Genomic DNA, 57,671 nt, shown 5'->3' with positions numbered 1-57,671 from the left:
CCTAGCGGCGCTTCCGCCTTGAAATAGATTTCCGAATAGCACTCATCCGAGGCGATCACGAAACCGTAACGGTCGGACAGATCGAACAATTTTTTCCAGTCTTCCAGCGACAGCACGGCGCCGGTGGGATTGCCCGGCGAACACAGGAACAGCAGCTTCACGCGCGGCCAGACGTCGTCCGGCACCTTGCTGAAGTCGGGCGCGAAATTGCGCGCCGGATCCGAATTGACGAAATACGGCTGGGCGCCCGACAAGTAAGCCGAGCCTTCATAGATTTGATAGAACGGGTTCGGGCACAGCACCAGCGCTTCTTTTTGCGACGGATCGATGACGGTCTGCGTCAGCGAAAACAGCGCCTCGCGGGAGCCGTTGACCGGCAGCACTTGCGTGGCCGGATCGATTTTCGGCAAGCCGTAGCGGCGCTCCAGCCAGCCGGCGATGGCGCTGCGCAACGCTTCCGAGCCGATCGTGCTGGGATAGCTTGCCAATCCCGACAGATTGTCGGTCAGCGCTTGCTTGATGAACTCGGGCGTCGGATGTTTCGGTTCGCCGATGCCCAGGCTGATGTGGCGATAGGCCGGGTTGGGCGTGACGTCGGAAAACAGGTTCTTCAGTTTTTCGAACGGGTAGGGTTGTAGCTTGTCGAGTAATGGGTTCACGGAGAGAAAGCGTCAGTGGATAAGGACAGATTCTAAAATCACGCCATTATATAGCGCCCGGCGTCGTCTTTCCCGGCAATGCAGCCGCTGCGCTTGTCAGTCAGGCAATCCAAAACTCACAATCGGATGGCTGAAACCGTGCTGTTCGCCTGATGTGTTTGCAGGGAAGTAAGTCATCGTCCAAGGTCCCAAGAATAAATCTCCCCCAATCTGGATTGAACGGAGTTGTAAGTATGAAAACACTGAGAGCGAAGCTGTTGCTGGCCCTGGTCGTCATGTGGATAGGCCTGCTGGTGCTGGCGGCATGGTCGGCGCTCAATACCCGCCAAAACATGATCAACGAGCGTCAGGCCGGGCTGAAGCGCGTGGTCGAAACCGCCGAGGGCATCCTCAAGAGTTATGCGGCCGAGGTCGCCGCTGGCAAGACGACGTTGGCGGACGCGCAGAAGCAGGCGCTGGAGCGCATCTCGGCAATGCGCTACGACAACGACAATTACATCTTCGTGTTCGACTCCAGGCCGGTAGTGCTGATGCATCCGACCAACAAAAATGTGGTTGGCAAGAACGTCGGCGATCGCAAGGACAGCGACGGCAAGCTCTACTACGTAGAGATGGTCAAGGTCGGCAAGGCGCAGCAGCATGGTTTTGTGGAATACATGGGACGCTTGCCCGGTACGGACGACACCAACCGGACCAAGAAAGTCAGTTACCTGATTTATTACCAGCCGTGGGATTGGTTGCTGGTGTCGGGTGTGTTCCTTAATGACGTCGAAACCGACTTTTATCAAAACCTGATGAAGCTGGCCGGCATCCTGATCGTAGTCGGCGTGCTGGTGTCGGCGATGATGCTGGCGATCATCCGCAATATCACGCGCAGCCTGGGCGGCGAGCCTGCCTACGCGGTCGGGGTGGCATCGCGCATTGCCGCCGGCGAATTGACCATGGCGATAGCCACGCGTCCCGGCGACCAGCGCAGTTTACTCTATGAGATGGGCCTCATGCGCGAGCGGCTGTCGTCGGTGATTGCGGGCATACGCACCGGCACCGAGGCGATCGACGCCGGGGCCAAGGAAATCGCCGCCGGCAACATGGACCTGTCGTCGCGCACCGAACAGCAGGCGGCATCGCTGGAAGAGACCGCCTCCAGCATGGAGGAATTGACCTCGACCGTGAAGCAGAATGCCGACAATGCGCGCCAGGCTGGCCAACTGGCCCACACCGCGTCAGACATTGCGCGTCGCGGCGGCGAGGTGGTGGGGCAAGTGGTCGACACCATGCAGGGCATTACGGAGAGCTCGCGCAAGATTTCCGACATCATCGGCGTGATCGACGGCATTGCGTTCCAGACCAACATCCTGGCGCTGAACGCGGCGGTGGAAGCGGCGCGCGCCGGCGAGCAGGGCCGCGGCTTTGCCGTGGTGGCGAGCGAAGTGCGCAGCCTGGCGCAACGCAGCGCGCAGGCTGCCAAGGAAATCAAGAACCTCATCGAGGATTCCGTCTCCCGCGTCGACAGCGGTTCGGAACTGGTGCAGCGCGCCGGCCAGACCATGGGCGAAGTGGTGAATGCGGTGCAGCGCGTGACCGACATCATGGGTGAAATCTCATCGGCGACCGAAGAGCAAAGCAGCGGTATCGAACAGGTCAATCTGGCGATCACGCAAATGGACCAGACCACCCAGCAGAATGCCGCGCTGGTCGAGCAGGCGGCAGCGGCAGCAGGTTCGCTGGAGGAGCAGGCGCGCCGCTTGAAGGAGGCTGTCGCATTCTTCCAGGCGGAGAGTTCGGTATCGCCGGCAAGCCGTCCGATTGCCGCGACGCCTGCCGTCAAACCGAAGGCGGCCGCTGCGGGTGCTCCCATTGCTCCGGTTGCGGCGAGGAAGACTGCCACCCGCGCCTTGCCTGCGGCAGTCCCGCCCAAGACGCCGGCGTCCAGGCCGGCAACCGGCGACGACGACTGGGAGACCTTTTAAGCGTCAAGCCGGTTGGGCTTCCGTTTTGACATCGGCTTGAACTTCGGCCGCAGCGGCCTGCCTGAGCAATCTGGCAGGCCGTTTGCTTTATCGGTATTCGTCTTGCAGGCCCCGAATTCAGCGATTTTCCTTCTTGGAATGTTATGATACCGGGCTATTGCGGGCGAATTTGCCTGCTTTCGTCAAACTCTGTGAAATTGTAGATAACGTGCGCTTAAATTCCATTAAATTGTCAGGATTCAAGTCTTTCGTCGATCCGATGAATTTCCAGGTGCCGGGACAGTTGGTAGGCGTGGTGGGCCCCAACGGCTGCGGCAAGTCCAATATCATCGACGCGGTGCGCTGGGTGCTGGGAGAATCGAAAGCCTCCGAACTGCGCGGCGAGTCGATGCAGGACGTCATTTTCAACGGTTCCACCAACCGCAAGCCGGCCGGGCGCGCTTCCGTCGAACTGGTGTTCGACAACGCCATGGGCAAGGCGGCGGGCCAATGGGGACAATACGCCGAAATCGCCGTCAAGCGCACGCTGACGCGCGACGGCACTTCCTCGTATTACATCAACAACCAATCGGTGCGCCGCCGCGATATCCAGGACATCTTCCTCGGCACCGGCCTCGGCCCGCGTGCTTACGCGATCATCGGCCAGGGCATGATTTCGCGCATCATCGAAGCGCGTCCGGAAGAGTTGCGCATCTTCCTCGAAGAAGCCGCCGGCGTGTCGAAGTACAAGGAGCGTCGCCGCGAAACCGAAAACCGCCTGCACGACACGCGCGAAAATCTGACGCGCCTTGAAGACATCCTGCGCGAACTGAACAACAACCTGGAAAAGCTGGAAGCCCAGGCCGCCGTCGCCAAGAAATTCAACGAGCTCCAGGGCGATCAAGAAGAAAAGCAAAAGCTGTTGTGGCTGCTGCGCAAAAACGAAGCCAAGGCCGAGCAGGAAAAATTTTTCCGCGACATCGAGCGGGCGCAAATCGATCTCGAAGAGCAGACCGCCAAGCTCCGTCACGTAGAAGCCGAACTGGAACACATGCGCCAGGCCCACTACGGCGCCGGCGACCGCCTGCATACGGCGCAAGGCCATCTGTATCAGACTAATTCCGAAATCGGCAGCCTGGAAGCGCAGATCAAATTCGTCATCGAATCGCGCAATCGCCTGCAATCGCAATTGAATTCGCTGACGGCGCAACGTGACCAATGGCAGCGCCAGGGCACGCAGCACCAGGACGACCTGGCCGAAGCCGAGATCCGGCTGGAAGAGCAGGGCATGCGCGTCGAGCAAGCACAGCAAGCCATGCAGGACGCCAACGACAAGTTGCCGACGCTGGAGCAATCCTGGCGCGAAGCGCAACTGAAAACCACGGAATCGCGCGGCAAGATCATGCAGATCCAGCAGCAGATCGAACTGGAATCAGCGCACCAGCGCAATGCCTCCAACATCCTGTCCGGCCTGGCGGTGCGCCGCGAGCGCCTGATGCAGGAAAAGAGCGGCCTCAACATGCCGGACGATGCGCACCTGTCCAACCTCAAGCTGCAGTTGGAAGAGAAACAGGCCGCGCTGGAAGAAGCGTCCATGTACCTCGAGGAGGCGCAGGAACAGCAGCCGAAGCTGGAAGAAGAGCGCCGCACCGCGCAGGAACTGGTCAGCAAGGAAACCTCCGACCTGGCGCAACTGGAAGCGCGCCTGTCCGCCCTGAAGCAATTGCAGGAAAGCGTGCAGACGCAGGGCAAGGTCCAGCCGTGGCTGGAAAAGCACGAGCTGGCCAACCTGCCGCGCCTGTGGCAAAAGCTGCATATCGATGCCGGCTGGGAAACCGCCCTGGAGTCGGTCTTGCGCGAGCGCATGTCGGCGCTGGAAGTGTCGAATCTGGATTGGGCCAAGGCCTTCTTCAACGATGCCCCGCCGGCCAAGCTGGCCCTGTTTGCGCCGAATCCGGCCGCCGCGCCCGCGGAAGCTGCGCCCAACGGCCTGAAGCCTTTCATCAACCTGCTGCAACTCAACGATCCGGGCTTGCGCGCGCTGATGCAGGACTGGCTGCACAACGTTTTCATTGCCGACGACACCGCCAGCGCCTTTGTCGAGCGCAGCAAGCTGCCGGCCGGGGCCATCTTCGTGACCAGGCAAGGTCATGTGGTGAGCCAGTCGAGCGTGCGTTTTTATGCATCCGATTCCGAGCAGGACGGGATGCTGGCGCGCCAGCAGGAAATCGAAAACATCACCAAGCAGCAGCGTGCACAATACATGCTGGCCGAAGAAGCCAAGTCGCGCGCCGTACGCGCCGACGCCGCCATGACCAACGCCACGCAGCGCTTGCAAGAGCTGCGCCAGCGCGTTGCTGGCCTGACCCAGGCCGTGCATGGTCTGCAGATTGAAGTGATGAAACTGTCCGAAGTGCAGGAGCGTTTCAACCAGCGCAGCACCCAGATCGTTGCCGACCTCGCCGAAATCGAAGCGCAGGAAATCGAGCAGCAGCAAATCAAGACCGAGTCCGAAGCCAAGTTCGAACAGCTCGACATCGAACTGGCCGAACTGCAGGAGTCGCACGAAAACGGCCAGACCGATTATCTCGGCAAGGAACAGCAGCTCAACGATGCGCGCCAGCGCCTGCGCGAACTGGAGCGTGCCGCGCAGGAAGCGGAATTCGCCGAAAAATCCCAACGCAACAAGATCGACGAACTCAAGCGCAGCATCGCCACCGCGTTGGAGCAGGCCGCGCAATTGTTTGCCAGCATGCAGCAAGGCAGCCTGGAACTGGAAAGCCTGGATGACCAGGCGGCGCAAGCCGGCCTGCAATCGCTGCTGGACAAGCGCACCGAACAGGAGCGCGCGCTGGCCGACGCCCGCCATGAACTCGACCAACTGTCGCAAAAGCTGCGCCAGTACGAAGAAAATCGCTTGCAAGCCGAGCGCAGCCTGCAGCCGCAGCGCGACCGCATCACCGAATTGCAATTGAAGGAGCAAGCCGCGCGCCTGAATCAGGAGCAATACACCGAAGCGCTGGCCAACACCCAGGCCGATGAAGCTGCTCTGGCCGAGAAGCTGACCGACGACATGCGTCCGTCCTACCTGCAGGGCGAAGTGACCCGCCTGACCAACGCCATCGCGGCGCTGGGCGCGGTCAACCTGGCAGCGCTGGATGAATTGGCGACAGCGTCGGAACGCAAGAACTTCCTCGACGCGCAACACGCCGATCTGAATGAAGCGATCAACACCCTGCAAGACGCCATCCACAAGATCGACATCGAAACACGCGGCTTGCTGCAAGACACTTTCGACAAGGTCAACGGCCACTTTGCCGAATTGTTCCCGATCCTGTTCGGGGGCGGCCAGGCCAAGCTGATCATGACCGGCGACGAAATCCTCGATTCCGGCGTGCAAGTCATGGCGCAGCCGCCCGGCAAGAAGAACGCTACGATCCACCTGCTGTCCGGCGGCGAAAAGGCGCTGACCGCAACGGCGCTGGTATTCTCGATGTTCCAGTTGAATCCGGCACCATTCTGCTTGCTGGACGAAGTCGATGCGCCGCTCGACGACGCCAATACCGAACGCTTCTGCAATATGGTCAAGCGCATGTCGTCGAATACGCAGTTCCTGTTTATCTCGCATAACAAGATCGCGATGGAAATGGCGAACCAGTTGATCGGCGTGACCATGCAGGAACAGGGCGTGTCGCGTATCGTGGCGGTGGATATGGAAGCCGCCGCCAACTTCACGTCGGAGGTGCAGGCGGCCTAGGCCGTCTCGCAGAGGCTGGACAACTTGACAAGTACGGGGTGGAACACTACCCTAAACAGCTTGTCATACAAGGACTTTCACGCAACGGCTGCAAGCGATCCAGACAAAGAAGAACAAGACGGCAATGGCAAGTTTTGCAGCGCTTGGCTGCTATATTTCGGTGCAAATTTTCCTGCCGATTCTCAGGAATCCATACGTTATGACCAGTTTTATTGAACCGAACATGTTTGACCGCATTGATCCTGTCTACCCAGGTTCAGTGTTGAGCAGTGCGAGCGGAATAAGTGGCACAAGTGGTACCGCAGCGCACCTCGCCTTCAAGAAAAATTCCAGGGTATATTCGGCATGACAGACTTACAGACCAGCCTGATCATCATCGGCGGCGTGATCGTCGTCGCGGTGATTTCCTACAATAAGTGGCAAGAGCACAAGACCCGCAAGACTGTTGAACGCGCTTTTTCGTCGGATCACGACGATGTGCTGATGAATGCCGACAGCCAGTCCCAGCCGCTGCCGCCGACATCGCCGCCGACGCCGTCGTTCCAGGCGCCGCCAATTGCTCCGAAGCAGGCCGCGCCCATGGCGAAGTCGCCGATCTCGATGTATGACGACGAACGGCTGGAGCCCGAGCTGTATCAGATGCCCGAGCGCAGGCCGCAACAACCGCTCCAGCAGCCGATCACGCCTCCGGTTACCGAAGCCGACCTCGACACGCCGGTCGAGCCTTACTTGTCGATCGACACGCCGCTTGACAGCCATGCCGACTACCTGGCCGATCCGCTCGGCGCGCATGAGGTCGAAACCGACCTCAGCCATGTCGCGGCATCCCTCAATGAATCCGGCATGTTTGCCGGAGAGCAAGCCGGGCAGGTTGCGGCAGCGCCGCAGCGCGAGTTGCCAGTCGACGAATTGATCGATTGCATCATTCCGATTGCGCTGGAGTTGTCGGTGCGCGGCGAGAAGCTCTTGCCGGGCGTGCAGAACCTGCGCCATGTCGGCAACAAGACCGTGCATTTCATCGGTCGCACGACGGACGGCGAATGGGAGCCGATCGGTCATGGCAGCGCTTACAACGCCTTGCTGGCGGGCGTCCAACTGGCCAATCGCAACAATGCGCTGAACGAGCTTGAGTATTCCGAACTGATCGTGCGCCTGCGCGAATTCACCGACTCCATTAGCGCCGAGCCGGAGATCCCAGACATGATCGACGTGATGAAAACCGCGCAAGCCTTGCATCAGTTCATCATGGATCACGACGTCCAGTTGGGCGTGAACGTGCGCTCCAACGGTGCGCCGTGGAATGTCAGCACCTTGCTGGCGGCATTGACCCGCCAGGGCTTCGACCGTCGCACCGACGGCCATCTGGTCATGCAGGACGGCGAAGGCGAAGTGCTGTTTTCGATGTCGACCAACGTGACCGGCGGCGCCGAGACGACCGATCGCCTGACGCTGCTGCTGGACGTGCCGCGCGTCGGTCCGGCCCGCGACGGCTATGGCGCGATGATTTCCTGCGCGCGTTCGCTGGCCATGCGCCTGGGCGGCACCGTAGTCGACGACAGCGACCAGTTGTTGTCGGACGCCGCATTGAGCGATATTGCCGAGCAAGTCGGCGCGTTCTACAGCGCCATGGAGTCTGCCGAAATCCCGGCCGGTTCGAAGCGCGCCATGCGCTTGTTCAGTTAAGCTCGCGCCGAGGGGCGCTCCTATCATGCATGCAGATTCCCACTCAGCACCCGTGGCGCCAGGCGACTGGCATGCGCGGGCCGCTTCGCTCAGGGCGGCATTGGACCGCCACAATTACGCTTACTACGTGCTTGACGATCCCAGCATCCCCGATGCGGAATACGACAAACTGTTCCATGAACTGCAAGCGCTGGAGCAGGAGTATCCCGAGCTGGCGACCAGCGATTCGCCCACTCAGCGGGTCGGCGGCGCGCCGCTGCCGCAGTTTGAACAGGTGCGCCATGCGATTCCGATGCTGTCGCTCGGCAACGGCTTCTCTGACGAAGACGTTGTCGCCTTCGACAAGCGTATTAAGGATGTACTATCGGACGGCTTGTCTTCGGAAACGGAGATCGCTTACGCCACCGAATTGAAATTTGACGGTCTGGCGATCAGCCTGCGTTACGAGAACGGCTTGCTGGTCGGCGCCGCCACGCGCGGCGACGGCGCTACCGGCGAAAACGTCACTGCCAATATCCGCACCGTGCGCGCCATTCCGCTGCGCCTGCACGGCGACGATCCGCCGCACATTCTGGAAGTGCGCGGCGAAGTGTTGATGTACAAGAATGATTTTGCCAAGCTGAACCAGCGCCAACGCGATGCCGGGCAAAAGGAGTTCGCCAACCCGCGCAACGCCGCCGCCGGCAGTTTGCGACAGCTCGACTCCAGGATCACCGCCCAGCGTACGCTACGCTTCTTCACCTACGGTATCGGCGTGCTTGAAGGCGCACCTATGCCGGCTTCGCACTCGGCCTTGCTGGACTGGTATGTTTCGCTCGGCCTGCCGGTATGCAAGGAAAGAGCGGTGGTGTATGGCGCCGAAGGTTTGCTGGCGTTTTATCACGACGTCGGCGCCAAGCGCGAGAAATTGCCTTATGAAATCGACGGCGTGGTCTACAAGGTCGACCGTCTCGACCAGCAGCAGCAGCTCGGTTTCGTGTCGCGCGCGCCGCGTTTTGCCCTGGCGCACAAATTTCCGGCGCAGGAAGCGTTGACGGTGGTGCAAGACATTGAAGTGCAGGTGGGGCGCACCGGTGCAATCACGCCGGTGGCGCGCCTGGCGCCGGTGTTCGTCGGCGGCGTGACGGTGACCAACGCCACCTTGCACAATGAAGACGAAGTACGCCGCAAGGATATCCAGATCGGCGACACCGTCATCGTGCGTCGTGCCGGCGACGTGATTCCGGAAGTGGTCGCCTATGTGCCGGAATCGCGGCCGGCCGATGCCAAGCCGTTCGAGATGCCGACCGCGTGCCCGGTCTGCGGTTCGCCCATTGTGCGTCTGGAAGACGAAGCGATCGCGCGCTGCTCGGGCGGCTGGGTCAAATGTTCGGCGCAGCGCAAGGGCGGCCTGCAGCATTTCGCCTCGCGCCGCGCCATGGATATCGAAGGCCTCGGCGATCAACTGATCGAACAACTGGTCGATAAGCATGTCATCACCACGGCAGCCGACTTGTATCGCCTGGGATTGACTGCGCTGTCCGAGCTTGACCGCATGGCCGAGAAATCTGCACAGAACGTGCTCGACGCATTGGAAAAGTCCAAGTCGACCACGCTGGCGCGTTTCATCTACGCGCTGGGCATCCGTCATGTCGGCGAAGCGACCGCGAAGGAACTGGCGCGCCACTTCGGCAATATGGACGCCGTGATGGCTGCGACGGAAGAGCAATTGCTGGAAGTGGCCGATGTCGGTCCGGTGGTGGCGCGTTCCATCATCAGCTTCTTTGCCGACGGCCTGAATGTAGAACTGGTGAATCAACTGCGCGCCGCCGGCGTCCACTGGATCGAGGGCGCCGGCATTGACATCCCGGCCAAGACGTTGGCCGGAAAGACTTTTGTGCTGACAGGTACCTTGCCGACATTGACGCGTGACGATGCCGCTCAAATGATCGAAGCGGCCGGCGGCAAGGTGAGCGGTTCCGTTTCAAAGAAAACCGGTTATGTGGTGGCCGGTGCGGAAGCTGGTAGCAAACTGGCGAAGGCCGAAGAATTGGGTATTGCCATTCTGGATGAGGAAGCATTGCTTGCGTTGATCCAAAATGGTCCGCAAGAAAGTCCGGAGCAAGCTGTTGCAGAGTAAGCGTGGCAATAGGTCGGGGCGGCCGTCAATGCTGTCCATTTGCCATACGAAGAGTTGATTTTTATCGGGAGTTGTAATGACCAAGAGAATTAAGAAAGCAGTATTTCCTGTCGCTGGGCTGGGCAGCCGTTTTTTGCCGGCAACCAAGGCGCAACCGAAGGAAATGTTGCCCATCGTCGACAAGCCTCTGATCCACTATGCGGTTGAGGAAGCGGTCGCTGCCGGTATTACCGAAATGGTGTTCATCACTGGCCGCAACAAGCGCGCAATCGAAGACCATTTCGACAAGGCGTACGAACTGGAAGCCGAACTGGAAGCCGCCGGGAAACAGAAGTTGCTGGATATCGTCCAGAACGTGATCCCCAAGAACGTCACCTGCATCTTCATTCGCCAGTCGGTGCCGCTGGGGCTCGGTCATGCGGTGCTGTGCGCGCGTCCGGTGGTGGGCGATGAACCCTTTGCCGTGTTGCTGGCGGACGATTTCATGGATGTCGAGGAGGGGCAAAAGCCGGTCATGGCGCAGATGACGGATGTGTATGCGCGCGAAGGATTGAGCTTGCTGGCCGTGCAGGAAGTGCCGCGCGCCGAGACCAAGCAATACGGCATCGTCAGCGCCACTGCTTATCAGCCTAACCTCGAACGCGTCAACGGCATCGTCGAAAAACCGGCGCCCGAGGTGGCGCCGTCGACGCTGGCGGTGGTCGGCCGCTATGTGCTGAACAACCGCATTTTCGATTACCTCGAAAACCTCGGCAAAGGCGCCGGCGGCGAGATCCAGTTGACCGACGGTATTGCCGCGCTGATGCATGCCGAATCGGTGCTGGCTTATCGCTATCAGGGGCAGCGCTACGATTGCGGCTCCAAGCTGGGCTATCTGAAGGCGACCGTGGCGATGGGAATGAAGCATGCCGAGACCGGTCCGGCCTTTATCGAGTATCTGAAGCAGCTCGACATCAAGTCCTGATTTACTTATCAATTGAAAGTGTGGCAGGGGAAGCAGCATGGCCATTCGTGAAATTCTGAAGATGGGCGATCCGCGTCTGTTGCGCCAGGCCGAGCCGGTGCGGGAGTTCGGCACGCCGGAGATGGAGGCGCTGATCGCCGACATGTTCGAGACCATGCGCGCGGTCAACGGCGCCGGTCTGGCGGCGCCGCAAATCGGCGTCAATTTGCAACTGGCGATTTTCGGCTTCAAGAAGAACGTCCGCTATCCCGATGCCCCTGATGTGCCGGAAACGGTCCTGATCAATCCAACCCTGACGCCTTTGGGCGAGGACATGGAAGAGGGATGGGAAGGTTGCCTGTCGGTGCCTGGCTTGCGTGGCGTGGTGCCGCGCTGGAGCCGCTTGCGCTATGAAGGCCTCGATGAAGCGGGCAATCGCATCGATCGCACCGTCGATGGTTTTCACGCGCGCGTCGTGCAGCACGAATGCGATCACCTGATCGGCGTGCTGTATCCCATGCGGATCAAGGATTTTTCGCGCTTCGGTTTCACGGAGATACTTTTCCCGGAGCTGGATGCTAACGACGACGATTGATTGGATCGGATGTTTGCGGCGCTTTCGTCTCAAAAGAAAAAAAGAAAATCGCGTGTGAAGTCGGCTTCACACGCGATTTTTTATTGCTGCGACCGAGTGGTTCAGCCTTCGGCGACGCGTTTGGCGATGTGCGCCAGCGCTTCTTCGATCTGGTCGATCAGGATCAGGCACAGATCGCCTTCCTTCAGCGACGCCAGTGCCGTATCGATGGCCAGGAATTCGCCGTAGATTTCCTTGGTTTCCTTGGTGCGGCGGGCATTGGCCAGACCCTGGCGCAGCAGCGCGAGGACTTCGCCGTCGGCACGGCCGCGCTGGCACTGATCCTGATACAGCACGACCTCGTCGAACGCATCGCCGAGGATTTCGGTCTGCTGGCGGATATCGATGTCGCGCCGGTCGCCGGCGCCGCTGATGACCACCGAGCGGCGTTTGGCCGGGATGCTGTCGATGGCCTTGACCAGTGCATTGATGGCGTCGGGATTGTGGCCGTAGTCGGCGATCAGCGTGGCGCCGCGATAGTCGAACAAATTGAAGCGTCCTGGCGCGGTGCCGACGTCGCTGATGAAGGTGCGCAAGCCGGCGCGCACGATGTCCCAGTCCAGTTGCAGCGCCCACGCGGCGGCGACCGAGGCCATGGTGTTTTCCACCTGGAAGCCGATGGCGCCATTGCGGGTCAGCGGGATTTCCTTGAGCGGCAGGCGGTATTCCTGATCGCCTTGCGCAGCGACGATATCGTTGCTGTCACGATAGATGACGCGATGGCCTTGGGCGCGATGTGTCGCCATGATCGGGTGTATCGGGTCAAGCGCGAAGAAAATCACGGCGCCGGGGCAGGACGAAGCCATGCTGGAGACCATCGGGTCGGCGGCATTGAGTACTGCATAGCCGGTCGGGGCGACGTTTTCGACCACCACGCGCTTGACCACGGCCAGGTCTTCTACCGTGCTGATATAGCTCAGGCCGAGATGGTCGCCCATGCCGATGTTGGTGACGACGGCAACGTTGCAGCGGTCGAAGCCGAGTCCTTCGCGCAACACGCCGCCGCGCGCGGTTTCCAGCACAGCGGCATCGACGTCCGGATGGAACAGGACGTTGCGCGCGCTGCGCGGACCGCTGCAGTCGCCGGTGTCGATGCGCTGCTTGTCGATGTAGACGCCGTCGGTGTTGGTCATGCCGACGCGCAAGCCTTTTTGCGCCAGCAGGTGGGTGATCAGCCGCACGGTGGTGGTCTTGCCGTTGGTGCCGGCGACCGCGACCACGGGAATGCGGGCATCGTCGCCGTCGGCGAACATGGTGGAGATGATGGCGTCGCCGACCGCGCGGCCCTTGCCGTAGGAGGGCGTCAGGTGCATGCGCAGCCCTGGCGCGGCATTGACTTCGACGATGCCGCCTTCTTGTTCTTCCAGCGGTTTGTGTACGCTGTTGCAGACGATGTCGACGCCGCAGATGTCGAGACCGACCATCTGCGCGGCGGCAACGGCGCGTGCGGCCAGTTCCGGATGGACGTCGTCGGTGACATCGGTGGCGGTGCCGCCGGTGGAGAGATTGGCGTTGTTGCGCAGGACGATGCGCGCGCCTTGCGGCGGGATCGACTCGGCGTCGTAGTTTTGCTTGGAGAGCGTCGCCAGCGCGATGTCGTCAAAGCGGATCTTGGTCAGCGAAGTAGCGTGGCCGTCGCCGCGCAGCGGATCGCTGTTGACCTTGTCGACCAGTTGGCGGATGGTATGCACGCCGTCGCCGATGACTTGCGGCGGGTCGCGACGGGCGGCTGCAACGAGCTGCTTGCCGATCACCAGCAACCGATAGTCGTGGCCGGGCAGGTAGCGTTCCACGATAATTTCGTCGCTGATCTTCACTGCTGCGTTGAAGGCGGCGCTCACTTGTTCCTGGGTACAGATATTGACGGCGACGCCTTTGCCCTGATTGCCGTCGCGCGGCTTGATGACCACCGGCGCGGCGATTTCCTGTGCCGCAGCCCAGGCATCTTCCACTGTTTCAACGACGCGGCCGTTCGGTACGGGAACGCCGGCGGCGTGCAACAGCATCTTGGTCAGTTCCTTGTCCTGCGCAATGGATTCGGCAATGGCGCTGGTGTTGCTGGTCTCGGCTGCCTGGATGCGCTTCTGGCGGCTGCCCCAGCCGAATTGCACCATGCTGCCGTCGGTCAGGCGGCGGAACGGAATGCCGCGTTTGACGGCGGCGGTGACGATGGAACCTGTGCTGGGGCCGAGGCGGACGTCTTCGTCCAGCTCGCGCAGGCGCGCCAGCGCATCGGCCAGGTCGAACGGCTTGTCTTCGGCGGCAGCGGCGCACAGTTCGCGCGCCAGTTCGAAGGCGAGGCGGCCGACGGCTTCTTCGCTGTATTCGACGATGACCTGATAGACGCCGGTTTCGACGGTCGGCACCGTGCGGCTGAAGGTGACCGGACAACCGGCCTGGGATTGCAGACCCAACGCGGCGGCTTCGAGCACATGCGCCATGGAAACGGTTTTGACTTCGCCGGCCGAGTGCAGGAGGCCGATGTGCGGAAAGCGCGCGCGCAGGCGCACTTCAAATCCCGGCATGCCTTCGATGGCGCGTTCGGCCTCGGCGCAGGACACGATGGCTTCGATCGCAGTGTGCCTGCTCCAGAGGTTAGGGCCGCGCAGTACGCGAATACGTGATACGTCCATCAACAAGTCTTCCTGAATGTGTCTTTGTGAAATTCGATGATTGGCTGGAGAGCGCGGGCCGCCCAGGCCGCTCAGGCCATTTGTGCCTTGCGCTTCTTGCCTTGTTCTTCGGCCTGTTCGGTGCCGAACAGCTCGATGCCGGCGCGGATCAGGTCGGCGGAAATGCCCAATGCCCAGGCGGCGGCGACGGCGGCCAGCACATTCTCGATCTGGAAGCCGACGGCGCCGCCGCCGGTGATCGGAATCGCGGTCACGGTGCTGATGCGGACTTCCTTGTCGCCGCTGGCCTGGATAACGTCGCCGTTGCGCACGAAGACGCCGCGCTTGCCTTGCTTGAGGTGGTCGGCCATGACGGCGGCATTGCCGTCGACGGCGAAGAAGATCACTTCGCCGTCGCATAGACTTGCCATGTCGGCGACCAGCGGGTCTTCCGCATTGAGGACCGCGACGCCGTCGGGCAACACAACGTCGACCTGGGTGCGTTTGACCTTGGTGGCCATCTGCTCGGCGTCGTCGATGTAGTACTCGGGAAGGCTGTCGGCCGGATCGATGTTGGCGACCACGCCGACCTGGCAGCGGTCGTAAGCAAGGCCTTCGGACAGGATCGAGACGCTGCCGTTTTCAAACACGGCCGCTTCGACGGCGCGGTTGAGCAGTATGCGATGCGCGGCGCTCCAGTTGGCGCGATTGCCTTTTTCGACCAGACGGTGGCCGAGGTAGAGGCCGTCGCCGCAGGCCAGGCCGACACGCTTGCCGCTCAGGTCGATGATGCGCGCGACCAGACGGGCGATGGTGGTTTTGCCGTGGGTGCCGGTGATGCCGACAATGGGAATACGGCCGGTGTCTTCCGGTTTGAACAGGTGTTCGACGATGGCCTGGCCGACCGGGCGCGGTTTGCCTTCGGAGGGTTTCAGATGCATCAGCAGGCCGGGACCGGCATTGACTTCGACGATGGCGCCGCGCTGTTCGTCCAGCGGACGGGAGATGTCTTCCGCAACGAGGTCGACGCCGGCGATGTCGAGGCCGACCACGCGTGCGGCCAGTGAAGCGGTCGCGGCAACGCTGGGATGGACCTGGTCGGTGACGTCGATGGCGACGTTGCCATTGCGCAGCAACAGTACTTTCTTGCCGGCAGGGGGCACCGAAACCGGCGTCAGGCCCTGGCGCTCCAGTTCCAGACGGGCGGCCGGTTCGCGTTCGAGGATCACCGGATTGAGCGGATGTTCCTCAAGGTCGCCGCGGCGCGGATCGGTGTTGAGCACGTCGATCAGTTGCGAGACGGTTGATGTGCCGTCGCCGATGACGAAGATCGGTTCGCCGCGCGCGGCCGCCGCCAGCTTGCCGCCGACGATCAGCAGGCGGTGCTCGTTGCCGCGGATGAAACGTTCGACCAGCACGCTGCTGCCTTCTTCCAGCGCAGCCTTGTAGGCGGTCTCGACTTCAGCCCGGGTATTGAGGTCGATGAACACGCCGCGGCCGTGGTTGGCGTCGGACGGCTTGACGACTACCGGCAGGCCGATTTCCTCGGCGGCTTCCCAGGCATCTGCCGGGCTGTCGACCATGCGGCCTTCGGGAATGGCGACGCCGCAGGATTGCAACAGGGTTTTGGTCAGGTCCTTGTCGCGCGAGATGCTTTCGGCGATGGCGCTGGTCTGATCGGTCTCGGCAGTCCAGATGCGGCGCTGCTTGCAGCCGTGGCCGAGTTGCACCAGATTGCCTTCGGACAGGCGGATGGACGGGATGCGGCGTTCGTCGGCGGCATCCACGATGCAGGCAGTGCTGGGGCCGAGGCACAGCGAATCGACCATGTCGCGCAGTTTTTCGACGGTGGCATCGACGTCGAAGGGCGTGTCCTCGATAGCGGCCATGACGAGGTCGCGGCCGGCGTACAGCGCGGCGCGGGTGACTTGTTCATGGCGGGCGCGGACCACGACTTTATAGACGCCGCGCACGGAAGTTTCACGCGCCTTGCCGAAACCGCCGGGCAGACCGGCCAGGTTTTGCAGTTCCAGCGTCACGTGTTCCATGATGTGACCGGGCCAGGTGCCTTCCTTGAGGCGTTGCAGGAAACCGCCGCGTTCGCCGTAGCTGCAGCGATGCTCGACCAGGGAAGGAAGCCAACTCGTCAGACGATCGTTGAAGCCGGGAATGATGTTCGACGGAAAGTCTTCCAGTTCTCCGATATCGATCCAGACCTCCAGTGCCGGGCGGTAAGTCCAGATATTGGGGCCATGCAAGGGGAGGATACGGAGAAATTCTATATTTTTCATGTGTAAGCCGTTATGCCGCTGAGCGCTGTCCGTTCTATCGATCCAAGCATGAATAACGCATTAAGCGCCGATTGGTTTACTTGGCCGCAATAAAATGCCGGCGCCATTGTCGGCTTGCGAATGTTTTTGCAGGATTTTGTTGTTGTCGATGCTGCCTATTTGTCATCGGCCCCTTCCCTAAGTTGCCGCTGTACACAAAATGTAACGATATTGTCTCAGACTGTTTGCAGTCTTGCATGCAAAAAATCAGGAAATTGTCAGGATCGGTCGGCAAACAGGTCGACTTGCTGTCATCGCCGGAGAGGGGTTGTGCGTTGTCAGAGGGGCAAACCCATACGATATAATACGCGCGGCATAGAATACCGGCGAAAAGTTGCCAGAAAAATCATTCCTCACTGTCCGCACAGGACATACATGCCGTTCAGATGACCAGAAAATCCCTCATCGCAAGTACCATCAATTTGCCCGCGCCATGGGGCGCGGAAGTCCAGGCCCAGTTGGCGCCCGACGAAAAAATCATCAGTTGGCTCGAACTGGATCTCGATGTCTCGCTGAAGTTTGCGCGCGGCCTGATGCTGGCGACCGACCGGCGCCTGCTGGCGAAGAACAGCGACGGCCAGGGCTGGAGCGCCTGGACCTATCGTCCGGAATTGGCGTTGAAGCATTCCGACCACGCCGGCGTCGGCAGCCTGGAGTTGCTGGATGGACAATCCCGTCTGGCCCATTGGCGCTACACGTTGGCGCAGAATCCGCAGGCCCTGCGCCTGATCAATCAATTCGACCAGCAGCGCGATGCCCATGTTTCGGGGCGAGCCGTGGTTGACGAAGAGCTCGACGTCTGTCCGCAATGCAAGGCGCCGATTCCACATGGCCAGGAAACCTGCGCCATCTGTCCGGAAGCCAAGGAAGCGCCGCCGTCGACCTGGGCCTTGTTTCGCCTGAGGCGGTTCGCCAAGCCTTACAAGGGTTCCTTGCTGCTGGGTTTCCTGCTGACGCTGGCGTCGACAGCCGCCACGCTGGTGCCGCCGTATATGACGATGCCGCTGATGGACAACGTGCTGATTCCGTTCCAGAACGGCGCGCCGCTGAATGCGCATCTGGCCGGCCTCTATCTGAGCGGTCTGCTCGGGTCGGCGCTGGTGGCCTGGGTGCTGGGTTGGGGGCGCACCTTCATCCTCGCGCTGGTAAGCGAACGCATCGGCGCCGATTTGCGCACCACGACTTATGAGCATTTGTTGCGCCTGTCGCAGGAGTATTTCGGCGGCAAACGCACTGGCGACCTGATGGCGCGCATCGGTTCGGAGACCGACCGCATCTGCGTGTTCCTGTCGCTGCATTTGCTCGATTTCATCATCGATGTGCTGATGATCATCATGACTGCGGTGATCCTGATTTCGATCAATCCGTGGCTGGCGCTGGTGACTTTGTTGCCGCTGCCGTTCATCGCCTGGATGATCCACGCCGTGCGCGATCGCCTGCGTCACGGTTTCGAGAAGATCGACCGCATCTGGTCCGAGGTGACCAACGTGCTGGCCGATACCATTCCCGGCATTCGCGTGGTCAAGGCGTTTGCCCAGGAGAAGCGCGAAGCCGCCCGCTTCAAGGAGGCGAATCGCCATAACCTGGTGGTCAACGACCGCGTCAACAAGATCTGGTCGCTGTTCACGCCGACTGTCACCATGCTGACCGAAATCGGCTTGCTGGTGGTGTGGGTGTTCGGCATCTGGCAGGTGTCGCACAATCAGATTACCGTCGGCGTGCTGACGGCTTTCCTTGCCTACATCAGCCGTTTCTATACGCGCCTGGACTCGATGAGCCGCATCGTTTCCGTGACGCAGAAGGCCGCCGCCGGCGCCAAGCGGATTTTCGATATCCTCGATCATGTGTCGAGCGTGCCGGAACCGGCCAATCCGGTCCACATCGAGAAGGTGAAGGGCGCCATCGAATTGCGCAACGTCGGCTTCCGCTATGGCAATCGTTCGGTGATGCGCGGCGTCGATCTGTCGATTGCACCGGGCGAGATGATCGGTCTGGTCGGGCACAGCGGTTCCGGCAAGAGCACCATGGTTAATCTGATTTGTCGTTTCTACGACGTGTCGGAAGGCGCGATCCGCATCGACGGCGTCGATATCCGTTCGCTGCCGATTTCGGAATATCGCCGCAACATCGGTCTGGTGTTGCAGGAGCCTTTCCTGTTCTTCGGCACGATTGCCGAAAACATTGCTTACGGCAAGCCGGACGCGACGCGCGCCGAGATCATCGCGGCAGCGCGCGCGGCGCACGCGCACGAGTTCATCCTGCGCCTGCCGCAAGGTTACGACTCGCTGGTGGGCGAGCGCGGCCAGGCTTTGTCGGGCGGCGAGCGTCAGCGTATATCGATTGCCCGGGCGCTGCTGATCGATCCGCGTTTCCTGATTCTCGACGAGGCGACGTCCTCGGTCGACACGACCACCGAAAAGGAAATCCAGAAGGCGCTCGACAACCTGGTGCAGGGCCGCACCACGATTGCGATCGCCCACCGCTTGTCGACTTTGCGCAAGGCTGACCGTCTGGTCGTGCTGGACCGCGGCCAGGTGGTCGAAGTCGGTCCGCATGAGGAATTGATGGCGAAGCAGGGCGCTTACTATCGCCTGTATCAGGCGCAGGCGCGGAATCCCGAAACTGAAGTGTCGGGCAGCAGTGTCGATGGCGATGAGCGCGACAAGACCGCCGAGAGCGGCAAGAGCGAAGACAAGGACGGCGAATGATGAACACGCAAATGACGACCGCTTCACATCATTTTCAACTGCGCCACAACAGCTTCGGCCGTTTGGTATTCATCGATGCCGAGGGCGTCGAGTATGAAGGCGCCATTCCTGTGCGCGCGTTTCCCATCGGTGCGCCGGAGCAGGGTATTGCGCTGGTCAGCGCGGAAGGTCGTGAGCTGGCCTGGATTGAACAGTGGTCCGACGTGTCGGCCGATATCAGGAAGATCATCGAAGAAGAGCTGGCGGCGCGCGAGTTCATGCCGGTGATCAGTCGCATCGCCGGCGTGTCCAGCTTTGCGACGCCCTCCGTGTGGGAAGTTGAAACCAATCGCGGCGATACGTCGTTTACGCTGAAGGGGGAAGAAGACATTCGCCGTTTGCCGAATTCGGCGCTGCTGATCGCGGACAGCCACGGCATCCAGTTCCTGATCCGCGATACCAAGGTGCTGGACAAGCACAGCCGCAAGATTCTGGATCGCTTCCTGTAATTTGCATATCAAAAAAAGCGGCTGCATCCTGTCCGGGTGCAGCCGCTTTCTTTTGCGCTGAGGCATCTTCAGAATTGTTCGTCGGGCCGCAGGTAACGCCACTGGCCGGGCGGCAGGTCGCCTAGCTTGACGCCGCCGATGCGCACGCGTTTGAGGCCGATGACTTTCAGGCCCACCAGTTCGCACATGCGCCGGATCTGGCGTTTTTTCCCTTCGCGCAGCGTGAAGCTGAGCTGGTCTTCGTTTTGCCAGCGCACCTTGGCCGGCTTGAGCGGCTTGCCGTCGAGCGACAGGCCGTGATTGAGGCGTTTGAGGTCGCTGTCGGGCAACTTGCCCGGCTTGGTATATTGCACGCGCACCAGATATTCCTTGTCGACGCTGGAGTCTTCGCCGATCAGTTGCTTGGCGATGCGGCCGTCTTGCGTCAATACCAGCAATCCCACCGAATCGATGTCCAGGCGGCCAGCCGGCACCAGGCTGCGCAACTGGGTCGGATGGAACATCGTGTCGAGCTTGTCTTCGGCCCAGCGCGTCGCGGCTTCGACCAGCGCCACCGCCGGCTTGTAGCCGTCTTCGGCCTGGCCGCTGACGTAGCCGACCGGCTTGTTGATGAGGATGGTGACGCGCTTGGACTGCTCGGCGCTGGCCTGGCGCTCGACGCTGATGCGCTGGTGCGGAAGGACCTTGCTGCCGAGCACCGACACCACCTTGCCGTCCACGCGCACCCAGCCTTTTTCTATCCATTCATCCGCCTCACGGCGCGAACAGAGGCCGAGTTCGGACATGCGTTTGGACAGGCGTACAGGTTCAGTCATGGCGGTTCAGCAGAGTTAAAGCAAAAGTTAAATGAAAGAGCGGGGCGACAACCCAACCGGAATGTGGAATATCAGATGCGCAGCGCTTTCAGCAGATCTGTTTCCAGCATGATCTGGTTGCGCGGATGATTGAGCGCCGCGCCGTCCACCAGGAACACGTCTTCGACGCGTTCGCCCAGGGTCATTATCTTGGCCGTGTGCAGATTGATCTTGTATTTGGCCAGGATGTTGGAAATCGTATAAAGCAAGCCGTTGCGGTCATTGGCCGACACCGACAGCAGGTAATACTGGCCGCGTTCGTCGGGGCGCAAGTCCACTGACGGATTGATCGGGAACGTGCGCGACAGGCGCGACAGGCGGCCTCTGGCCGGTGCCGGCAGCGGTCCGTCGGACTGCAGCAGTTCGGCCAGTTCGTGTTCGATCAGGTTGATGATGTCGCGGTAATTCTTGGCGAACATGGGCGTGCTGATCAGGAAGGCGTCGAGCGCGTAATTGTTCCTGGTGGTGTGGATCTTGGCGTCGAGGATGCTGAAATTCTTTTCATCGAAATAGCTGCAGATGCGCGCGAACAGATCTGGTCGGTCCGGGGTGTACACCGCGACTTGCACGCCTTCGCCGATCGGCGCGAGGCGGCATTTGACGAGCGGCACGGTGCTGTCGATCTTGTCGTAGAACGAGCGCGTTTGCCAAGCGATGTCGGATGCGTCATGCCGCAGGAAGTATGCGACGTCGAGCTGCTGCCAGAATTTTTCGTGGGCATCGGCCGGCAAACCGTACAGGCGCAACGTTTTGATGGCTTCTTGTTGGGTGTTTTTCAGTTCGCGATCGGCGGATGGCGCTTCGCCGCCCAGCACGCGCAAGGTCATGCGGTACAGGTCTTCCAGCAGCTTGCCTTTCCAGGCGTTCCAGACCTTCGGGCTGGTGCCGCGGATGTCGGCGACGGTCAGCAGGTAGAGCGCGGTCAGGTGGCGTTCGTCCTTGACGGTGTTGGCGAATTGCTGGATGACGTCGGGATCCGACAAGTCCTGTTTTTGCGCCACTTGCGACATGGTCAGATGGTGTTCGACCAGGAACACGACCAGTTCGGTGTTCTCTTCCGACACGCCGTGCTGCTCGCAGAACTGGCGCGCATCGGCCATGCCTAGCTTGGAGTGGTCGCCGCCGCGGCCTTTGGCGATGTCGTGGAACAACGCGGCGATGTACAGAATCCACGGCTGCGCAAAGTTCGCCATCAACTGGCTGCAGAATGGGTATTCATGCGCATGTTCGCTCATGGTGAAACGGCGCACGTTGCGTACCACCATCAGGATGTGCTGGTCCACCGTATAGACGTGGAACAGGTCATGCTGCATCTGGCCGACAATGCGGCGGAAGTTGGGCAGGTAGCGGCCGAGCACGCTGGTCTGGTTCATCCGGCGCAGCGCATGCATGATGCCGCGCTTGCTCTGCAGTATCTGCATGAACAACGCATGGTTGGCCGGATCGGCGCGGAAGGCGTTGTCGATCTTGAAGCGCGCATGCCACAGCGCGCGCATGGTGCGCGCCGACATATCCTTGAGCTCGTGATGCTGGGCCAGCACCAGAAATACTTCCAACATGGCCGACGGCGTGTCTTCGAAGACATTGTCGTGCGCGATGTCGAGGAAACCGTTCAGCTCGTTGAAGCGCTCATTGATCTTTTGCGGAATGACGTCCTGCGGAAACAATTGCGCTTCGATGTTTTGCAGCAGGATGGTATTGAGCTGGGTGACCGCCTTGGCCGCCCAGTAGTAGCGCTGCATCAGGTATTCGCTGGCGCGGCGCGTGTCGGTGTTCTTGAAGCCGAAACTTTCGGCGATCGCCGTCTGGATATCGAACACCAGGCGGTCTTCGCGGCGGTTGGTCAGGATGTGCAGGCGGATGCGGATGTCCTTGAAGGCGCGTTCCTTCTGCGTCAACTGGCGCGCTTCGGTTGCCGTCAAGAGGCCGCGCTGTGCCAGCTTGCTCCAGGAGTCGCCAAGGCCGGCCGCCTTGGCGACCCACAGGATCACCTGCAGGTCGCGCAAGCCGCCGGGGCTTTCCTTGCAATTGGGCTCCAGGCTGTAGGGAGTGTCTTCGTACTTGACGTGGCGCTGGCGCATTTCCAGGGTCTTGGCCTGGAAAAAGGCGCGCGGATCCATGGCCTCCTGGCATTTTGCCTGCAGCAACTGGAACAACGTCTTGTTGCCGGTCACCAGGCGCGCTTCCAGCAGGCTGGTCTGCACGGTGATGTCGGCGGCCGATTCGGTCTGGCATTCTTCGACGGTGCGGATGCTGTGACCGATCTCCAGGCCGATGTCCCAGAACAGTTGCACCAGCGACTCGAGCTTCTCCTGCATGGCCTTGTCGGGACTCCGGTCGAGCAGGATCAGCACATCCACGTCGGAATGCGGAAACAGTTCTCCGCGCCCGTAGCCGCCCACCGCGACCAGCGCGATGTCGGACGGCAGGTCGCATGTTTCCCAGGCTTCTGTCAGCGCCGCATCGACATTGCGGCGCAGTTGCGTCAACAGGTGTTCGGTCTTGCCATCCGCCTGGAAGGCTTCTATGGCCTGCTGGCGCGCTGCCTTGAGTTGTTTTTTGAGTTTGACGGCGAGAGCAGGCATAGAAGTCCGGTCAATGAATCGGCAGTGAACATCAGTCCAATGAATCAGGCGAGGGCGGGAGCCGTTTGCTGGATGAAGGCAGGCGGCGCCGGCATGCCGGGGGAGACGGTCAGCACTTCGTAACCGGTTTCGGTTACCAGCACGGTATGCTCCCACTGCGCCGACAGGCTGCGATCCTTGGTCTTGATGGTCCAGCCGTCGCCCATTTCGCGGATTTCGCGGCGTCCTGCGTTGATCATCGGCTCGACCGTGAAAATCATGCCGGCTTCGAGTTTTTCCAGCGTGCCGGGGCGGCCGTAATGCAGCACTTGCGGTTCTTCATGGAATACCTTGCCGATACCGTGGCCGCAGAATTCGCGCACCACGCTGTAGCCGGCTTTTTCCGCGTGCTGCTGGATCACATGGCCGATGTCGCCCAGATGGGCGCCGGGTTTGATCTTGGAAATACCCAACCACATGCATTCATAAGTGATTTCGGTCAGGCGACGCGCCATGATCGACGGTTCGCCGATATAGAACATGCGGCTGGTGTCGCCGTGGTAGCCATTCTTGATCACCGTCACGTCGATGTTGAGGACGTCGCCGTTCTTCATGACCTTGTCGCCCGGGATGCCGTGGCAGATGATGTCGTTGAGCGAGGTGCAGACTGCCTTCGGATAAGGAGTGTAGCCGGGCGGGCAGTAATTCAGCGGGGCCGGAATGGTGCCCTGGACGTTGACCATGTATTCATGGCACAGGCGATCCAGTTCGCCGGTGGTGGTGCCGGCTTTGACGAAAGGGGTGATGTAGTCGAGTACTTCCGCCCCGAGCTTGCCGGCAATGCGCATGCCTTCAATGTCTTCGGCGGTTTTGATGGAGATGGAGCCCATAAGAGTTGTCGCAATTCGCTAAAAATCGTCAAGTAGAGATTATAGACGAGGGGAGGCGGTTCTGTCGGCGCGGATTGACTGGGTTGGCGGAGTAAAAGCCAATGAAAACAATGATTTCGCAACTTGAATGGATTCTCAGGATGAGGTAGAATGCTCGGCTAACTTGAGTCGATCAGGTTGGAAAGCGAGTTTTTGTGGCGGAGGTTGTCGTTCCGGCACCTATTCATGCAAATATTGCTTTGTTGGAATAGTAAGTTTGTTGTTAATTTTGAAACGCGAATCCGTTCGCCAAAGGGTGTTCAGGCAGGCAGTTTAAACACTGCCAGGTTTGAATGACCGAATGGATTCCAGACCTAACCCTGGAGAAATTTATGTCCGTAACAATGCGCGAAATGCTGGAGGCAGGTGTCCACTTCGGTCACCAAACACGCTTCTGGAACCCAAAGATGGCCCCGTATATCTTCGGTCATCGCAACAAGATTCATATCGTCAACCTGGAAAAGACCCTGGGTATGTATCAGGAAGCGCTGAAGTATGTGCGCCAACTGTCTGCCAATCGCGGCACTATCCTGTTTGTCGGCACCAAGCGCCAGGCGCGCGAAACCGTTGCTGCAGAAGCGCAACGCGCAGGCGTTCCTTTCGTCGATCAGCGCTGGCTGGGCGGCATGCTGACCAACTTCAAGACCATCAAGACATCGATCAAGCGTCTGAAGGACATGGAAGCCGCCATCGCTGACGGTTCCAATGAAAAGCTGAGCAAGAAAGAGGCATTGCTGTTCAGCCGCGAGCAAGAAAAGTTGCAAAAGGCCATCGGCGGCATCAAGGACATGGGCGGCATTCCTGACGCCATCTTCGTCATTGACGTCGGCTACCACAAAGGCGCCATCACCGAAGCCGCCAAGCTGGGCATCCCGGTCATTGGCGTGGTCGATACCAACCACTCGCCAGAAGGCGTGACTTATGTCATTCCGGGCAACGATGACTCCGCCAAGGCGATTGCGCTGTACGCTCGCGGTGTCGCCGATGCGATCCTGGAAGGCCGCGCCAATGCAGTGAATGAAGTCGTCGAAGCCGTCAAGAACGGTGGCGACGAATTCGTCGAAGTGAACGAACAGGCTTAATTGTCTGCAACACCCGCGGGAAATTCCACCTGCGGGTGGCAAAAAAGGGGTAACAGCGAGAGTAAGCGCAGTTCGCCCCTTTTTTTTGAGTAAATTGATCGAATTCCGACATGACGTTTGCAGTATCTGCGATGACGGCATGTCTACTTAGTTAGGAGAAACATATGGCGGCAATTACCGCAGCATTGGTAGGCGAACTGCGCGCGAAGACCGACGCGCCCATGATGGAATGCAAGAAAGCGCTGACCGAAGCCGACGGCGATCTGGTCAAGGCTGAAGAAATCCTGCGCGTCAAGCTGGGCAGCAAGGCATCCAAGGCGTCTTCCCGGATTACCGCAGAAGGCGTCGTGGCGACCTACATCGCCGGCGGCGTCGGCGCGCTGGTTGAAATCAACTGCGAAACCGACTTCGTTACCAAGAACGACGAATTCATCGCCTTGGCGAACGAAGTCGCCAAGCTGGTCGCGGAGAAGAATCCCGCCGACCTGGCTGCGCTGGCAGCGTTGCCGCTGGACGGCAAGACTGTTGAGGAAAAGCGCACCGAACTGGTCGGCCGTATCGGCGAAAACATGTCGATCCGCCGCTTCATGCGTTTTGAAACCACCGCCAAACTGGTGTCCTACCTGCACGGTACGCGCATCGGCGTCATGGTCGAGTTCGACGGCGCCGACGAGCAAATCGGCAAAGACGTCGCGATGCATATCGCCGCGATGAAGCCGGTTGCGCTGTCGTCGGATCAGGTGCCTGCCGATCTGATCGAAAAAGAGCGTTCGGTCGCTACGCTGAAGGCTGCCGAATCCGGCAAGCCAGCCGACATCGTCGCCAAGATGGTGGACGGTTCGGTGCAGAAGTTCCTGAAGGAAGTCTCGCTGTTCAACCAGTCGTTCGTGAAAAACGACAAGCAAAGCGTTGAGCAGATGTTGAAGGCGGCCAATACCGCAGTCAAGTCGTTCAGCATGTTTGTGGTTGGCGAAGGCATCGAGAAGAAACAGGATGACTTCGCAGCCGAGGTGGCAGCCCAGGTCGCTGCCGCCAAGCAAGCGCAGTAAGAAACAAGAAGCGGGCCGAGAGGCCCGTTTTTTTAAGCCCGCAGGAACTTTCGGCGGGTTTGAGGGACTTTGCATAAGATCTATCCGGCCATCCAGGCAGGTATTTCAAAATGTAATTGGGTCCCGGCAGCAGAGTACGGCAGCATACAATGGCGTCCTTGCCAGCGCGAGATGCCCCGCGCAGCGATGCAAGGCGCATGGAATCACAAGATAATCGGATAGCAAACGGAGCCCAGCACATGACGACACCAGCCTATAAGCGCGTACTCCTCAAACTTTCCGGCGAAGCCCTCATGGGCGACGATGCTTACGGTATCAACCGCGCCACCATCGAGCGCATGGTCGCGGACGTGGCAGAGGTCACCCAGTTGGGCGTCGAGCTGGCCATCGTGATCGGTGGCGGCAACATCTTTCGCGGCGTCGCCCCGGGAGCGCAAGGCATGGATCGTGCGACGGCGGACTACATGGGCATGCTGGCCACGGTCATGAATTCCCTCGCGCTGGCCGATGCCATGCGCCAGGCCGGACTGACGGCACGCGTCATGTCGGCGATCGCCATCGAACAGGTGGTCGAGCCTTACGTTCGCCCCAAAGCCCTGCAATACCTGGAAGAAGGCAAGGTCGTGGTGTTCGCGGCCGGTACCGGCAACCCGTTCTTCACCACCGACACCGCCGCGGCATTGCGCGGTTCGGAAATCGGCGCGCAAATCGTGTTGAAAGCGACCAAAGTCGACGGCGTCTACACTGCCGATCCCAAGAAGGATCCATCTGCGACGCGCTACAGCACCATCACATTTGATGAGGCGATCGCCAAGCATCTGCAAGTCATGGATGCGACGGCGTTTGCGCTGTGTCGCGACCAGAAGCTGCCGATCAAAGTGTTTTCCATCGTCAAGCCGGGCGCGCTCAAGCGCGTTGTCCTGGGCGAAGACGAGGGTACGCTGGTTCATGTATAAATTCACACTTCAGTACACTGTACAAGATAGTTTTAGATAGGAGAGCAGCATGACCATCGCTGACGTCAAGAAAAGCACCGAGCAAAAAATGATCAAGTCGATCGAGGCGCTGCGCGCCGATCTGGCCAAGGTTCGTACCGGTCGCGCTCACACCGGCATCCTGGACCACGTTCAGGTTGACTATTACGGCTCGCCGACGCAATTGTCGCAAGTCGCCAATCTGACGCTGATCGATGCCCGCACCATCGGCGTGCAGCCTTATGAAAAGAAAATGCTGGCAGCCGTCGAGAAAGCCATCCGCGAAGCCGATCTCGGCCTGAATCCCGCGACTCAGGGCGAACTGATCCGCGTGCCGACGCCGCCGCTGACCGAAGAGCGCCGCAAGGAAATGGTCAAGCTCGTCAAGAGCGAAGCTGAAGACACCAAGATTTCGATCCGCAACATCCGTCGCGACGCCAACGAAGGCTTGAAGAAACTGGTCAAGGACAAAGTTTGCTCGGAAGACGACGAGCGTCGCGGCCAGGATGACATCCAGAAGCTGACCGACAAGTTTGTCGCTGAAGTCGACAAGCTGGTGGCGGACAAAGAAAAAGAAGTGCTGACGGTATAACAGCGTTATCGCTATGGCTTATGCGATGATGATGCTGTCGGGTGCATACCCGGGCCGACTTCATCGCGCATCTGGATTTTTTATACGGTATGACTCATAAAAGCTCAACCCTGGCGGTGCCTCAGGTTTCATCGGTGCCGCGTCACGTCGCCATCATCATGGATGGCAATGGACGTTGGGCGACCAAACGTTTCCTGCCGCGCGTGGCGGGGCATGCCAAAGGCGTCGATGCGGTGCGCACGATCGTCGAGGCCTGCTCGCAGCGCGGCATTGAATACCTGACGCTGTTCGCTTTCAGTTCCGAAAACTGGCGCCGTCCGGCCGATGAAGTATCCTTGCTGATGCGCCTGTTCATGACGGCACTGGAACGCGAAGTCGGCAAGATGCATGCCAACAATATTCGCTTGCGCGTGGTTGGCGACCTCAGCCGTTTCGACGCCAAGCTGCAGGAGATGGTGGCCAAGGCCGAGGTGCAGACAGCCGGCAATACGCGCCTGACGCTGACCATTTGCGCCAACTACGGCGGCCGCTGGGACATCATGCAGGCGGTCAGCAAGATGCTCAAGGCGCATCCCGGCGCGACCGATTTTTCCGAAGAGCAATTGACCCCCTATCTGGCGATGGCCTACGCCCCTGAGCCGGATCTGTTCATCCGCACCGGCGGCGAAGAGCGCATTTCCAATTTCCTACTATGGCAACTCGCCTATAGCGAACTGTATTTCACCGAAACCTACTGGCCCGATTTCGATGGGGCCGAATTGGACAAGGCGATAGAATCCTATCGCCAGCGCGAACGGCGCTTCGGTCGAACCAGCGAGCAGTTGGTCGAGCAGAAAAAGGCTTCCTGATGCTAAAAACGCGTGTCATCACGGCGTTGGTTCTTCTGGCAATTTTGTTGCCCGTACTTTTCCTGAATAATTTTTTTGCATTTGCAGTGGTGACGCTGGCGTTTTTTGCTGCCGGCGTGTGGGAAGGCCTGCGCCTGTTCCGCCTGTCCCGGCCTGAGTTGTGGGCCGGTTTCTGGTCCGTGGGATATGCAATCGTCGTTTTCGTCAGCGGTTTGCCGAGCGTGCGCGGTTTGTTCGCGGTCTGCGTGGCTTTATGGGCAATCCGTTTCGTGCCGGCACTGAAACTGGGCTTGCCGCCGCTGGACACCGCCGCCAACCGGCTGCTCAGCATCACTTATACGCTGGCCTTGCTGGGCTGTTTCATCGCCATTGTTTCCCTGTTTCAACATTCGCCGCTTTACCTGTTGTCAGTGATGGCCATTGTCTGGCTCGCCGACATCGGCGCCTATTTTGCGGGCAAGGGTTTCGGCCGCCACAAGCTGGCGCCGTCGATTTCTCCGGGAAAATCCTGGGAGGGCGCGGTGGGCGGCTGGCTGGTGGTGTTGGTGGCGGCTGCAGCGGTGGTCATGTATCTCGACGGCGATACGTTTCCCGGCCGTTTGTATGGACGCTTCGGCTGGCCGGGATTTATCGTCGTCATGAGCTTGCTGGTTGCAACCAGCGTTGTCGGCGACTTGTTCGAGTCGCAACTGAAGCGCCGCGCAAGCGTCAAGGACAGCAGCAGTCTGTTGCCTGGACATGGCGGGGTATTGGATAGGATCGATGCGCTGATTCCGGTTTTGCCGCTGGCGGCATTGATCGATCTCTGGTTGTAGGAATTTCATGCAGGCAATTTCCGTCCTAGGTTCCACCGGTTCCATCGGCGTTTCGACGCTGGACGTGGTGGCTCGTCATCCTGAGCGTTATCAGGTCTACGCGCTGACGGCGCATTCGCGTGTCGATGAACTGGCCGCTCAATGCGCGCGGTTCCGGCCCCAGGTTGCGGTAGTCGGTACTGCGCAGGCTGCGCAAACGCTGCAGCAGAAGCTGCGGGCGCTGGATGTACGCACGGAAGTCATGCACGGCGCCCAGGCGCTGTGCGACGTCGCCAGCGCTGGTGGCTGCGATGTCGTCATGGCGGCGATCGTCGGCGCTGCCGGCTTGGCATCGACCCTGGCCGCCGCGCGCGCGGGCAAGAAGATTCTGCTGGCCAACAAGGAAGCACTAGTCATGGCAGGTCAATTGCTGATCGACTCCGTCGCCATGCACAAGGCCACGCTGCTGCCGATTGACAGCGAGCACAACGCGATTTTTCAGTGTCTGCCCCACGATTTCGGGCGTTCGCTGGAGGAGGGCGGCATTGCCAAGATACTGCTGACGGCGTCGGGAGGTCCTTTCCTCAAACGCCCGGTCGAGACGCTCGACAGCGTGACGCCGGATGAAGCGGTGGCGCATCCGAAATGGGTCATGGGGCGCAAGATTTCGGTCGATTCCGCAACCATGATGAACAAGGGATTGGAAGTCATCGAAGCGCATTGGCTGTTCGGCGCACCGGCGGACAGGATCGAAGTCATGATCCATCCGCAAAGCGTGATCCATTCGATGGTGTCCTACATCGACGGTTCGGTGCTGGCGCAACTGGGCAATCCCGACATGCGTACGCCCATCGCCAACGCGCTGGCTTACCCGGATCGGATCGAGTCCGGTGTGGCCCAGTTGGACCTGGTGCAGATCGGGCAACTATTTTTCGAGCGTCCCGACTTCACGCGCTTTCCCTGTCTCAAACTGGCGTATGATGCTCTGCAAGCTGGCGGCAGCTCGGCCGCGATCCTCAATGCTGCCAACGAAGTTGCCGTTCAGGCATTCCTGAATCAAGAAATCGGATTTCGCATGATTGATCAAGTAATCGCCCGCGTCATGGACAGATTGCCCCATGGTCCGCTCGCCGACATCGACGCTCTGATCGAGCAGGATCGAGTGGCGCGTTCGATTGCGCAGTCCTGTCTGTCTTTATCGTCATGAATCTGTTGCATACGCTGCTGGCCTTCATGGTCGCGCTCGGCACCCTGGTCGTTGTCCACGAACTGGGACACTACTGGGTGGCGCGCCTGTGCGGCGTCAAGGTATTGCGTTTTTCGGTCGGCATGGGACGGGTCATCTGGTCACGCCGTTTCGGTCGGGATCAGACAGAATGGGCCTTGTCGATTCTGCCGCTGGGCGGTTACGTCAAGATGCTCGACGCCCGCGAGCAAGACCTCGGCGACATGGCGCCGGAAGACCTGAAGCGCGAATTCACTCGCCAATCCGTCTGGCGTCGCATCGCCATCGTCGCCGCCGGCCCGGTGGCCAATTTCCTTTTCGCAATTCTTCTGTTTGCCGGGCTGTTCATGCACGGCATTCCCGAACCTGTGCCCAAACTGCGCGCCATGGCGGAGCAAACTGCGGCCTACCAAGCCGGCTTGCGAGGCGGCGAAACCATTACCGCGATCAATGGCGAGGCAGTGCATGCCTGGTCGGAGGTGCGCTGGCAGTTGATGCAGAACGTCCTGGAAAAGACGCCGGCCCGTTTCGACGTGGAAAGCGTCAATCGCGGGCCGAGTGGCGGCAAGCTGCTTAATACTGTGACGTTGTCGCTGGACGGCGTGTCCAGCCAGGATCTGGAGGGCGATTTCATGACCAGGCTGGGACTCTCCCTGGCGCGTCCGCCAGCTATCCTAGGCAAGATCATGGAAGGGCCCGCCATGCAGGCCGGCTTGCAGAAGGGCGATCTGATCCTCGATGTGAACGGCGCAACGGTCAGGGATGGACTGGCGCTGGTCGAACTGGTGCGTGCATCGCCGGGCAAGCCGCTGACCTTGCATGGTATGCGCGGCCAGAGCGAGTTCCGCATTGCAGTCACTCCTGATGCCTTGACCGATAACGGCCAGACCATCGGCCGCATCAAGGTGGAAGTGCCGCTGGCACCGGCAATGGTCATCGTCAGCGACCCGCCGTGGACTGCGATTGCCAAAGGCGCGCAAAAAACCTGGGACACCAGCGTCATGACGCTGAAAATGATCGGAAAAATGATCGTCGGACAGGTTTCATGGAAAAATATCACCGGCCCGATTACCATAGCGGATTATGCCGGACAGACCGCCAAAGTCGGCCTGGTCAGCTACCTGAGCTTCATCGCCTTCATCAGCATCAGCCTGGGAGTGATGAACCTGCTGCCGATCCCGGTTTTAGATGGCGGGCATTTGCTGTATTATTCGCTGGAGATTTTGACCGGACGCCCTGTTTCTGAGCGCTTTGGGGAAATTGCGCAACGCGCCGGCCTCGGTATTTTGATGACGCTGATGCTCGTTGCGGCGTTCAACGACATTGTCCGTCTGATGTTTTAAGGATTCGTCACAAGCCGTCTGGTCGCCCAGATGGCTTTCGACTTTACATATGTTCGATCGTTTCGTTGAAGTGATCGGCAAAAAACATAGTTAATAAACGATAGCTAATGAAATTACATTCCGCGCATTTCCCTGCACCGATCTTTTCCCGTAGCCTGATCGCCGCCGCAGCGTTGATACTCTGTTCGGGCCAGGCATTTGCCGTCGAGCCGTTTGTGGTGAAAGACATCCGCGTGGAAGGCATTCAGCGGACCGAAGCGGGGACCGTGTTCAGCTACCTGCCGGTGCGTGTAGGCGATACGTTCACCGATGAAAAGGGAACTGCAGCGATCAAGGCCTTGTATGCGACCGGTTTTTTCAAGGATGTCCGGGTCGAAGCCGACGGCGATGTGCTGGTGGTGCAGGTGGAAGAGCGGCCGGCCATCGCCAGCGTCGATTTCACCGGCATCAAGGAATTCGACAAGGAACAACTGACCAAGGCCCTCAAGGAGATCGGCGTCGGCGAATCGCGCATTTTCGACAAATCGCAAGTGGATCGCGCCGAGCAGGAACTGAAACGCCAATATCTGTCGCGCGGCCTGTACGGCGCCAAGGTCACCACAACCGTGACGCCGGTCGAGCGCAATCGCGTCGCGATCACGTTCGCCGTGGACGAGGGCGAAGTTTCCCGCATCAAGCAGATCAACATCGTCGGCAACAAGGCATTTTCGGACAGCACGCTGCGCGATCAGCTCAAGCTGACCACGCCCGGCTGGTTCACCTGGTATACCAAGGCCGACCAGTATTCCAAGCAAAAGCTGGCAGGCGACATCGAGTCCTTGCGCTCTTATTATCTGGATCGCGGTTATCTCGAAATGCAGATCGAGTCGACCCAGGTGTCGATCACTCCCGACAAGAAAGACATTTACATCACCATCAACGTCAATGAAGGCGACAAATACACCGTCTCCGACGTCAAGCTCGATGGCGAAATGTTCGGCATGGAAGGTGACCTCGCCGCGCTGGTGCAACTGAAAAAGGGCGATGTGTATTCCGGCGCCAAACTGACCGAGAGCACCAAGAAGATCAGCGAACGCATGGGCAACTTCGGCTATGCCTTCGCCAATGTGAACGCCAATCCGAACGTCGATCGCGAAAAGAAGGAAGTGGCATTCACGATCATGGTCGACCCCGGCAAGCGCGTGTATGTCCGCCATATCAATATCGCCGGCAACACCAAGACGCGCGACGAAGTCATCCGCCGCGAATTCCGCCAGTTCGAAGACTCCTGGTACGACGGCGAAAAGATCAAACTGTCGCGCGACCGTGTGGACCGCCTCGGTTACTTCAAGGAAGTCACCATTGAAACGCCGGAAGTGCCCAACAGCAACGACCAGATCGACGTCAACATGAAGGTCGAAGAAAAGCCGACCGGCAACATCATGATCGGCGCCGGCTTCTCGCAGACCGACAAGCTGAGCCTGACCGGTTCGATTTCACAGGAAAACGCCTTCGGCAGCGGCAACACTGTCGGCATCGACATCAATACAAGTTCGCGTTATCGCACGATTGCGGTGTCGCAGACCAATCCCTATTTCACCGATGACGGCATCAGCCGTACGTATGAAGTGTTCCTGCGCACAATTCGCCCATCAGCTTATACGACGGGCGATTATCGCGTGAAGACGATCGGCGGCAGCGTCAAGTTCGGCGTGCCGTTCTCTGAACTGGACCGTGTTTTCTTCGGCGTTGGCGTGGAAAACACCAAGGTCGATACGGACAGTACCAGCCCGAGCCTGTATCGTGCATATGTGCGCGACTTCGGCTCCGGCAGCACGCCGGGTTGCGACGTGGTCAACGATTCCAGTTGCGGCATCGGCACCGCCACTACGACCAGCTTCCCGCTGACCGTCGCATGGCAGCGCGATAGCCGGGACAGCGCATTGGTGCCGACCAAGGGACGTTACCAGCGCGCCAATCTGGAAGTGTCGGGCGTGGGTACGCTGAAATACTATCGTGCAACTTATCAGCACCAGTATTTCCAACCGTTCTGGGCCAATGCGGCGACGCTGGCGTTGAACGGCGAGGTCGATTACGGCAAGGGCTTTGGCGGTAAACCTTATCCGATCTTCAAGAACTTCTACGCCGGCGGTATCGGCACCGTGCGTGGATACGAAGCCTCGTCCTTGGGTAACCTGAAAGATCAATACGGCGATTCCATGGGTGGCGCCTCGCGACTCATCGGCAGCGTAGAATTGCAATTCCCATTCCCTGGTTCCGGACAGGATCGCAGCTTGCGCTGGTTTACGTTTGTGGATGGCGGTAATGTCTTTGCCGATGGCGAACGCATCAAAGTCAATGATCTGCGCTATTCGACCGGTATCGGCATTAGTTGGATTTCGCCTATCGGTCCTTTGAAACTGAGCTATGGCAAGCCGTTGAATTTGAAAAATGGCGACAAGTCGCAAAACTTCCAGTTCCAACTCGGAACCGGTTTCTGATCGCATGGTCAGCTAGTGGCATAATTGAAATCTGTATTACGGAGAATGACCTTGAAGTTTATTACTAAATCACTGTTGTCGATTCAGGCTGCAACATTGGCCGTCGGTATGTTGTCGTTTGCCAATGTGCAAGCACAGGAATCAAAGATCGCTTTTGTCAGCACGGAGCGTATTTTCCGCGAAGCGGTACCGGCCAAGGCGGCGCAGAGCAAGCTGGAAGCCGAGTTCGCCAAGCGCGAAAAAGATATCCAGGATATGGCTGCACGCCTGAAGGCCCAATCGGACAAGCTGGACAAGGATGCCGCCGTGCTGTCCGAATCCGATCGCGTCAAGCGTCAGCGCGACCTCTCCGACCTGGACAAGGAGTTCCAGCGCAAGCAGCGCGAGTTCCGCGAAGACCTGAACCAGCGCCGCAACGAAGAATTGTCGGTGGTCCTCGAGCGTACCAACAAGGTGATCCGCCAGATCGCCGAAGCTGAAAAGTACGACATCGTGTTCCAGGAAGCTGTCTATGCCAGCAAGCGTATTGACATTACCGACAAGGTTCTGAAAGAACTGGCGAAGTAATTCACCAGTTCATACGTCACTATGACATCACGTTTACCTCAGGCACGCAGATTGTTCCGAGACAAAATCGCCAATCTGCGCCGCCTGAGCAGGTAGCGAAATAATCTACGAAGGCCAACATGAGTATTCGGCTAGAACAGTTGGTCGAAAGCTTGGGTGGCCAACTGAAAGGCGATGCGCGGATTGACGTCAGCGGCATCGCTCCTCTGGACGCAGCGACATCGTCGCACATGACGTTCCTCTCCAATCCCAAGTTTCGCACCCAGGCAGAACAGACGCAGGCTGCAGCATTGATCCTGTCCGAAGCAGATGACGCTGCGATCGTCGCGTATCAGGGTGCGCGCATTGTCGTCAAGAATCCTTACGCCTATTTTGCCCATGCGGCGCAATTGTTCGCGGCACAGGCGGCGATTCCGGCCGCGGCAGGCATCCATGCCAGCGCCTGCGTCGATGCGACCGCCAGGGTGGCGGCCAGCGCGACTATCGGTCCGCAGGTTGTGATCGAGGCGGGCGCCGTGATCGGCGAACGTGCCGTGATCGATGCCGGCAGTTATATCGGGCGTAATGCGCATGTCGGCGCGGACACGCATTTCTATGCGCGCGTCACTTTCCAGGCCGGCTGTGAAATCGGCGAGCGCGGCATCGTCCATTCGGGCGTCGTCATCGGCGCGGACGGTTTCGGTTTCGCCAACGAAGGCGGCGCCTGGATCAAGATTCCGCAAGTGGGCAGGGTAGTGATCGGCAATGACGTCGAGATTGGCGCCAATACGACCATTGATCGCGGCGCCTTGTCCGACACCGTCATCGAAGACGGGGTCAAGCTGGATAACCAGATCCAGATCGCGCACAACTGCCATATCGGCGCGCATACCGCGATTGCGGCCTGCGCCGGCATTGCCGGCAGCACCAGAATCGGCAAGTATTGCTCGATCGGCGGCGCGGCGATGATCCACGGCCACATCACCATTGCCGACAAGGTGCATGTCTCGGCCGGCACGCTGGCCCTGCGCTCCATCCTGGAGCCAGGTCAATATACCGGCTTCTATCCCATCGCAAAACATGGAGAATGGGAAAAATCGGCTGCGTTGGTGCGCAATCTGGGCACAATGCGTGAGAAAATCCGTGCGTTGGAAAAAACGATCAAATCGCTTACAGAGCAAAATAAATGACTAGTCTCGACATCAATCAAATCAAAGAATACCTCCCGCACCGTTATCCGATGTTGCTGGTGGACCGTGTGCTTGCATGGGAAAACGGCAAGGACATCACCGCCATCAAGAACGTGACCGTCAACGAAGAGTTTTTCAATGGCCATTTCCCGCACAAGCCGGTGATGCCGGGCGTATTGATGATCGAAGCGCTGGCCCAGACGGCAGCCTTGCTATCTTTCCTGACCGAAGGCCGCAAGCCGGATGCCAATACCGTAGTGTATTTCGTCGGCATCGACAATGCCCGTTTCAAGCGTCCGGTGGAGCCGGGCGATCAATTGAAGATGTACGTGGAAATTACTCGCCGTGCGCGTGGCATCTGGAAGTACAGGGCCGTTGCCACGGTCGACGGCCAGGTCGCGGTCGAAGGCGACCTGATGTGCACCATGCGCAACGCAGACGATGCAAGCCAGGCGGGCTAAGCCATGTCGCGCATCCATCCTACCGCTGTCATCGAGTCGGGCGCGCAGCTCGACGCGTCGGTCGAGGTCGGCGCCTATTCGGTGATCGGTGCGAACGTGCGTATCGGTGCCGGCACCAGAATTGGTCCGCATGTCGTGATCGAAGGCCACACGACGATCGGCCGCGATAATCAGATTTTTCAGTTCGCCTCCCTCGGCGCGGCGCCGCAGGACAAGAAATACGCCGGCGAACCGACGCGCCTGGAAATCGGTGACCGCAACACGATCCGAGAATTCGTCACTTTCAACCTGGGTACAGTCCAGGACGCAGGCGCCACCCGCATCGGCAACGACAACTGGATCATGGCTTACGTCCATATTGCGCACGATTGCCAACTGGGCAACGACATCATCCTGGCCAACAATGCGACGCTGGCGGGCCATGTTCACCTGGGCGACTGGGTTTTCCTGGGGGGCTTCACCTCGGTGCACCAGTTCTGCCATATCGGCGCGCACGCGATGACGGCCTTTACTGCCGCAGTCAGCCAGGATATCCCGCCATTCGTGACCGCTGCGGGCAATCGCGCAGTGCCGGCGGGCATCAACAGCGAAGGCCTGAAACGGCGCGGCTTCAGCAGCGAACAGATCGCCGCGATCAAGCGCGCCTACAAGGCGATATACCGTTCCGGTTTGCCGCTCGAAGAAGCCAAACAGGAACTTCTGCAGCAAGAAGAAAAGTCTCCCGAATCCGCTGCTCATATCCGCCTGATGCGCGAATTCATCGCATCCTCATCTCGTGGCATCATCCGATAACATAAGCATCGCCATGGTCGCTGGCGAAAGCTCGGGCGACCTGCTGGCGAGCCGTTTGCTGTCCGGTTTGCGTCCGCGTTTGCCGGACGCGCGCATGCACGGCATCGGCGGCCCTCACATGGCCGAATACGGTTTCATCAGCGACTGGCCGATGGACAAGCTGACCGTGCGCGGCCTGTTCGAAGTCGTGCCGCGCTATCGCGAACTCAAGGGTATCCAGAACACATTGCGCGACCAATTGCTGGCCGAGCGGCCGGCGGTATTCATCGGTATCGACTATCCTGGTTTCAACCTCGGCCTCGAGCAACAACTGCGCGAAGCCGGTATCCCGACCATGCATTTCATCGGCCCGCAAATCTGGGCCTGGCGCGGCGGACGCATCAAGAAGATTGCGCGCGCGGTCTCGCACATGTTGGTAATTTTCCCGTTTGAGGAGGAGATTTATCGCAAGGCGGGCGTGCCGGTGACGTATGTCGGACATCCGCTGGCGGAGGTCATTCCGATGGAGCCCAACCAGGCTGCCGCGCGCGACGCGTTGGGCTTGCGGCAAGACCGACGCGTGGTGGCGATCTTGCCTGGCAGCCGCATGTCGGAACTCAAATACAACACAGCCAGTTTTCTCGGCGCGGCCCGTTTGTTGCAACAGCGCGAAGCGCAACTACAATTCGTAGCACCGATGGCTGGCGACAAGCAACGCGCCTATTTCGAACAACTGATTGCCGAGACCGGCAGTGCCGATCTCGGCATACACGTCGTCAGCGGCAAATCGCATGTGGCGATGGAAGCCGCCGACGCCGTACTGGTCGCCTCCGGTACTGCATCGCTGGAAGTGGCCCTATACAAGAAGCCCATGGTCATCGCCTACAAGATGATGCGGGCATCCTACGCCATCATGCGCCACATGAATTACCAGCCATGGGTCGGTTTACCGAACATCCTGGCGCGTGAATTCGTGGTGCCGGAGTTGCTGCAGGACGCTGCGACACCGCAGGCCTTGGCGGACGCGTTATGGAAGCAACTGGATGATCCGGCACATTGCCAACGCCTGCGTCAGCGCTTCACCGACATGCACCACGCGTTGCTGCGCGATACCGCCAACCTCAGCGCGCAGGCAGTATGCGCCTTGCTGGATCGCCGGCAGGCACGTTTGAGCCTGGGAGGCTGAGGACGATGGTAAAGAAAAGCGATCTTAATTTGTCCCTGTTTGTGCTTGATGATTATGCCGGCGAAACCATCTGCGGCGTCGACGAAGCAGGGCGGGGTCCGCTTGCGGGGCCGGTGTTTGCTGCCGCCGTAATTCTCGATCCGGCCAGACCGATCGCCGGCTTGCGCGACTCCAAGAAACTGAGCGAAGCCAGACGCGATGCATTGGCATTGGAAATCAAGGACCGGGCGATTGCCTGGGCGATCGCCGAATGCTCGGAAGACGAGATCGACCAGCTCAACATCCTCCATGCCAGCATGCTCGCCATGCGCCGCGCGGTGGAAGCGCTCAAGACCATTCCCACGCTGGCCTTGATCGACGGCAACCGTTGTCCGGTGATGCAGATACGTTCCGAAGCCATCGTCAAAGGCGACGACAAGGTGCCGGCAATTTCGGCTGCGTCGATTTTAGCCAAAACGGCGCGTGACGCCGCTTTACTGCTGCTGCATGAGCAATATCCGAACTATGCCTTCGACCAGCATAAGGGATACCCGACGCCGTTGCACCTGGAGCGCTTGCGCCTGCATGGAGTATCGCCGGTGCATCGCAAGTCGTATGCGCCGGTGCGCGCTTTGCTGAGTGTACGTTGAAGAGTACACAATGAAATCGATTTCCTCGCGCGACAATGCGCTCTACAAGGAACTCAAGCAGCTTGCCACGAGCGCGCAGGCACGCCGCAAATCGGGGCGTAGCTTGCTCGATGGCGTGCATCTGGCGGAAGCGTATTTGCAGGGCGCCGGCAAACCGGAGTTTTGCGTGGTCGCCGAAAGTGCTGTTTATCACGGTGAGGTGGCGCCGATTCTTGCGCAATGCGAAGCTGCAGGGAGTCAGTGCATTTGTTTACCCGACGCGCTGTATCAAGCGATAAGTCAGGTCGAGAATGGCGTCGGCCTTTTACTAGTGATCGCTACGCCGCAGCCAGCCGTTCCTGGAGCGTTGACGACTTCCGCGGTACTGCTCGACGGTTTGCAGGATCCGGGTAACCTCGGCTCCATTTTGCGCAGCGCCGCCGCCGCCGGAATTCATCAGGTGTTTTGTTCGGCAGGCACTGCCGCAGCGTGGTCGCCGAAAGTGCTACGCGCCGGCATGGGAGCACATTTTCAGCTAGACATCATCGAGAACGCCGACTTGCTGAGTCTGTGCCGGGGCAGCAAGGTGCCGGTGCTTGCCACTAGTTCCTACGCGCAGAAAACCATTTATCAAACCGACCTGACGCAGGACCTTGCCTGGCTGTTCGGTCATGAGGGGCAGGGTGTTGCAGATGACCTGCTTGATGCCGCCAGCGCCAAGGTAGCGATCCCGCATCTGGGGCAAATGGAGTCGCTCAACGTTGCAGCCGCGGCAGCAGTCTGTTTTTTTGAACAGGTCAGGCAAAGGCAGGGCGGTCGCTGAGCGGCGAGCGTCCCGAATCGGCGATGAGTGCATTGACGCCCGATCTTTACGCCTACTTCAATGGTCACTGGACGTTTGCCCGCACCATGTTCGGCGCTGACGACATCCTGATCGGCGCAGCCGACGGCGTGGCTGAATTCGTGCCGGCCGAGAACTCATCCAGCTTGCATTACAAGGAATCAGGGCAATTGCGCTTGAGCGCGGATCAACGCGTAGTCGCCTTCTCGCGGCGCTTCCACTATGACATAGCCGGCAACATGGTGCGCGTCGCGTTCGCCGACGGCATCCAAGCAGGGCAGGCATACCAGAGCTATCGTTACGATCCGACGCAGCGCGCTTTGTTGCCGATGCAGACGCACCTCTGCATCATGGATCGTTACGACGGCAGCTATCGGCTGATTGATGCGGACCACTTCGATTTATATACGCGCATCGAAGGGCCGCACAAGGATTATCTGCTGCATACGCGCTTCACCAGATGTGCCGGTTAGCGACAGAGGGGAAGAGCGACGCAGGATCAGCGCGTTTCCGGCTTGATTTCCTGCAAGATGGTGGCGGCGATTTCTTCGATCGATTTGGCGGTTGACGACATCCAGCGGATGCCTTCGTGGCGCATCATCTTTTCCGCCTCGTTGATTTCGTAGCGGCAGTTCTCGAGGGCGGCGTATTTGCTGCCGGGACGGCGCTCATTGCGCACTTCCGACAAGCGTTCCGGGGCAATGGTCAGGCCGAAGATCTTCTTCTTGAAGTTGACCAGTCCGCTCGGCAGTTTTTCGCGCTCGAAGTCTTCCGGGATCAGCGGATAATTGGCCGCCTTGATGCCGTATTGCATGGCCAGATACAGGCTGGTCGGCGTCTTGCCGGAACGCGACACGCCGACCAGGATGACGTCGGCGGCGGACAGGTTTTTGTTCGACTGGCCATCGTCGTGCGCCAGCGAGAAATTGATCGCTTCGATGCGGTTTTTATATTCTTCCGAATCGGCGGTATTGTGGCTGCGGCCAATGGTATGACTCGATTTGACGCCGAGTTCCTGCTCCAGCGGTTCGACGAAGGTCTGGAACAAATCCATGTGCATCGCCTTGGACTGACGGATGATGGCGGACAGGTCGGCCTTTACCAGCGTCGAAAAAACAATCGGCGCCTTGCCGTCGGTTTCGGCGACTTCGTTGATGCGGCGTGTGGCATCATAGGCTTTGTCGAGGCTGTCGACAAATGGCAGGCGAACTTGTTTGAAGCGTAGCTCGAACTGGCTGAGAACGGAGTGTCCCAGCGTTTCCGCCGTGATGCCGGTGCCGTCTGAGACGAAGAAAACCGTGCGGTTGGCGGGCAGCAACGGGATCGGACAGGAAGACAGAGCAAGATCAAGCATCATGTTGTTAAAAAGAAAACAATAAAAAATAATTGGCGAAATGAAAAAACTGTCGGCTACCCTGTAAAATGCCATGCAACAGAGTGAGAAGCTAGCTCAAAATGAACCTGAACGTGCTGCGCAAGTTGACCGAATACTTCTGGATGTTTGCCTTTGCAAACACCTTCGGAACTGCCGCGCGTCATTTTCATCGACTGATGGATCAAGTCATGAGTCTGACTGCAGTATTGATTATGTCGCTTTCGTCCAAAAATAACAAAGAACAAATGACGAGCGCCGACCACACAAAGATTTCTTATCATCAAACTAGAGGTTGTTATGTCCAACGCAGTACATATGGGTTCTACCCAGGGGGCCGCATACGTAGTCTCCTTTGAAAATCTTCGCATGACGGATGTCGAATCCGTCGGCGGCAAGAATGCCTCGCTGGGTGAAATGATCAGCCAGTTGGCCGGTGCCGGAGTCCGCGTCCCAGGTGGTTTTGCTACCACGGCGCAGGCTTTCCGCGACTTTCTGGAGCACAGTGCAAATGGCGGCGCTACGCTGGCCCAGCGCATCGCAGATCGTCTCGCAAAGCTGGACATCGAAGATGTGCGTGCACTGGCGCAAGCCGGCGCGGAGATTCGTCAATGGATTGTCGACACGCCGTTCCAGCCGCGCCTGGAACAGGAAATCAAGTCCTTCTACGACAAGCTGGTTGCCGACTCCGCCAGCGAAATGTCTTTCGCCGTGCGTTCGTCCGCGACCGCCGAAGACTTGCCTGATGCATCCTTTGCCGGCCAGCAAGAAACCTTCCTGAACGTGGTCGGCATCGATAACGTGCTCGAAGCGATGAAGCACGTGTTTGCCTCGCTGTATAACGACCGCGCGATTTCGTATCGCGTGCACAAGGGCTTCACCCACGCCGAAGTCGCGCTGTCGGCGGGCGTGCAACGCATGGTGCGTTCCGACGTCGGCGCGGCTGGCGTGATGTTCACGATCGATACGGAATCCGGCTTTAAGGACGTGGTGTTCATCACCTCCAGCTACGGCCTTGGCGAAACCGTGGTGCAGGGCGCGGTCAATCCCGACGAATTCTACGTCCACAAGCCGATGCTTGAGCAAGGCAAGCTGCCGATCATCCGTCGCAATATCGGCTCCAAGCTGATCAAGATGGAATTTACCGGTGAAGCCAAGGCAGGCCGCTCGGTCAAGACCGTCGACGTGCCGGTCGAAATGCGCAACCGCTATTCGCTCAACGACGCCGAAATCGTCGAACTGGCCAAGTACGCCACCATCATCGAGAAGCACTACCAGCGCCCGATGGACATCGAATGGGGCAAGGACGGCCGCGACGGCAAGCTGTACATCCTTCAGGCCCGTCCTGAAACCGTGAAGTCGCAGCAAAAGGCCACCGACGCGCAGCAGCGCTTCAAGCTGAAAGGTTCCAGCGCCGTGCTGGCAACCGGCCGCGCCATCGGCCAGAAGATCGGCGCCGGTCCCGTGCGCGTGATTCGCGACGCTGCCGAAATGGAACGCGTGCAGCCGGGCGACGTGCTGGTGGCCGACATGACCGACCCGAACTGGGAGCCGGTGATGAAGCGTGCTTCCGCCATTGTCACCAACCGCGGCGGCCGCACCTGCCACGCGGCGATTATTGCGCGTGAACTGGGCGTGCCGGCGGTGGTTGGCTGCGGCGACGCTACCGACATACTCAAGGACGGCAACCTGGTGACCGTTTCCTGCGCCGAAGGCGACGAAGGCAAGATCTACGACGGCCTGCTGGAAACCGAAGTCACCGAAGTCGCCCGCGGCGAACTGCCGCCGATCCCGCTGAAGATCATGATGAACGTCGGCAACCCGCAACTGGCTTTCGACTTCCAGTCCATCCCCAACGGCGGCGTCGGCCTGGCGCGTCTGGAATTCATCATCAACAACAACATCGGCGTGCATCCGAAGGCGATTCTGGAATACCCGAACATCGACGCCGACCTGAAGAAAGCGGTCGAATCGGTCGCGCGCGGCCATGCTTCGCCAAAGGCGTTCTACGTCGACAAACTGGCCGAAGGCATCGCCACCATCGCCGCGGCGTTCTGGCCGAAGCCGGTGATCGTGCGCCTGTCCGACTTCAAGTCGAATGAGTACAAGAAGCTGATCGGCGGTTCGCGTTACGAGCCCGACGAAGAAAACCCGATGTTGGGTTTCCGCGGCGCCGCACGTTACCTCGCAGCCGACTTTGCCGAAGCGTTCGAAATGGAATGCCAGGCCATGAAGCGCGTGCGTAATGACATGGGCCTGACCAACGTCGAGATCATGGTGCCTTTCGTGCGCACTTTGGGACAAGCGGAAAAGGTCATCGGACTGCTCGGCAAGAACGGCCTGAAACGCGGCGAAAACGGCCTGCGCGTCATCATGATGTGTGAAGTGCCGTCCAACGCGATCCTGGCGGAACAATTCCTCGAATATTTCGACGGCTTCTCGATCGGCTCCAACGACCTGACTCAGTTGACCCTGGGCCTGGACCGCGATTCCGGCATGGAATTGCTGGCGGCCGATTTCGACGAGCGCGATCCTGCGCTGAAAGCCTTGCTGACCAAGGTCATCTCGACCTGCCTCGCCAAGGGCAAGTACGTCGGCATTTGCGGCCAGGGGCCATCAGATCATCCTGATTTTGCCGAATGGCTGATGAAGGAAGGCATCGAGTCGATTTCCCTGAATCCCGATTCGGTGATCGACACCTGGCAGAAACTGGCGGGCAGAAAGTAGGGTCCAATCTTGGCGAGCTTGCTTGCCGGGTTTCATAAAAACGCGGGCTCGATGCCCGCGTTTTTTTGCTTTTGGGGAATAGGCTGTTAAAGTCAGGCCGGTAAGCATAGACTTGCATCACATCGGAAAAAGGAAATCGACATGATGGACTGGGCGATATGGTTCGTATTGGCCGGGCTGGCAATCGGGGTGGAACTCTTCACAGGCACGTTTTATCTATTGATGATCGCCGTCGGGCTTGCTGCCGGCGGCGGCGTGGCATTGCTGGGCGGTGCGCTGGAATGGCAGTTGCTGGTGGCCGCGGCGGTCGGTTTTATCGCGATGGGCGTGCTGCGCCGCAGCGGTTTCGGCAAGATGCGCAAGGATGACGCCGCACGCGACCCGAATGTGATCCTCGACATCGGCCAGAGCGTACATGTGGATCAATGGAACAATGTGGACGGCACGCAAACGGCGCGCATCCGCTATCGCGGCGCGGAGTGGGATGTGGAACTCGCGCCGGGAAGTCCAGTGCAAGCGGGGCAATTCATCATTCGGGAAGTACGGGGCAGCCGCCTGATCGTCTCTCATCAATAAGGAGCATTCTCATGTTCGGTAGCGTGACGCTGGTCATTTTTTTCATTGCCATCATCTTTGTGATCAAGACTGTCAAGGTTGTGCCGCAGCAGCATGCCTGGGTGGTCGAACGCCTCGGCAAATACCATGCAACGCTAGGACCGGGATTGAACGTCGTGGTGCCTTTCATCGATCGCATCGCTTACAAGCACATCCTCAAGGAAATTCCGCTCGATGTGCCGCCGCAGGTGTGCATCACGCGCGACAACACGCAACTGCAGGTCGACGGCATCCTGTACTTCCAGATCACCGACCCTATGCGCGCTTCCTACGGCTCGTCGAATTACATCGCGGCGATCACGCAATTGGCGCAAACCACCTTGCGTTCGGTGATCGGCAAGATGGAACTCGACAAGACCTTCGAAGAACGCGACCACATCAACACCGCCATCGTCAGCGCCATCGACGAATCGGCCGAGAATTGGGGCGTGAAAGTGTTGCGCTACGAGATCAAGGATTTGACACCGCCGAAGGAAATCTTGCACGCCATGCAGGCGCAGATCACCGCAGAGCGTGAAAAGCGCGCACTGATCGCCGCCTCCGAGGGGCGCAAGCAGGAGCAGATCAATATCGCGACCGGCGAACGTGAAGCTGCCATCGCCAGATCGGAAGGCGAGAAGCAGGCCTCGATCAATCGTGCCCAAGGTCAGGCTGCGGCAATTGTCGCCATTGCCGAAGCCAGCGCCGACGCGTTGCGCAAGACCGCAGCGGCGATCCAATCGCCGGGCGGTTCGGATGCGGTGAGCCTGAAGGTGGCCGAGCAATATGTCGCGGCTTTTTCGCAACTTGCCAAGACCAATAATTCGATTATCGTTCCCGCCAACCTGGGAGACATCAGCACGCTGATCGCCAGCGCCATGCAGGTGGTAAAGGCTCAATCGAAATAGCATTCCGCACGGATAAAAAACGGAAGGCGTTTGAAGCTCGGTTCTTCAAACGCCTTTGTTTTTGGCTGCGCCGCAATTGCTTGCCTGCACCGAAAGCGCGTCTGATTCGACTGCATCATACGGCAGCACGATATCGACGCACAGGCCGCCATCCAGGCGGTTGAACGCGCGGATCTGGCCGCCGTGCGCTTCGACGATACGGCGTGCGATGGTCAGTCCGAGGCCATAGCCGTTGGTGTTTTTCTGCGTGCGGCTGCTGCGGAAGAAGGGCTCGAAGATCAGTTGCAACTCCTCTTCCGGCACGCCCGGACCGTGGTCGATGACGGAGACCAGCAAACGCCGCTTTTCCTTGTCGACCTGAGTGTTGATCGCCACGGTAGTACCGGCGGCGGTTTGTTTGATGGCGTTGCGCACGACATTTTCGATAGCGCGGTAAATCAGTTCGGCGCCGCCCTTGATGACGACATTGCAGTGCGCCAGGCCTTCCACGTGACGATCGACCGCCCCAGCCTCGAAGCGGGCGTCGTTGATGATTTCAGCAAGCAGATCCTGCATGCGGATGTGATCTTCCATCGCGCCTGTGACGCCCGCTTCCAGGCGGGATAGGGTCAGCAGTTCGCCCACCAGCTTATCCATGCGCATGCCTTCGCGCTCGATGCGTTCGAGTGTGGCGGCCGTCTTCTCCGGTTGCAGGCGCGCCAGTCCGATGGCGGCTTGCAGCCGGGCGATTGGCGAACGGAGTTCGTGCGAGACGTCATGCAGGAGACGCCGCTGGCTGTCCATCAGTGCGCGCAGCTTGTCGGTCATGCCGTCGAAGTCGCGTCCCAGGTCGGCCAGTTCATCGCTGCGTTTTCCCATCAGCGGCGCCAAGCGCTTGTTCAGATTGCCCAAGGCGGCCTGCGCGAACGCGGACTTGAGTTGGCGGATCGGCTTGGAAAAATACCAGGCTAGCAACATGGCGAAGAACAGGCTGGCGACTGCGGCGACCAGCATCGGCATCATCGGGAAAAAAAACGGCGGCGCAGGCGCCCGCAATGCCGGCCGGTCTTCGTGTACCGGCGGCGTGTTTTCCATGTTGGGCGGAGAAGGAAGAAACAGCAGGTAAGTGTGGCCGTCAGCGGCCTTGATTTGGGCGACGACGCGGCGATGGGGGGCCGCTCCGAGCAAGGACCGGGCTTCTTCCAGCAGCCGCGGATTGACAGCGCGTCCCAGCAATTCGTGTTGTTCTTCGTCGACGGCGTAAACCTGATGCCGCTCGGTGTTGCGAACCAACTCGCGCAGCGCCTCGGTGCCGCCGTATTGCAAGGTGGCGGCGGCGGAACGGATCATGAATGCCGCCGGCGGACTCAGGTCGATGCCCGGGTCGCGCAGGCTGCGTTCACGGCTCTCCAGGGAGAACATGATGCCCATGCCGATGATCGCCGTCAGTTGCGCCACCATGATGAAAAAAAAGAACTTCCAGAACAGCCGGCCCACCGTTACTCCTTGATGAACTGATAACCCAAGCGATAGACGGTCTGGATACAGGATTTGTCGCTGCCAAGCGTGGCGATTTTCTGACGAATGCTGCTCAGGTGGACGTCGATGTTGCGGTCGAAGCGGGCCAGCGGACGGCCCAGCCCCTGTTCCGACAGGTGTTGTTTGCTGACCGGCTTGCCGGCGTTACGGGCTAGCACTTCAAGCAGGTTGAATTCGCTGCTGGTCAATTCCAGTGGTTGTCCGGACCAGGTTGCGCGGCGTTGTTCCGGCCACATGGACAATGCGCCGACAGCCAGCGGCGAATAAGGGCTGTGATCGGGATTCTCGACCACCGTGCGGCGCAGGATGGCGCGCAAACGCGCCGTCAGCTCGCGCGGCGTGCAAGGCTTGGGTACATAGTCGTCGGCGCCCAGTTCGAGGCCGATGATGCGGTCGGTGTCGTCGCCCTTGGCGGTCAGCATGAGCACCGGCAGGTTGCTTTTGGCGCGAATGCGGCGCAGCGTTTCGAGGCCGTTCAGGCGCGGCATCATGACATCCAGCACGACGATGGCATAGTGGCCCGAGAGCGCTTCGGCGATCCCGCTTTCGCCGTCGTAGGCGACACGCACTTCAAATTTCTCCTGCTCAAGATATTCCTTGAGCATGTCAACGAGTTCAATGTCGTCGTCTATCAGCAATACTTTTGACATCGTCGCCTGTTTCACTTTCTTTGATTTCTGCAGCACTTCGGATAGCGCAATCATATGCTCAAAAGGCCGGCGGGCGGTACAAGGGTAACGATTGGCATCCGTATCTTTACATTGTTTTACTTGCACTTTTTCTGCGCGGTCATCGATGCCGCCGGTCGCCTGGAAAGATGCCCGCGCGAAAACGGCGGCCTTGCGAAGCCGTGTATCGCGGCTGCCGACCGGAATTTACCCGGTTTTACATGCAAGGATGGGGTTTTACATGTAGCTATGGCCGATACTATTCGCAGCCGGCATCTTCGAGGTTTGGGTTACGAGGTGCAAATGAGGGTAAAGAACCGGCGCCATTCGTGCTCGCAAAGCCATCAAGCAGGGGAAAAGTACATGAACAGCAACGACACATCCGATAGCGGTCATTTCAGATTTCGGGGCTTGCCTGACAAGTCGCGTGCAAGGCTTTGCAGTGGCAACGCGGTCGGCTCGATTGCATGAGCGGCATGCACGGAATGGCAAGTATGGATGAGATGGACTTGATACATGTTGCATGACAAGCTTTTGCAAGACCCGCGCCATTTGCAGGAACTGATGCAGTTGTTGACGCAGAGCATCGCCGCGGATGTGCAGGGCAGACCCGAAGAGGCATTGGACGCCGTCGAGCGGGCGATTGCTCTCGATCCGGCCTTTGTGCCGGCGCTGATGCGCCGCGCCGGCCTGCTGCTGGAGCAGGAGCGCTACGACGAAGCCATTGAAGCTTGCGACGACTGCCTGCGGAGTTTCCCTACGCTGGAAGAGGCGAGCCAGTCGCGGCAGCGCGCCGTGATCCTCGCGCTTGAGCAATGCCAATTGTTGCTGGAAGAACACGCGGAGAATGCCGATCTCCTGTGCCGGCAAGCCACATTGCAGATGCGGCTGGAGCGCTTCGACGAAGCCCTTGCCAGCCTCGATCGCGCTCTGGATTTCGCGCCGACGCACCAGCGGGCCTTGAATCAGCGCGGCGACGTATTGCTGCATCTGAACCGCCATGAAGAGGCCGTGTTGTGCTATGACCGCATCCTGGCACAATCGGCCGAAGATGCGGCCGCCATCTACAATCGCGGCAACGTCCTGCAAAAGATGAACTGCATCAATCAGGCGCTATGGTGCTACGAACAGGCATTGAGCCGGCAGCCGAATTTTCCCGAGGCGGAAATGGCGCAAAGCTATTGCTTGTTGTTGCAAGGCGATTTCGCCGGCGGCTGGCAGCATCACGAGGCGCGTTGGCGCACAGGGCAACTACGCGGACAGGGACTGTTCCCACACATTCCCGCCTGGCTGGGCGAGCCCTCGCTCGAAGGCAGGAGCATCCTGTTGTGGGCCGAGCAGGGACTGGGCGACACCATCCAGTTCGCGCGCTATATCCCGCTGATTGCCGAGATGGCCGCGCAAGTCACCGTCTGCGTGCCGGAAACCCTGCGCCGTTTATTGTCTTCCCTGGTGGCGGCACCCAATGTGACACTGGTGAGCAACGACAAGACGCTCATTCCGCTCGACTTTCATTGCCCTTTGATGAGTCTGCCGCTGGCGCTGAGCTGGAAGCTGGCGACGATTCCAGCCGCCGCTCCCTACCTGCATGCCGATACGCAAGCCAAGCGGCAGTGGGCAGCGGCGCTCGGCCCAAGGTCGCGGCTCAGGGTCGGTCTGGCATGGGCCGGACGGCAATTCGACATGATCAATTACACGCGCGACATTCCATTGAGCCATCTGCGGCCGCTGGTGGACATCGACGTCGAGCTGGTCAGCCTGCAGCAGCAGATTCCATCAGGCGATGTGCCCGAGATGGAGCAGTGGCGGCGCATGCGCCGTTTTGAGCACGACATGATCGACATGGCGGAAACCGCCGCACTGATCGACAATCTTGATCTGGTCATCAGCGCCGACACCGCGATGATTCATCTTGCCGGCGCGCTGGGCAAGCCGGCCTGGTTGTTGCTGCGCTATGAAAGCGAGTGGCGCTGGGGCTGGCAGACCGGCAGTTCGCGCTGGTATCCGACCGTCAAGGTGTTCCGACAGCAAATCCGGGGGGATTGGTCAGGCGTGGTGGAAGAGGTTGCGGAATGCCTGCGGCTGGCCGCAGGCAAATAAATAAGCGTCGCTGAGCGCCAAGGGGGAATGCACCGATCAGCGGCGGTGCGTCTTCATGGCTGCCTGGATTTCGCGCTGGCTGTCGCGCTGTTTCTCGGTCTCGCGCTTGTCGTGTTGTTTCTTGCCCTTGGCCAGGCCGATCTCGCACTTGATGCGGCCCTTGCTGAAATGCAGGTTCAGCGGCATCAGGGTGTAACCCGAGCGTTCCACCTTGCCGATCAGCTTGGCTATTTCCGCAGCATTGAGCAGCAGCTTGCGCGTGCGCGTGGTTTCCGGGTGGACGTGGGTGGACGTGCTGGTGAGGGCGCTGATATGCGCGCCGAACAGGAAAATCTCGCCGTTGCGGATGATCACGTAGGCTTCCTTGATCTGCGCTTTGCCGGCACGGATGGCTTTGACTTCCCAGCCTTCCAGGACGATGCCTGCTTCATAACGTTCCTCGATGAAGTAATCGAAAAATGCTTTTTTATTATCAACAATACTCATCTGGTCGGAAAATCCGTGGTGTCGGTTAAAATTTCAACTTTGCGATTTTATCAAACGGACCACCTTTCATGGCAGTCGTACATAAAACAGTCTTGATCAATTACAGCGCGGAGCAGATGTTCAAGCTGGTCGACCGCGTCGAAGACTATCCCGAATTCCTGCCCTGGTGCGGTGGCGTCGACGTCGAAGAGCGCCACGGCGACAAGCTCAAGGCCAAGCTCAAGATCAATTATCACGGCCTCAAGCAATCCTTCACCACCGAGAACACCAATGTGCCTCCAAGCAACATGACCATGCATCTGGTGGAAGGGCCGTTCAAGCATTTCGAAGCGCGCTGGAACTTCAAGGTCTTACGCGACGACGCCTGCAAGATCGAGTTTGACATGCAATACGAGTTTTCCAGTCGCATCCTGGAGTCGGTGATCGGCCCGGTATTCAGCATGATCGCCAACAGTTTCGTCGACTCTTTCTGCAAACGTGCAGAACAGATATATGGCTGAGGCGCAGCAATTGCAAGCCGGACAGTTGCAGGTCGAGATCTGTTACGCCGCGCCGGATCTGTGCATCCGCAAGCCGGTCAGCGTGCAGGCCGGCACGACCGTGCAGCAGGCCATCATGCAAAGCGGCGTATTGCGCGAGTGTACAGCAATCGACCTGACCGTCTGCCGCGTCGGCATCTACGGCAAGCTCAAGACGCTGGACACCGTGCTGCGCGACAATGACCGTATTGAAATCTATCGTCCGCTGATTGCCGATCCCAAGGATTCGCGCCGGCGCCGCGTCGTGAAAAAAGGCGGGAAGGGTGCTTAACCCGCGCGTTCCTGCTTGCCTGTGGCAATGTTAAGGCAACGGTGCGGCAAATAAGCTGCACATTTCACGGAAAAATCAAGGTCGACGCGACGGGCACAAAAGTTTTCTGTATAATTCGCTTTTGCGCCTATAGGAAATGCTATGCGTCTTCTCCAAAAAGCACTCACGTTCGATGACGTGCTCCTCGTCCCGGCCTACTCGGACATCCTTCCCAAAGATACTTCCCTTGCTACGCGTCTGACACGCAACATCCGCCTGAATATTCCGCTGGTTTCCGCGGCAATGGATACCGTGACCGAAGCGCGCCTGGCGATTGCCATCGCGCAGGAGGGCGGCATCGGAATCGTCCACAAGAACCTGACGCCCAAGGAGCAGGCGCGCGAAGTCGCCAAGGTGAAGCGTTTCGAATCCGGCGTGGTGCGCGATCCGATCACCATCCCGCCGACCATGAAGATCCGTGAAGTGATCGCGCTTTCGGAACAGCACGGCATCAGCGGTTTCCCGGTCGTCGAAGGCAGCAGCCTGGTAGGCGTGATCACCAACCGCGACCTGCGCTTCGAGGAAGACCTCGACGCCGAAGTACGGGCCAAGATGACCCCGCGCGAGAAACTGGTCTACGTCAAGGACGGTGCCGATCCGGAAGAAGCCAAGCGCCTGATGAACAAACATCGCCTCGAACGCGTGATGGTCGTCAACGACAAGTTCGAGTTGCGCGGCCTGATCACCGTCAAGGACATCCAGAAATCCACCGCCCATCCGTTCGCCAGCAAAGACGGCCAAGGCAAGCTGCGCGTCGGCGCGGCCGTCGGTGTTGGTCCCGACAATGACGAACGCATCGAATTGCTGGTCGCCGCTGGCGTCGACGTCCTGGTCGTCGATACCGCCCACGGCCATTCCGCCGGCGTCCTCAATCGCGTCAAATGGGTCAAGACCCGCTACCCGCACGTTGAAGTGATCGGCGGCAACATCGCCACCGGCGCGGCCGCCAAGGCATTGGTCGAGCATGGCGCCGACGCGGTCAAGGTAGGCATCGGCCCCGGCTCGATCTGCACCACCCGTATCGTCGCCGGCGTCGGCGTGCCGCAGATATCCGCCATCGCCAATGTGGCGAAAGCGCTGGAAGGCACCGGCGTGCCGGTCATCGCCGACGGTGGTATCCGCTTCTCGGGCGATGTCTCCAAGGCACTGGCCGCAGGCGCTTCCAGCGTCATGATGGGCAGCATGTTCGCCGGCACTGAAGAAGCGCCGGGAGAAGTGATCCTGTTCCAGGGCCGCAGCTACAAATCGTATCGCGGCATGGGCAGTCTCGGCGCCATGACCGACGGTTCGGCCGACCGCTACTTCCAGGACGGCGAAAACAACGCCGACAAGCTGGTCCCGGAAGGCATCGAAGGCCGCGTCGCCTACAAGGGCAGCGTTGTGGCGATCCTGTATCAACTGGTGGGCGGCGTGCGTTCCTCGATGGGGTATTGCGGTTGCGCCACCATCGATGAATTCCGCGAAAGAGCCGAGTTCGTCGAGATCACCTCGGCAGGCATGCGCGAGTCGCATGTCCACGACGTCCAGATCACCAAGGAAGCCCCTAACTACCGCGCCGACTAAGCAAGGTGACGATAGTGACAAAAGGCCGCGCTCCTTTTCGGGTTGCGGCCTTTTGACTTATTTTCGCCGCCGGAACATTTTCAAACTTGCCTATCATCACATCCATGCACTCTAAAATTCTGATCATCGATTTCGGTTCCCAGGTCACCCAACTGATCGCTCGTCGCGTGCGTGAAGCCGGCGTGTTTTCCGAAGTCTTTCCCTACGACGTCAGCGACGAGTTCGTTCGCAACTACGGTGCGTCCGGCGTGATTCTTTCGGGCGGTCCGAACAGCGTGACGGAGGGCGACACGCCGCGTGCGCCGCAAGCGGTGTTCGAGCTGGGGGTGCCGGTCCTCGGTATTTGTTACGGCATGCAGACCATGGCCGAGCAACTGGGCGGCAAGGTTGAAAACGGCAAGCTGCGCGAATTCGGTTACGCCGAAGTGCGCGCCCACGGCCATACCGCTTTGCTCAAAGATATCGCCGACTTCACCACAGCCGAAGGCCACGGCATGCTCAAGGTCTGGATGAGCCACGGCGACAAGGTCAACGAAATGCCGCACGGCTTCAAGCTGATGGCATCCACCGGCAACTGCCCGATTGCCGGCATGGCCGATGAAGAGCGTCGTTTCTACGCGCTGCAGTTCCACCCGGAAGTCACGCACACGTTGCAAGGCAAGGCATTGCTGAGCCGTTTCGTGCTCGACATCTGCGGTTGCAAGTCGGACTGGAACATGCCCGACTACATCGCCGAAGCGGTCGAATCGATCCGCAAGCAGGTCGGCAGCGACGAAGTCATTCTCGGCCTGTCCGGCGGCGTCGACAGCAGCGTGGCTGCCGCGTTGATCCACCGCGCCATCGGCGACCAGTTGACCTGCGTGTTCGTCGACCACGGCTTGCTGCGTCTGGATGAGGGCAAGATGGTCATGGAGATGTTCGGCAAGAACCTCGGCGTCAAGGTGATCCACGTCGACGCCACCGACCAGTTCATGGGCCATCTGGCCGGCGTGACCGACCCTGAAGCCAAGCGCAAGATCATCGGTCGTGAATTCGTCGAAGTGTTCCAGGTTGAATCGGGCAAGTTGAAGAGCGCCAAATGGTTGGCGCAGGGTACGATTTATCCTGACGTCATCGAGAGTGCAGGCAAGGGCAAGAAGGCCGCCCATACCATCAAGAGCCATCACAACGTCGGCGGCTTGCCCGAAACGCTGAACCTGAAATTGCTGGAACCGCTGCGCGAACTGTTCAAGGACGAAGTGCGCGAACTGGGCGTGGCGCTCGGCCTGCCGCACGAAATGGTGTACCGCCATCCGTTCCCGGGCCCGGGCCTGGGCGTGCGCATCCTCGGCGAAGTGAAGAAAGAATTCGCCGACCTGCTACGCCGCGCCGATGCGATCTTCATCGAAGAACTGCGCAACACCAAGGACGCCGATGGCCAAAGCTGGTACGAAAAGACCAGCCAGGCCTTTGCCGTGTTCCTGCCGGTCAAGTCGGTCGGCGTGATGGGCGACGGACGCACCTACGAATATGTGGTGGCCTTGCGCGCAGTGCAGACTCAGGACTTCATGACTGCACACTGGGCGCATTTGCCGCACGAACTGCTGGGCCATGTGTCCAATCGCATCATCAACGAAGTGCGCGGCATCAACCGCGTGGTCTACGACATTTCGGGCAAGCCGCCTGCGACGATCGAGTGGGAATGAAATTCCTCGCGGAGATATTGTTCGCTAGTTGATTGACTAGAACTCATTTCATAAATAGGCGTGATAAGAAATGAGTTCTATTAAAGCCCTGTTTTTACAGGGCTTTATATTCTGGGCGCCAGCGTGGCTACGAGTGATAGCGGCCACATCATTTTTTAGCACCATTTTTAGACTTCCCCCATGGAAATTAAAGTCAACTTTCTCGATAAGCTGCGTCTTGAAGCGAAGTTCGATGACTTCACGGTGGTGGCCGACCAGCCTATCCGTTATAAGGGCGATGGCTCGGCGCCTGGCCCCTTCGATTATTTTCTGGCCTCATCGGCCTTGTGTGCGGCTTACTTCGTGAAGTTGTACTGCAACACTCGCAACATTCCTACCGAAAATATCCGCCTGTCCCAGAACAATATTGTTGATCCGGAAAACCGCTACCAGCAAATTTTCAAGATTCAGGTTGAGCTACCGGCTGATATTCAGGAAGCAGACCGCCGGGGAATATTGCGTTCCATCGAACGTTGTACGGTGAAAAAGGTAGTGCAAGCCGGGCCTGAGTTTGTCATTGAAGAGGTGGAGAACCTGGATGCCGATGCTCAGTCGCTGCTGGCGTTGAAGCCGGCTTCCGACGCCAGCACCTATATTGCGGGCAAGGATCTGCCGCTGGAGCAGACCATCGCCAATATGTCGGGTGTTTTGGCTGGCTTGGGCATCAAGATTGAAATCGCGTCGTGGCGCAATATCATTCCCAATGTATGGTCCTTGCATATCCGCGATGCGCACTCGCCGATGTGTTTTACCAATGGCAAGGGCGCGACCAAGGAAAGCGCGTTGGCATCGGCCTTGGGCGAGTATATCGAACGGCTCAACAACAACCATTTCTACGCCGGTGCGTTTTGGGGCGAAGACATCGCCAATGCGGCGTTTGTGCATTACCCGAGCGAGCGCTGGTTCAAGCCTGGCCGCAAAGATGCGCTGCCCGCTGAAATTCTCGATGAGTACTGCTTGCAAATCTACAATCCCGATGGCGAGTTACGTGGCTCGCATCTGGTCGACACCAACTCCGGCAATGTAGAGCGCGGCATTTGTTCGCTGCCGTATGTGCGGCAGTCGGACGGCGAAGTGGTGTATTTCCCGTCCAACCTGATCGAAAACCTGTTCGTCAGCAATGGCATGAGTGCCGGTAATACGCTGGCTGAGGCGCAGGTGCAATGCCTGTCCGAAATTTTCGAACGGGCAGTAAAGCGCGAAATCCTGGAAGGTGAAATCGCATTACCTGATGTGCCGCAGGAAGTGCTGGCGAAATATCCCGGCATCCTGGCCGGGATTCAGGCATTGGAAGAGCAGGGCTTTCCGGTGCTGGTGAAGGATGCATCCCTGGGTGGGACCTACCCGGTGATGTGCGTCACCTTGATGAACCCGCGCACAGGCGGTGTCTTTGCCTCGTTCGGGGCGCACCCAAGCTTCGAGGTGGCGCTGGAACGCAGTCTCACGGAATTACTGCAGGGGCGCAGTTTTGAAGGTCTGAACGATTTGCCTCGGCCTACCTTTGCAAGTGAAGCCGTGACTGAGCCAAATAACTTCGTCGAACACTTTATCGATTCCAGCGGTATCGTGTCGTGGCGCTTTTTCAGCGCCAAAGCGAATGTCGAGTTTGTCGAGTGGGATTTTTCCGGCCGAGGGCAGAATGACAAAATGCACTCCAATGCCGAGGAAGCCGCCACCTTGTTCGCCATTCTCGAAAACATGGGAAAAGAGGTGTACACAGCGGTATATGACCAGTTGGGTGCCGTAGCCTGCCGGATTTTGGTGCCCGGCTATTCGGAAGTTTACCCGGTAGAGGATTTGATCTGGGACAACACAAACAAGGCGCTATTGTTCCGCGCCGATATCTTGAACTTGCATGGTTTGGACGATGCCGGCCTGGCTGCACTGCTGGAGCGGTTGGATAGCAATGAGTTGGATGAGTACTCCGATATCGCCACTTTGATCGGCATCGAATTTGACGAGAATACGGAGTGGGGGCAGCTAACGGTTCTCGAGTTGAAGCTGCTGATTCATCTCGCCTTGCAGCAGTTTGAGGCGGCGCAAGAGCTGGTGGGAGCTTTCCTGCAGTACAACGACAACACGGTCGAGCGCGGATTGTTTTACCAGGCCTTGAATGTGGTGCTGGAGGTGCTGCTCGATGACGACCTGGAACTGGACGACTACGCAGTCAACTTCCGTCGGATGTTCGGTAACGCTCGGATGGACGCGGTAATGGGGTCAGTGGACGGCAGCGTGCGCTTCTTCGGGTTAACGCCAACGAGTATGAAACTGGAGGGCCTCGACAGGCACCGCCGCCTGATCGACAGCTACAAAAAATTGCATAGGGCGCGAGCCAACGTGGCGGCTACAGCCGGTTAGGGTGACGCGTCATGGCTGGATGCCATGATGTCGTTTAACTTTCGCCACAAACGCATGTTCGATACCAGGGCTACTATCTGTGCCGGTGTGCGTCAGTGTTGATGCCGCCAACCGGAAGGTCAACCGGAATGGATGGCGCCTGTGATGGTGTACGAGCTACTGTGCCAGACTGGCACTTACTGGCTGAGGAAACGGTTCTAAAGTGATATCAAGATCGACACCATTGATCAGTCACGGTATCTGTGTGCAGCAACTTGCAAGAGGTGCTCGTTGGCTTCAACGATCAGTAGTCGCGCCCCAGGCATGCAGTTCATGGAGATCCGAAATGCATGGATCAAGCTATAACGTTAAAGCTTCAGTAGCTTGGCTTGCAGTAACTGCACGAAGCGTGCGAGCTCTGTAGAGTCCATGTCGGAAACCACCCAGAACTGCATGCGTGCATCGCTCCAATGGCTGAGATTGAAGCCTTTAATTTGAGTGTTTTGGATGGCGCTTTGGCTTTCTGATGGCCAGACGAACAAGTTGATCACATGCCCGTGTCGCCCGTAGACCAGAGTGGCGATAGAGTTTTTATCGATGTGTTCA

At 59.3% G+C, this 57,671-nt stretch carries 46 protein-coding genes (2 of these 46 cut by a window edge); 35 read left to right on the top strand and 11 right to left on the bottom strand.

The features are described 5' to 3' along the window. Nucleotides 1-659: the 5' portion of a succinyldiaminopimelate transaminase gene (dapC, locus tag RV1423_RS13805; RefSeq protein ID WP_034297466.1), read on the bottom strand. Its footprint begins 553 nt before the window's first position; the window shows 659 of its 1,212 coding nt (coding positions 1-659); it begins with the start codon at nucleotides 657-659; its stop codon lies beyond the left edge, outside the window. A 233-nt stretch (nucleotides 660-892) separates the two neighbouring features. On the opposite strand from dapC, the gene RV1423_RS13800 reads away from it, so the two are divergent. From RV1423_RS13800 to def, 7 genes are all read left to right on the top strand, one after another. Beyond that, entirely contained in the window at nucleotides 893-2,629 is a 1,737-nt protein-coding gene (locus tag RV1423_RS13800) for a methyl-accepting chemotaxis protein (RefSeq protein WP_034297463.1), read from the top strand. 208 nt (nucleotides 2,630-2,837) lie between these two features. Continuing rightward, on the top strand, nucleotides 2,838-6,365 hold the full coding sequence (smc, locus tag RV1423_RS13795; protein WP_081768824.1) for a chromosome segregation protein SMC: 3,528 nt from the start codon (nucleotides 2,838-2,840) through the stop codon (nucleotides 6,363-6,365). A gap of 124 nt (nucleotides 6,366-6,489) precedes the next feature. After that, complete coding sequence (locus tag RV1423_RS29825) at nucleotides 6,490-6,714, top strand: hypothetical protein (RefSeq protein WP_155835104.1); 225 nt, start codon at nucleotides 6,490-6,492, stop codon at nucleotides 6,712-6,714. Then, on the top strand, nucleotides 6,711-8,048 hold the full coding sequence (locus tag RV1423_RS13790; protein ID WP_034297460.1) for a cell division protein ZipA C-terminal FtsZ-binding domain-containing protein: 1,338 nt from the start codon (nucleotides 6,711-6,713) through the stop codon (nucleotides 8,046-8,048). Before RV1423_RS29825 ends, RV1423_RS13790 begins: the two co-directional genes overlap by 4 nt. A 25-nt stretch (nucleotides 8,049-8,073) precedes the next feature. Continuing rightward, the gene (gene ligA / locus RV1423_RS13785) at nucleotides 8,074-10,167 is read left to right on the top strand and encodes an NAD-dependent DNA ligase LigA (protein WP_051516680.1); all 2,094 of its coding nucleotides are present in this window, start codon (nucleotides 8,074-8,076) and stop codon (nucleotides 10,165-10,167) included. A 76-nt stretch (nucleotides 10,168-10,243) separates the two neighbouring features. Continuing rightward, nucleotides 10,244-11,131 (top strand): UTP--glucose-1-phosphate uridylyltransferase GalU, encoded by an 888-nt coding sequence (galU, locus tag RV1423_RS13780; protein WP_034297458.1) that lies wholly within the window; start codon nucleotides 10,244-10,246, stop codon nucleotides 11,129-11,131. A 37-nt stretch (nucleotides 11,132-11,168) separates the two neighbouring features. Further along, nucleotides 11,169-11,705, top strand: coding sequence for a peptide deformylase (gene def, locus RV1423_RS13775; RefSeq protein ID WP_034297455.1), 537 nt, complete (start codon nucleotides 11,169-11,171; stop codon nucleotides 11,703-11,705). Between the two features lie 101 nt (nucleotides 11,706-11,806). On the opposite strand, the gene cphA (RV1423_RS13770) is transcribed toward def, so the two are convergent. Continuing rightward, complete coding sequence (gene cphA / locus RV1423_RS13770; RefSeq protein WP_034297453.1) at nucleotides 11,807-14,377, bottom strand: cyanophycin synthetase; 2,571 nt, start codon at nucleotides 14,375-14,377, stop codon at nucleotides 11,807-11,809. 71 nt (nucleotides 14,378-14,448) lie between these two features. Further along, a complete protein-coding gene (cphA, locus tag RV1423_RS13765) occupies nucleotides 14,449-16,647 on the bottom strand; it encodes a cyanophycin synthetase (protein ID WP_034297451.1) in 2,199 nt (732 codons plus the stop codon). A gap of 425 nt (nucleotides 16,648-17,072) precedes the next feature. Between cphA (RV1423_RS13765) and RV1423_RS13760 the strand changes: the two genes are divergently transcribed. After that, nucleotides 17,073-19,394: an ABC transporter ATP-binding protein gene (locus RV1423_RS13760; protein WP_034297448.1), complete on the top strand. Its 2,322-nt coding sequence runs from the start codon at nucleotides 17,073-17,075 to the stop codon at nucleotides 19,392-19,394. Further along, nucleotides 19,394-19,882 (top strand): DUF1854 domain-containing protein, encoded by a 489-nt coding sequence (locus RV1423_RS13755; RefSeq protein ID WP_034297446.1) that lies wholly within the window; start codon nucleotides 19,394-19,396, stop codon nucleotides 19,880-19,882. The genes RV1423_RS13760 and RV1423_RS13755 overlap by 1 nt, the downstream gene beginning before the upstream one ends. 68 nt (nucleotides 19,883-19,950) lie before the next feature. Here RV1423_RS13755 and RV1423_RS13750 read toward each other — a convergent pair whose 3' ends face one another. From RV1423_RS13750 to map, 3 genes are all read right to left on the bottom strand, one after another. Continuing rightward, the gene (locus RV1423_RS13750) at nucleotides 19,951-20,697 is read right to left on the bottom strand and encodes a pseudouridine synthase (protein ID WP_034297443.1); all 747 of its coding nucleotides are present in this window, start codon (nucleotides 20,695-20,697) and stop codon (nucleotides 19,951-19,953) included. Between the two features lie 71 nt (nucleotides 20,698-20,768). Then, complete coding sequence (locus RV1423_RS13745) at nucleotides 20,769-23,321, bottom strand: [protein-PII] uridylyltransferase (RefSeq protein WP_034297441.1); 2,553 nt, start codon at nucleotides 23,319-23,321, stop codon at nucleotides 20,769-20,771. Nucleotides 23,322-23,365: 44 nt separating this feature from the next. Continuing rightward, the gene (map, locus tag RV1423_RS13740; RefSeq protein ID WP_034297438.1) at nucleotides 23,366-24,190 is read right to left on the bottom strand and encodes a type I methionyl aminopeptidase; all 825 of its coding nucleotides are present in this window, start codon (nucleotides 24,188-24,190) and stop codon (nucleotides 23,366-23,368) included. Nucleotides 24,191-24,561: 371 nt separating this feature from the next. Here map and rpsB point away from each other — a divergent pair, with 371 nt between their 5' ends. The 17 genes from rpsB (at nucleotide 24,562) to RV1423_RS13655 (ending at nucleotide 40,692) form a co-directional block, all read left to right on the top strand. Then, nucleotides 24,562-25,311, top strand: a complete 750-nt coding sequence (gene rpsB / locus RV1423_RS13735; protein WP_034297436.1) for a 30S ribosomal protein S2 — start codon at nucleotides 24,562-24,564, stop codon at nucleotides 25,309-25,311. Between the two features lie 164 nt (nucleotides 25,312-25,475). Then, the gene (tsf, locus tag RV1423_RS13730) at nucleotides 25,476-26,360 is read left to right on the top strand and encodes a translation elongation factor Ts (RefSeq protein ID WP_034297434.1); all 885 of its coding nucleotides are present in this window, start codon (nucleotides 25,476-25,478) and stop codon (nucleotides 26,358-26,360) included. Between the two features lie 239 nt (nucleotides 26,361-26,599). Beyond that, nucleotides 26,600-27,316, top strand: coding sequence for a UMP kinase (gene pyrH / locus RV1423_RS13725; RefSeq protein WP_034297433.1), 717 nt, complete (start codon nucleotides 26,600-26,602; stop codon nucleotides 27,314-27,316). Nucleotides 27,317-27,365: 49 nt separating this feature from the next. Next, nucleotides 27,366-27,926 (top strand): ribosome recycling factor, encoded by a 561-nt coding sequence (frr, locus tag RV1423_RS13720; protein WP_034297432.1) that lies wholly within the window; start codon nucleotides 27,366-27,368, stop codon nucleotides 27,924-27,926. Nucleotides 27,927-28,015: 89 nt separating this feature from the next. After that, the gene (gene uppS / locus RV1423_RS13715; protein WP_034297530.1) at nucleotides 28,016-28,774 is read left to right on the top strand and encodes a polyprenyl diphosphate synthase; all 759 of its coding nucleotides are present in this window, start codon (nucleotides 28,016-28,018) and stop codon (nucleotides 28,772-28,774) included. Further along, nucleotides 28,774-29,589, top strand: a complete 816-nt coding sequence (locus RV1423_RS13710) for a phosphatidate cytidylyltransferase (RefSeq protein ID WP_034297431.1) — start codon at nucleotides 28,774-28,776, stop codon at nucleotides 29,587-29,589. The genes uppS and RV1423_RS13710 overlap by 1 nt, the downstream gene beginning before the upstream one ends. 7 nt (nucleotides 29,590-29,596) lie before the next feature. Next, nucleotides 29,597-30,775 carry a 1-deoxy-D-xylulose-5-phosphate reductoisomerase gene (gene ispC / locus RV1423_RS13705; protein WP_034297429.1) on the top strand — a complete coding sequence of 393 codons (1,179 nt, stop codon included), beginning with the start codon at nucleotides 29,597-29,599 and terminating at the stop codon, nucleotides 30,773-30,775. Continuing rightward, the gene (rseP, locus tag RV1423_RS13700; RefSeq protein ID WP_034297427.1) at nucleotides 30,772-32,136 is read left to right on the top strand and encodes an RIP metalloprotease RseP; all 1,365 of its coding nucleotides are present in this window, start codon (nucleotides 30,772-30,774) and stop codon (nucleotides 32,134-32,136) included. The genes ispC and rseP overlap by 4 nt, the downstream gene beginning before the upstream one ends. Before the next feature lie 107 nt (nucleotides 32,137-32,243). Further along, nucleotides 32,244-34,616: an outer membrane protein assembly factor BamA gene (bamA, locus tag RV1423_RS13695; protein WP_034297426.1), complete on the top strand. Its 2,373-nt coding sequence runs from the start codon at nucleotides 32,244-32,246 to the stop codon at nucleotides 34,614-34,616. A 45-nt stretch (nucleotides 34,617-34,661) separates the two neighbouring features. Beyond that, nucleotides 34,662-35,183, top strand: a complete 522-nt coding sequence (locus tag RV1423_RS13690; protein WP_373419960.1) for an OmpH family outer membrane protein — start codon at nucleotides 34,662-34,664, stop codon at nucleotides 35,181-35,183. Between the two features lie 119 nt (nucleotides 35,184-35,302). Continuing rightward, complete coding sequence (gene lpxD / locus RV1423_RS13685) at nucleotides 35,303-36,352, top strand: UDP-3-O-(3-hydroxymyristoyl)glucosamine N-acyltransferase (protein ID WP_034297425.1); 1,050 nt, start codon at nucleotides 35,303-35,305, stop codon at nucleotides 36,350-36,352. Then, nucleotides 36,349-36,813 (top strand): 3-hydroxyacyl-ACP dehydratase FabZ, encoded by a 465-nt coding sequence (gene fabZ / locus RV1423_RS29820; protein WP_034297423.1) that lies wholly within the window; start codon nucleotides 36,349-36,351, stop codon nucleotides 36,811-36,813. Before lpxD ends, fabZ begins: the two co-directional genes overlap by 4 nt. A 3-nt stretch (nucleotides 36,814-36,816) precedes the next feature. Continuing rightward, a complete protein-coding gene (gene lpxA, locus RV1423_RS29815) occupies nucleotides 36,817-37,605 on the top strand; it encodes an acyl-ACP--UDP-N-acetylglucosamine O-acyltransferase (RefSeq protein ID WP_034297421.1) in 789 nt (262 codons plus the stop codon). A 13-nt stretch (nucleotides 37,606-37,618) separates the two neighbouring features. Then, a complete protein-coding gene (gene lpxB / locus RV1423_RS13670) occupies nucleotides 37,619-38,770 on the top strand; it encodes a lipid-A-disaccharide synthase (RefSeq protein WP_197034940.1) in 1,152 nt (383 codons plus the stop codon). A gap of 5 nt (nucleotides 38,771-38,775) precedes the next feature. Then, nucleotides 38,776-39,399, top strand: coding sequence for a ribonuclease HII (gene rnhB, locus RV1423_RS13665; RefSeq protein WP_034297419.1), 624 nt, complete (start codon nucleotides 38,776-38,778; stop codon nucleotides 39,397-39,399). A 10-nt stretch (nucleotides 39,400-39,409) separates the two neighbouring features. Next, nucleotides 39,410-40,201, top strand: coding sequence for an RNA methyltransferase (locus RV1423_RS13660; RefSeq protein WP_034297416.1), 792 nt, complete (start codon nucleotides 39,410-39,412; stop codon nucleotides 40,199-40,201). Between the two features lie 23 nt (nucleotides 40,202-40,224). Continuing rightward, a complete protein-coding gene (locus tag RV1423_RS13655; RefSeq protein ID WP_034297415.1) occupies nucleotides 40,225-40,692 on the top strand; it encodes a DUF6314 family protein in 468 nt (155 codons plus the stop codon). Nucleotides 40,693-40,718: 26 nt separating this feature from the next. On the opposite strand, the gene RV1423_RS13650 is transcribed toward RV1423_RS13655, so the two are convergent. Further along, the gene (locus RV1423_RS13650) at nucleotides 40,719-41,573 is read right to left on the bottom strand and encodes a pyruvate, water dikinase regulatory protein (protein WP_034297526.1); all 855 of its coding nucleotides are present in this window, start codon (nucleotides 41,571-41,573) and stop codon (nucleotides 40,719-40,721) included. A 387-nt stretch (nucleotides 41,574-41,960) separates the two neighbouring features. On the opposite strand from RV1423_RS13650, the gene ppsA reads away from it, so the two are divergent. The 3 genes from ppsA to RV1423_RS13630 all read left to right on the top strand — a co-directional run bounded on the left by ppsA (nucleotide 41,961) and on the right by RV1423_RS13630 (nucleotide 45,820). Continuing rightward, nucleotides 41,961-44,318, top strand: coding sequence for a phosphoenolpyruvate synthase (ppsA, locus tag RV1423_RS13640; RefSeq protein ID WP_034297413.1), 2,358 nt, complete (start codon nucleotides 41,961-41,963; stop codon nucleotides 44,316-44,318). A 141-nt stretch (nucleotides 44,319-44,459) separates the two neighbouring features. After that, nucleotides 44,460-44,894, top strand: a complete 435-nt coding sequence (locus RV1423_RS13635; protein ID WP_034297410.1) for an NfeD family protein — start codon at nucleotides 44,460-44,462, stop codon at nucleotides 44,892-44,894. Nucleotides 44,895-44,905: 11 nt separating this feature from the next. Then, nucleotides 44,906-45,820 carry an SPFH domain-containing protein gene (locus RV1423_RS13630; RefSeq protein WP_034297407.1) on the top strand — a complete coding sequence of 305 codons (915 nt, stop codon included), beginning with the start codon at nucleotides 44,906-44,908 and terminating at the stop codon, nucleotides 45,818-45,820. A gap of 45 nt (nucleotides 45,821-45,865) precedes the next feature. Here RV1423_RS13630 and RV1423_RS13625 read toward each other — a convergent pair whose 3' ends face one another. Together RV1423_RS13625 and RV1423_RS13620 are read right to left on the bottom strand one after the other, a co-directional pair. Further along, complete coding sequence (locus RV1423_RS13625) at nucleotides 45,866-47,296, bottom strand: ATP-binding protein (RefSeq protein WP_051516678.1); 1,431 nt, start codon at nucleotides 47,294-47,296, stop codon at nucleotides 45,866-45,868. 2 nt (nucleotides 47,297-47,298) lie between these two features. After that, nucleotides 47,299-47,988 carry a response regulator transcription factor gene (locus RV1423_RS13620; RefSeq protein WP_034297522.1) on the bottom strand — a complete coding sequence of 230 codons (690 nt, stop codon included), beginning with the start codon at nucleotides 47,986-47,988 and terminating at the stop codon, nucleotides 47,299-47,301. Between the two features lie 534 nt (nucleotides 47,989-48,522). Between RV1423_RS13620 and RV1423_RS13610 the strand changes: the two genes are divergently transcribed. Continuing rightward, nucleotides 48,523-50,106: a tetratricopeptide repeat protein gene (locus tag RV1423_RS13610; protein WP_034297402.1), complete on the top strand. Its 1,584-nt coding sequence runs from the start codon at nucleotides 48,523-48,525 to the stop codon at nucleotides 50,104-50,106. A gap of 36 nt (nucleotides 50,107-50,142) precedes the next feature. Here RV1423_RS13610 and smpB read toward each other — a convergent pair whose 3' ends face one another. Beyond that, nucleotides 50,143-50,592, bottom strand: coding sequence for an SsrA-binding protein SmpB (gene smpB, locus RV1423_RS13605; RefSeq protein ID WP_034297399.1), 450 nt, complete (start codon nucleotides 50,590-50,592; stop codon nucleotides 50,143-50,145). Nucleotides 50,593-50,660: 68 nt separating this feature from the next. Here smpB and RV1423_RS13600 point away from each other — a divergent pair, with 68 nt between their 5' ends. From RV1423_RS13600 to RV1423_RS13580, 5 genes are all read left to right on the top strand, one after another. Further along, complete coding sequence (locus tag RV1423_RS13600) at nucleotides 50,661-51,092, top strand: type II toxin-antitoxin system RatA family toxin (RefSeq protein WP_034297396.1); 432 nt, start codon at nucleotides 50,661-50,663, stop codon at nucleotides 51,090-51,092. Continuing rightward, nucleotides 51,085-51,402, top strand: a complete 318-nt coding sequence (locus RV1423_RS13595; protein WP_034297394.1) for an RnfH family protein — start codon at nucleotides 51,085-51,087, stop codon at nucleotides 51,400-51,402. Before RV1423_RS13600 ends, RV1423_RS13595 begins: the two co-directional genes overlap by 8 nt. Before the next feature lie 141 nt (nucleotides 51,403-51,543). Then, complete coding sequence (gene guaB / locus RV1423_RS13590) at nucleotides 51,544-53,004, top strand: IMP dehydrogenase (protein ID WP_034297391.1); 1,461 nt, start codon at nucleotides 51,544-51,546, stop codon at nucleotides 53,002-53,004. Nucleotides 53,005-53,108: 104 nt separating this feature from the next. Then, nucleotides 53,109-54,689, top strand: a complete 1,581-nt coding sequence (gene guaA / locus RV1423_RS13585) for a glutamine-hydrolyzing GMP synthase (protein ID WP_034297387.1) — start codon at nucleotides 53,109-53,111, stop codon at nucleotides 54,687-54,689. Between the two features lie 180 nt (nucleotides 54,690-54,869). Beyond that, nucleotides 54,870-57,086, top strand: coding sequence for an OsmC domain/YcaO domain-containing protein (locus RV1423_RS13580; protein WP_034297385.1), 2,217 nt, complete (start codon nucleotides 54,870-54,872; stop codon nucleotides 57,084-57,086). A 347-nt stretch (nucleotides 57,087-57,433) separates the two neighbouring features. On the opposite strand, the gene RV1423_RS28560 is transcribed toward RV1423_RS13580, so the two are convergent. Next, nucleotides 57,434-57,671 carry the 3' end of an anti-sigma factor gene (locus tag RV1423_RS28560; RefSeq protein ID WP_051516677.1) on the bottom strand. It continues 473 nt past the right edge of the window, so 238 of the gene's 711 nt are visible here — the last part of the coding sequence; the start codon falls outside the window, past its right edge; the stop codon is at nucleotides 57,434-57,436.

The sequence above is a fragment of the Herbaspirillum sp. RV1423 genome (genome assembly GCF_000577615.1).
Classification (GTDB): domain Bacteria; phylum Pseudomonadota; class Gammaproteobacteria; order Burkholderiales; family Burkholderiaceae_D; genus Herbaspirillum.
Note: the sequence above shows the minus strand (reverse complement) of the source record. Positions and strands in the feature narration are given on the sequence as shown.

What these genes read in the sequence shown, in the direction of transcription:
- RV1423_RS13800 (WP_034297463.1), top strand. Translation starts at nt 893, where the DNA reads ATGAAAACACTGAGAGCGAAGCTGTTGCTGGCCCTGGTCGTCATGTGG.
- RV1423_RS29825 (WP_155835104.1), top strand. Translation starts at nt 6,490, where the DNA reads ATGGCAAGTTTTGCAGCGCTTGGCTGCTATATTTCGGTGCAAATTTTC.
- RV1423_RS13790 (WP_034297460.1), top strand. Translation starts at nt 6,711, where the DNA reads ATGACAGACTTACAGACCAGCCTGATCATCATCGGCGGCGTGATCGTC.
- ligA (WP_051516680.1), top strand. Translation starts at nt 8,074, where the DNA reads ATGCATGCAGATTCCCACTCAGCACCCGTGGCGCCAGGCGACTGGCAT.
- galU (WP_034297458.1), top strand. Translation starts at nt 10,244, where the DNA reads ATGACCAAGAGAATTAAGAAAGCAGTATTTCCTGTCGCTGGGCTGGGC.
- def (WP_034297455.1), top strand. Translation starts at nt 11,169, where the DNA reads ATGGCCATTCGTGAAATTCTGAAGATGGGCGATCCGCGTCTGTTGCGC.
- cphA (WP_034297453.1), bottom strand. Translation starts at nt 14,377, where the DNA reads ATGGACGTATCACGTATTCGCGTACTGCGCGGCCCTAACCTCTGGAGC.
- cphA (WP_034297451.1), bottom strand. Translation starts at nt 16,647, where the DNA reads ATGAAAAATATAGAATTTCTCCGTATCCTCCCCTTGCATGGCCCCAAT.
- RV1423_RS13760 (WP_034297448.1), top strand. Translation starts at nt 17,073, where the DNA reads ATGACCAGAAAATCCCTCATCGCAAGTACCATCAATTTGCCCGCGCCA.
- RV1423_RS13755 (WP_034297446.1), top strand. Translation starts at nt 19,394, where the DNA reads ATGAACACGCAAATGACGACCGCTTCACATCATTTTCAACTGCGCCAC.
- RV1423_RS13750 (WP_034297443.1), bottom strand. Translation starts at nt 20,697, where the DNA reads ATGACTGAACCTGTACGCCTGTCCAAACGCATGTCCGAACTCGGCCTC.
- RV1423_RS13745 (WP_034297441.1), bottom strand. Translation starts at nt 23,321, where the DNA reads ATGCCTGCTCTCGCCGTCAAACTCAAAAAACAACTCAAGGCAGCGCGC.
- map (WP_034297438.1), bottom strand. Translation starts at nt 24,190, where the DNA reads ATGGGCTCCATCTCCATCAAAACCGCCGAAGACATTGAAGGCATGCGC.
- rpsB (WP_034297436.1), top strand. Translation starts at nt 24,562, where the DNA reads ATGTCCGTAACAATGCGCGAAATGCTGGAGGCAGGTGTCCACTTCGGT.
- tsf (WP_034297434.1), top strand. Translation starts at nt 25,476, where the DNA reads ATGGCGGCAATTACCGCAGCATTGGTAGGCGAACTGCGCGCGAAGACC.
- pyrH (WP_034297433.1), top strand. Translation starts at nt 26,600, where the DNA reads ATGACGACACCAGCCTATAAGCGCGTACTCCTCAAACTTTCCGGCGAA.
- frr (WP_034297432.1), top strand. Translation starts at nt 27,366, where the DNA reads ATGACCATCGCTGACGTCAAGAAAAGCACCGAGCAAAAAATGATCAAG.
- uppS (WP_034297530.1), top strand. Translation starts at nt 28,016, where the DNA reads ATGACTCATAAAAGCTCAACCCTGGCGGTGCCTCAGGTTTCATCGGTG.
- RV1423_RS13710 (WP_034297431.1), top strand. Translation starts at nt 28,774, where the DNA reads ATGCTAAAAACGCGTGTCATCACGGCGTTGGTTCTTCTGGCAATTTTG.
- ispC (WP_034297429.1), top strand. Translation starts at nt 29,597, where the DNA reads ATGCAGGCAATTTCCGTCCTAGGTTCCACCGGTTCCATCGGCGTTTCG.
- rseP (WP_034297427.1), top strand. Translation starts at nt 30,772, where the DNA reads ATGAATCTGTTGCATACGCTGCTGGCCTTCATGGTCGCGCTCGGCACC.
- bamA (WP_034297426.1), top strand. Translation starts at nt 32,244, where the DNA reads ATGAAATTACATTCCGCGCATTTCCCTGCACCGATCTTTTCCCGTAGC.
- RV1423_RS13690 (WP_373419960.1), top strand. Translation starts at nt 34,662, where the DNA reads ATGACCTTGAAGTTTATTACTAAATCACTGTTGTCGATTCAGGCTGCA.
- lpxD (WP_034297425.1), top strand. Translation starts at nt 35,303, where the DNA reads ATGAGTATTCGGCTAGAACAGTTGGTCGAAAGCTTGGGTGGCCAACTG.
- fabZ (WP_034297423.1), top strand. Translation starts at nt 36,349, where the DNA reads ATGACTAGTCTCGACATCAATCAAATCAAAGAATACCTCCCGCACCGT.
- lpxA (WP_034297421.1), top strand. Translation starts at nt 36,817, where the DNA reads ATGTCGCGCATCCATCCTACCGCTGTCATCGAGTCGGGCGCGCAGCTC.
- lpxB (WP_197034940.1), top strand. Translation starts at nt 37,619, where the DNA reads ATGGTCGCTGGCGAAAGCTCGGGCGACCTGCTGGCGAGCCGTTTGCTG.
- rnhB (WP_034297419.1), top strand. Translation starts at nt 38,776, where the DNA reads ATGGTAAAGAAAAGCGATCTTAATTTGTCCCTGTTTGTGCTTGATGAT.
- RV1423_RS13660 (WP_034297416.1), top strand. Translation starts at nt 39,410, where the DNA reads ATGAAATCGATTTCCTCGCGCGACAATGCGCTCTACAAGGAACTCAAG.
- RV1423_RS13655 (WP_034297415.1), top strand. Translation starts at nt 40,225, where the DNA reads ATGAGTGCATTGACGCCCGATCTTTACGCCTACTTCAATGGTCACTGG.
- RV1423_RS13650 (WP_034297526.1), bottom strand. Translation starts at nt 41,573, where the DNA reads ATGCTTGATCTTGCTCTGTCTTCCTGTCCGATCCCGTTGCTGCCCGCC.
- ppsA (WP_034297413.1), top strand. Translation starts at nt 41,961, where the DNA reads ATGACGGATGTCGAATCCGTCGGCGGCAAGAATGCCTCGCTGGGTGAA.
- RV1423_RS13635 (WP_034297410.1), top strand. Translation starts at nt 44,460, where the DNA reads ATGATGGACTGGGCGATATGGTTCGTATTGGCCGGGCTGGCAATCGGG.
- RV1423_RS13630 (WP_034297407.1), top strand. Translation starts at nt 44,906, where the DNA reads ATGTTCGGTAGCGTGACGCTGGTCATTTTTTTCATTGCCATCATCTTT.
- RV1423_RS13620 (WP_034297522.1), bottom strand. Translation starts at nt 47,988, where the DNA reads ATGTCAAAAGTATTGCTGATAGACGACGACATTGAACTCGTTGACATG.
- RV1423_RS13610 (WP_034297402.1), top strand. Translation starts at nt 48,523, where the DNA reads ATGTTGCATGACAAGCTTTTGCAAGACCCGCGCCATTTGCAGGAACTG.
- smpB (WP_034297399.1), bottom strand. Translation starts at nt 50,592, where the DNA reads ATGAGTATTGTTGATAATAAAAAAGCATTTTTCGATTACTTCATCGAG.
- RV1423_RS13600 (WP_034297396.1), top strand. Translation starts at nt 50,661, where the DNA reads ATGGCAGTCGTACATAAAACAGTCTTGATCAATTACAGCGCGGAGCAG.
- RV1423_RS13595 (WP_034297394.1), top strand. Translation starts at nt 51,085, where the DNA reads ATGGCTGAGGCGCAGCAATTGCAAGCCGGACAGTTGCAGGTCGAGATC.
- guaB (WP_034297391.1), top strand. Translation starts at nt 51,544, where the DNA reads ATGCGTCTTCTCCAAAAAGCACTCACGTTCGATGACGTGCTCCTCGTC.
- guaA (WP_034297387.1), top strand. Translation starts at nt 53,109, where the DNA reads ATGCACTCTAAAATTCTGATCATCGATTTCGGTTCCCAGGTCACCCAA.
- RV1423_RS13580 (WP_034297385.1), top strand. Translation starts at nt 54,870, where the DNA reads ATGGAAATTAAAGTCAACTTTCTCGATAAGCTGCGTCTTGAAGCGAAG.